We start from the raw sequence: 40,690 nt of genomic DNA, 5'->3' as shown, positions 1-40,690 counted from the left end.
CAGGCATTGGTTTCACCCTTGGCAACTCAATGCTGATTATTGCAGGTTCGCTCGTTGGTTCATCCGGTGCGATTTTGTCTTACATCATGTGTAAAGCCATGAACCGCTCATTACTTAACGTTTTGTTTGGCGGTATGGGTACAGGCGCTGTAGCAGCGGGCGGCGATGATGGCGCACCGAAGAACTACAAAGCAGGTTCGGCAGAAGATGCGGGCTTCTTAATGGCCAATGCGAGTAGTGTGGTCATTGTACCAGGTTATGGTATGGCACAGGGCCGTGCACAGAATGCGGTCAAAGAGTTGTACGAGCTGCTAAAAGAAGAAGGTGTGAATGTGCGTTTTGCGATTCATCCGGTCGCGGGTCGTATGCCAGGTCATATGAACGTCCTATTGGCTGAAGCCGATGTACCTTATGATGATATTTTAGAGATGGATGAGATTAACTCAGACTTCGCGAGTACAGATGTGGTGTTGGTCATCGGTGCGAACGACGTGGTAAACCCCTCTGCGAAAGACGATCCGACCTCTCCAATCTTTGGTATGCCGATTTTAGAAGTCAGCAAAGCCCAGACGGTCATGGTCATCAAGCGTTCAATGAGTACCGGTTATGCAGGTCTTGATAACAGCTTGTTCTACATGGACAAAACGATGATGATCTTTGGCGATGCTAAGAAAATGGTAGAAGAGATGGTACGTACTATCAATGGCGGCGGTCATTAATCTCTAAGCTATGTTTTTAACCATTATTATTTGCAGATAAGTTTTTAGATAAAGAAAGTCACTGAGGTGGCTTTTTTTGCGTTTTATAACATGAATGATGCTAATGAATGATGTGATGCTCGTTCTTATCGACTTTTATATTTTATGTTAAAGAGTGGCGTGACTGTTAAATATTCGTAAAGTTAAGCATCAAATATCTCACATTAAAGCCCTTTAACAGACGTATGAAAATTAATGAATTCGAATTCAATAAAATGTTGTATTATTGGTTATATCGCGCTAATATATATTCATAATCAGTAGGTTTTTAGATTAACAATTTTTACTTTATACGTTTTATTTAAAGGTTGTTATTAAAATTTTCAACGTATATAGGTAAGTGTTAGCATAAGGATTTAACGATAAATTCGTATGCATTATAAATATGATGCGTGAATGGTTTCATACCATTAAGAACATGATGTAAGAAAGCAAATTTTTTTATCTACCAAACAACATACTAAATAAACATAAACGAGGACATGGATGTGATTACATATTTAAAAAAAGGTAAGCCTGAAGCACAACGTAGCCAAGATGATGCAAAGGTGCGTCAAGTTGTTGAGAATACATTAGCAGATATCGAAAAGCGTGGTGACACTGCCATACGTGAGCTGTCAGAGAAATTCGATAATTATTCTCCACAAGCATTTCGCTTAAACCAACAAGAGATTGACGAGCTAATTGCGCAAGTTTCGCCTCGTGATTTAGAAGACATCAAATTTGCTCAAGCTCAGGTACGTAATTTCGCCCAAGCTCAGCGCGACTCGATGCAAGACATTGAAATTGAAACCATGCCTGGGGTTATTTTGGGTCACAAAAATATTCCTGTTCAGTCGGCAGGTTGCTATATCCCAGGTGGTAAGTTTCCGATGGTCGCATCAGCACATATGTCTGTTGCTACAGCTTCGGTCGCTGGTGTACCTCGTATTGTTGCTTGTACACCACCGTTTGATGGCAAGCCGAACCCTGCTGTGATTGCTGCTATGCACCTGGGCGGCGCACATGAAATTTATGTATTGGGTGGTATTCAAGCCGTTGGAGCAATGGCATTAGGTACAGAAACCATCGAACCTGTACATATGTTGGTTGGCCCTGGTAATGCTTTTGTCGCTGAGGCAAAGCGTCAGTTATTTGGTCGTGTAGGAATTGATTTATTTGCAGGACCTACTGAAACAATGGTCATTGCGGATGATACGGTTGATGGCGAGATTTGTGCTACAGATTTGCTAGGTCAAGCAGAGCACGGCTATAACTCACCTGCTGTATTGTTGACGACATCACAGCAACTGGCTGAAGACACCATGAGCGAAATCGAGCGTCTACTGAAAGTATTGCCAACGGCCGATACAGCATCGGTGAGTTGGGAAGATTATGGTGAAATCATTGTTTGTGACACCTATGAAGAAATGCTAGAAGTTGCCAATGACTATGCATCAGAACACGTGCAAGTAATGACGGATCGAGATGATTGGTTCTTAGAACATATGACTTGTTATGGGGCGTTATTTTTAGGTCCTCGTACTAATGTTTCTAATGGTGATAAAGTCATCGGTACCAACCACACGTTACCCACCAAAAAAGCAGGTCGTTATACAGGTGGATTATGGGTAGGAAAATATTTAAAAACGCATTCGTACCAAAAGATTACCACGGATGAGGCGGCTGCTAAGATTGGAAGTTATGGGTCGCGCTTGTGCATGTTAGAGGGCTTTGTCGGTCATGCTGAACAATGTAATGTGCGTGTACGCCGTTATGGTCATCAAGAAGTACCTTATGGCACAGCTGCCGACTAAGCCAGCATTATCGTTCAATCATATCTATTTGATATCAAATATTTAAATTAGAGAAGATAAAGACTTATGCAATTACCAACAACACCCTCATTTAATCTGACAGGAAAGCGTGCATTAGTGACTGGAGCCTCATCTGGTATTGGGTTAGGGTGTGCGGTTGCATTGGCTGAAGCGGGTGCAGAGGTGACATTAGCAGCGCGCTCCTCTGATAAGTTACAAGCTGTGGTGACGCTAATGACAGATAAAGGTTTAAAGGCCAACGCCTTAAAACTAGATGTGACCGATGTTGCCTCTGTTCGTCATTTATTTGAAAACCTCTCTAATACAGATGCTTTTGATATTGTGGTCAATAGTGCAGGTATGGCCAAACACACGCCTGCACTGGAGACTGAACCTAGTGATTTTGATGATGTGACTGATATCAATCTGCGCGCCTCTTATTTTTTGATGCAAGCGGCGGCAAAGAAACTCATTCATGCCAATAAAGCCGGCAGTCTTATCAATGTCTCTTCACAAATGGGCCATGTCGGTGGGCCAGATCGTGCCGTGTACTGTGCAACTAAGCATGCTGTTGAGGGTTATACCAAGGCCATGGCAATAGAGTGGGGAAAGCATGGCATTCGCATTAATACCATCTGCCCAACATTTGTAAGAACAGCCTTGAGTGCGGCAACGTTTGCTGACGCTGACAAAAGCCAATGGATTATGAGTAAAATTCATTTAGGCAGAGTGGCTGAAGTCGAGGATATTATGGGAGCAACGGTGTTTTTGGCATCAGATGCTGCCGCCATGATAACAGGCACTTCATTATTAATAGATGGTGGATGGACCGCAGAATAGCCAATGCTAGATATTGAGTTCTCAGCGGTTTTGATACTAAGTGTTTTTGATTTATTAGCTTAGGTATAATAATTAACAGAACACCCTATCAACACCAATGGCTAAGAGCTGGGCTAAAAAAGGTTATGAGATGACAAATAAAAATTCTGATATCACAAATGTTATAAAAACCCAACGTGTTACAGCAGATCAAGTTGCTGAAGCAGCAGGAGTCAGTCAATCTGCGGTATCTCGGGTCTATACCCCAGGTGCAAGTGTGTCGCAAAAAATTAAAGATAAGGTAAAAAAAGCCGCTAAAGAACTAGGCTACCGCCCAAATATGCTCGCGCGCTCATTAATTACTGGGCAAAGTCGTTTAATCGGTTTGGTGGTGGCGCACTTAGAAAACCTCTTTTATGCAGATGTGATCGAAAAGCTTTCTCATGCGTTGCAGTCACATGGTTACCATTTACTGATTTTTATGGCGATGAATGACAAAGATTCTACGCTTAAGGTGGTAGATGAGCTGTTGGATTATCAAGTGGACGGTATTATCACAGCGTCTCTGAGTTTATCTAGTGATTTGACAGACCGTTGTCATACAGAGAATATTCCTGTGGTGATGCTTAATCGTTTACAAGATGATGATCGACTCTCTGGTGTGAGCTCTGACAACTTTGTCGGTGGTCGTAAAGTAGCAGAGTTTTTTGTCAAAGGTAACCATAAAAGAATCGCTCATATTTCAGGTTGGACAGGGTCTTCTACACAGCGAGACCGTGAAGCGGGCTTTATTTTAGGGTTGCAAGAGTTTGGTCAAAAGCTATTTGCTCAAGCGGTCGGTAATTATGATCGTGAAACGGCAAAGCAGGCCACGATAGAGTTGTTTGCTAATAAAACGGAAACCAGCCGCCCAGATGCTGTATTTGTCGCTAATGATTTTATGGCTTTTGCTGTCATGGATACCTTACGTTATGAGTTGGGGCTTAGAGTGCCAGAAGATGTATCCGTCGTTGGGTACGATGATGTTGCGGTAGCATCTTGGGAATCTTATAGCTTAACAACTGTCAGTCAACCGGCTCAGCGTATGGCAGATGAGGTTGTGTCTACTTTATTAGAGAAAATAGCAAACCCTGATTCTCCACCGAGGCGTATTTCTATAGATGGCCCATTGATTGTTCGTAACTCGGCAAAAAAACCATAAATGCTTCTGATTAAAAAAGCTGTTTAGAAGATAAATTAAAATAGGAATAAAGTAATGGAAGGTATCAGCAGACTTGAGATGGAAAAACGTATCGTGCGCTATGGAGATTTGCAGCCTTGCCGCACTGCCTTTATTGATGCACATACGCCAGGGTCAAATCATAAAGAGAACTTCACTATTATTGGTGGTGGTGTGTCAGAAAGCCCAGACCAGCACGTACATATTCAAGACACCCCTGGCTTTAACATTGGTGCTGCAGGCCAACCTCCACATTGTAAAAACAGCTTACATCTACACACCACGGCCGAAGTATTTTTTGTATTGAACGGTCGTTGGCGCTTTTTTTGGGGCCTTCATGGTACAGCGGGAGAGGTTATTTGCGAAGCAGGGGATATTTTTAATATTCCGACGGGTGTGTTTCGTGGCTTTGAAAATATCGGCAACGACTACGGCATGATTATGTCGATATTGGGTGGTGACGATGCGGGTGGCGGTGTAACCTGGGCGCCGCAAGTTATTGAAGAGGCTAAGGCTCATGGTCTGATTTTGGGCAATGATGGTCGACTGTATGACAGCAAAAAAGGCGAGAGCCTGCCTGAAGGTATTGAGCCAATGGTGCAACTCACAAAAGAAGCGCTTAAACAGTATCCAGAAGTATCGACCTCAGCAATCGTCCCTCATTATGTTGCCCGTTATTGGGACATGATGGCACTGGCCAAAGAAGCGCCTTGCCAAGTAATTGGTGAACATGCCTTGATCAAAGACAAGCCGGGTTTTTCGGTGGAGTTCTTGACACGCGGCTCAATCAGTGAAGCGCCTTATCAGACGGATTGTCACGAAATCCTAATGGTTAAAACAGGGCATTGGACATTTAAATGGCTAGATGATACTGGTGAAGAGTCTCAGACGAGCATAGCACCAGGGGATGTAGTGGCTGTACCGCCTAATCTGACACATCGTCTTTACCCTTCTATGTCTGGTGAGGCTGCCTTGTTTAGAGTAAAAAATACTGCCGAAGCGGCAGGGGCGACTTGGATACAGAGCTGAAAATCCAAAGTGAACGGTAGTGTAATTAAGGCTATTACCTTGGATTTTGAGGCGTACTGTTTAGGAATATAAAAATGATACCTTTAGTTCTTATCCCCGGCATGATGTGTGATGCAAGACTGTACCAGCCTCAAATATCAGCTTTTTCGCATAGAGTGCCGATTCATACTGTACCGGTTTCAACTCACAGTAATATGCAGGATTTAGCAAAAGACATTCTAGATAATGCACCACCAGTCTTTGCGCTGGCAGGATTGTCCATGGGCGGTATTATTGCCATGGAGGTGTTACGTCAAGCGCCCAATCGCATTGCCAAGCTTGCGCTACTTGACACAAATCCAAGAGCAGAAGTAGAAGAAATTAAGAAAAATCGCCAGTTATTAATGGCCAATGTGCAACAGAATGGATTGGCTGAGGTGATATCGAATACTATTCCTAAGTATTTTTCACCGACAGAAAGTCTATCAACTCAGAAAAACTTAAAAATAATTGAGCTTTGCAACGCCATGTCTCAGTCATCTGGTGTAGCAGCTTATATTAACCAAAGCATGGCTTTACGTGATAGACAAGACCAGCAAGAAACGTTAAAAAAACTTACTGCCAATGTCCCTACTTTGATTTTATGCGGTGAAGACGATCAACTTTGTCCTGTTGAGCGGCATACATTGATGAAGTCTTTGATGCCGAATGCAGATTTACACATCATTAAAGGTGTAGGACATCTACCGACATTGCAAGCGCCAGAGCAAACCAACAATGCCTTAGAAAGCTGGTTGTTTACGTAAATAATGACACACCCTAGTTAAGCAGAATTCGCTTGTCGCTCAAATCATATGGAAATGAAAGGAGATATCTATGAATAATACGTTACTTAAACTGCTGCAATCTGTTGATACGCCAACAGTATGTAATGCCATTGAAGTGGCTCAAGGCAAACGAGGCTTTAATAGTTTTACACGCGGGAATATGTTGTCATCTGACCCTGATTCAAGACCTATTGTCGGTTATGCCGTGACCGCAAAGATTAGCGCATTGGCAGAACCCACAGAACCAAAAGAGGTGATCCGCGCCAGACGTATGGATTATTATCGTGCCATGTCAGAGGGTGCCAAAGGTGATATACCCTCAGTCGCAGTGGTTGAAGATGTCGATTATCCAAACTGCATTGGCGCATACTGGGGCGAAATCAACACGACGATACATAAGGCATTTGGGATGAATGGGGCACTAACAAATGGCGTGATGCGCGATTTGGGTGACATGGCAGAAGACTTTCCAGTGATTGCCCATTCTGTCGGTCCTAGTCATGGGTTTGTTCATATTAAAGAGGTGAATACCACGGTCGATATCATGGGCATGACGGTTGAGGTTGGTGATTTAATACATGCTGACCGTCATGGCGCCGTCGTCATACCTAAAAATATAATCGATAGATTGGAAGCCGCTATTCATAAGTTATTAAATAGCGAAAAAATTATCCTAACACCAGCAAAGCAAGAAGGCTTTGACTTTGCAGCTTTTGAGAAAGCGTGGCAAGCGTTCGAAGAATCAAGAGTTTAATTTTTGTCCTCATCAATGCTTAAAAAAAACCTTTACCTTTACCTTTTAACTTAATAGAGAGAAATATTATGACAACCTCAAAACGTCCAGAGCAAGGCATCTTAACCAAAGACAATGATCTCAGTAAAACAGATGAAACCATAGGGGTGATTGACGCCATGGTTGACGGCTTAAATGATCATGATATTGACAATATGGGTCGATTTTTTGCTGAAACTTTTCGCTGGATGGGCAATGCAGGATGTGGTTATAAAGAAGGCTTAACAGAGTTTCAAAATGGTTGGCAGCGTCCGTTTCAGCAAGCATTCTCTGAAAAAGTTTGTATTGATGAAGCAAGACTAACCCAAGGTGAATGGTGTGCAGCATTTGGTCGTCAAGAAGCCATCCACAGTGGCGAATTCATGGGTATAAAGCCTACTGGTAAAAAAGTTATTATTCGTTATATGGATTTTTGGAAAGTAGCTGATGGCAAAATCGAAGATAACTATGTCATGGTTGATTTTCCTTCTATTATGATGCAGCTAGGTATTGACCCTTTTAATGGTCATGGTTGGGAAAAGTTTGACACCAAATCAGGTGATTTGGCTCACACACCTACTATCATGGAATAAAGTCTTAACCTAAAACCTAAAACCTAAGACCTAAGACCTAAGGTATAAGTTACGACCAATCAAATCCATAACCATATCTACTATTGTCGGTGTGGTTGTGATGAGTTGACTGAAAGCTTGTAAGATTTTTAATCGATTCAAATCTAAAAAATACAGCAAGGGACAGCACATGAATAACAAGACAGCAGAACAGCAAAATAAGCATCAAATTGAGCGGTTTAATCAAGCGCTATACAATTATGATAGTGAAAAAGTAAAGTCTCTAATCGATGAGCTCTTTACTGAATCTGCTGTCATTCAATTGGCTTACCCATTAGAAACTCTGCAGAACCGTGATGCTTTATTTACTGAATCGTTTGAGCCATTACAACAAGCCATTCCAGATCTAGAGCGCCGAACCTTTATTGTCATGGCTGGCAATAGTGGTAGCAGTATGACCAGCAATGAAAATAATAATACTGACTGGGTAGGGTGTGCTGGCTACTATACAGGTACGTTCATGGAAAGCTGGCTTGATATTCCTCCCACAGGACATCAGGTTACCATGCGTTTTCATGAGTTTTACCGTTTTGAAAACGGCAAGATTGTTGAGATGCAAGCGCTTTGGGACATACCGGAAGTGATGCATCAAGCAGATGCATGGCCAATGGTAAAAAGCCTTGGGCGTGAAGGTATCTTGTCCGCACCTGCTACCCTTGATGGCAACCTAGTGGGACAAGATTACTCTGTTGAACACAATCAGCGTAGCGAGCAGTTAGTGCTCAATATGCTAAACGGTTTGGGCGAGTTTTCGACCGGCGGTGTCTCAGCCATGAATCTAGAAAAGTATTGGCATCCTCGTTGCACTTGGTACGGACCTTCTGGTATTGGTGCTTGCCGAGGTATTGCAGGGTTTCGCAACTGGCATCAAATCCCATTTTTAAATGCTCTGCCAAACCGTCAAACCATTGAAGAAAACGGGTATTTTTTTGCTGAAGGAGATTATGTCGCTTTCACTGCTTGGCCTGGCATGTCGATGACCGTCTCTCACGATGGCTGGCTTGGTATTGCACCTGCCGGGCAACAGATTACGATTCGTAGCCTAGACTTTTGGCGTTGTGAGGATGGCTTAATTCGTGAGAACTGGGTGCTTGTAGATATTTTACATGCCTATAAACAAGTTGGCATAGATGTCCTCGCTCGCATGCGCGAATTTAATAAAGCACGTTACCGTCAGTTTGATAAATAAAACCAAGCTAATAATACTTACTTTAAAAAAGAGACATTTATGAAAGGATTCGATGAGAAATTTAACGATTTTCCCGACTATATATTAAAAATTACTAATGAAATTTGGGAAAACCGTGGATTACATACTCTACATGACTATTATGCTCCAGATATTGTGGTTAGGACGCCACTAGGTATAGACTTCGGAAATCAAGGCGTGATAAATGCGACCATGAATGTGTTAGCAGAGTTCCCTAATCGTACCTTGCTGGGTGAAGATGTCATTTGGAGCGGTACGCCAGAGACTGGCATGCTGTCTTCACACCGTATCATCACCACGGCCACACATATCAAAACAGGTCAAAATCTTCGTTTTCGAGTCATTGCTGATTGTCATGCAAAAAACAATCAGATCGATGATGAATGGTTGATAAGAGATCAAGGAGCCATTGCTCGACAAATGGGTCAAACGCCTAAAGAACGCGCGCAAGAAGTGATTGAAATGCAAGAGAGAAATGGTATTGTCAAACCACCCTTTACCCCAAATATTGATCAAGATGGTCCCTATTTAGGCCGTGGTAACGACAATGAATGGGGTGAGACGTATGCTGATATTTTAACGCGCTTAATGAATGCAGAGTTTGCTTTGATTCCACATGAGTACGATCGTTGTTGTTTAGGCGAGTATCCAGGTGGCGTTTCAGGTATATCACATGGTGATGTTGATGCTTTTTGGCTAGGGTTGCGTTCCTCATTTCCGAATGCTGAGTTTAAGATTCACCACCAGATCGGTCGGGAAGACAAGTTAATGTCACCTCGTGCAGCGATTAGATGGTCATTAACTGGCAAGCATGAAGGCTATGGACACTTTGGACAACCAACTGGTGCAGAGGTACATGTCATGGGCGCCTGCCATGCTGAGTTTGGACCTTGGGGATTACGCCGCGAATATGTGATGTATGATGAAGTAGCGATTTGGCAACAGATATTATTGGCTGCAAAATAATTTATCGAAAAGCACCGTAAAACCACGTCCTTCTAGGGCGTGGATGAAAGGTATTATTGGTTAGGTACTTCTTGCTGTTGCTCGATGTATTCTCTAATAATATCAATTGAAGCACCGCCACAGCTTGATGCAAAATAGCTTGGAGACCAAAGCGCATTGCCCCAAAGTTGCCGATCAATTGATGGGTAATTGTTTTTACGGATCATCCTACTGGATACTCCTTTCAGGCTATTTACTAGCGATGAAACGCTGACTTTGGGCGGGTAATTCACCAAAAGATGCACATGATCTTGCTCACCATTAAATTCTACTAGCTCCGCATCAAAATCCTGACAGACCTGACTTAAGATTAAATCCAGTTCATTCAATATTTCTTTAGTGAATACTTTTCCCCTATATTTTGTAACAAAGACCAAATGAATATGAATATTATAAACAACGTGTCTACCACGTCTTAATGTGTTTGACACAAGATTAGACCAAATACATAATAAGATAACTAATTATAATTCATCCTATGAAAACACTCAAGTTACGCATCAAAGATAAACACGCTGACCAATTAAATAAATTGGCATCATCGGTTAACTTTTTGTGGAATTACGTGAATGATTTGAGTATTAAGCACTTGCAGCGTACTGGTCATTTCTTTTCGGCCTATGATATGGCAACTTATGTAAAAGGCAGTGGCGAGCTGCTGAACCTGCACAGCCAAACCTTGCAAGCAATCACTGAAACCCATGCTAAATCTCGTAAGCAATTTAAAAAGGCCAAACTAAATTGGCGCACTAATAATCCGAAAGCCAAGCGTAAATCACTTGGGTGGATTCCGTTTAAGAAATCAGCCATTAAATACTTAGGCGTCAAAAAAGCGGGTAAAAAGGTTCTTAAGTCTACGATCCAACTCAGCTTATCAAAAGGTCAAAAGCTGACCATTGATGTGTGGGATAGCTATAATTTAGCCCTCTATGCGATTAATACTTGTGAGCTTGTGCAAGATAGCCGTGGGCTTTGGTATGCGTGCGTGACCGTTAAAGAGCATCCAAAAATTGAGTGTGGTGCAAGCGAAACAGGTATCGATTTGGGTTGTAAAGACTCAGCAACAACGAGTAATGGTGACAAACTCACTGTTAAGCAAACCCACAAATACGCATCAAAACTAGGTATTGCTCAGCGTGCTAGAAATAAAAAACGTGTTCGAGCCATTCACGCCAAAATCAAAAATACTCGTCAAGATATGCTCCATAAATTCACGTCCAAACTTGTCAGAGACAACAAGGCGATTGTCGTTGGAAAACTTCAATCAAAATCATTTACTTCAACCAATCTAGCTAAGTCAGTCTATGACGCAGGTTGGTTTGAAATCAAAAGGCAATTGACCTATAAATGCAAGAATGCAGGTTGCCATTATCTTGAAGTGAATGAAAGCTACACCATCCAAACTTGTTCATGTTGCGGCTCGCGCCAAAACAGTCCGAAAGGTAGAGCAAATTTGCGAATAAGAGAATGGACATGTGAGTGCGGTGTGACTCACGATCGCGACATTAATGCGGCAAAGAACATTCTCGCGCTTGGGCTTGAGCGTCTAGCAGTAGGAATCCCCTCCGTTTAGGGAGGGGAGGAAGTCAAATGCTTAATCTTTCTACCCTAGGCTATCAAAAACCCAATATTAATAACTTCACCTAAGTAAAATATTGAGTGATGAAAGCTTGCTAGAACTCTACTATGTATGGCTCTAGCAAATTCTTTTATAATTACTTAAGTTTAAATATTACTGGTTTTCACTTATCATATTGATTCAACCCTAAAAAACACGTTTTTTTGTTGAATTGAGGTTGGGTTCAAAAATTGTCATAGTGCCAAATTTACTAGGTTAGGTGTCATGATGGTTTCTGAACCAAAAATAGCTAGGTTGTGGTCAGTTATGTATGTGAGGTTTTAGAGCAGGGCACAGTTTGGGCACCACATGGGCACCGCCATGAAAATGGGGTTTTTGTTTGAGTAGTTAGACTTAACTATATTCAAAAAGATATTTCGAGAATTTCTCTACAAGCCCTGAAAATTAGACAAAAAAAAGCCTCACTGTTAAGTGAGGCTTTTTAAGTATTTGGAGCGGGAAAAGAGATTCGAACTCTCGACCCCAACCTTGGCAAGGTTATGCTCTACCACTGAGCTATTCCCGCTAATTATCAATTAACTATCGTCAGTTGATGATGGCGTATTATACGCAGTTTTTTTGATGTGTCAACACCCAAAACGAAAAAAACCAAAGTTAATAAAATAGGCGTTTTCTAAGGCCGTGTATGTATGTTATAACGGTTTATTATGATATGTATTCCAAAAGCTTTGTATTGCATAAATAAGCTGGGATACATTTCATAATTTAATCTTAAATCACATTCACAATTATTAATGCTTATAAAGATAAGTCATAGGGATATACAATGAGTCAACACTATACCATCGCCGATTATTTGTTTGATCGTGTCGCAGAAGCAGGTGCTTCTGAGATATTTGGCGTACCTGGTGATTTCAACTTAACTTTTCTAGATAATGTGCTAGCCTCTGATAAGCTACGCTGGGTGGGTAATACCAATGAGCTAAATGCAGGTTATGCAGCTGATGGCTATGCTCGTGAGCGTGGGTTTGCTGCGATGGTGACGACCTTCGGTGTTGGGGAGTTGTCTGCGATTAATGCGACGGCAGGCTCTTTTGCAGAGTACGCACCAGTACTTCATATCGTGGGCGCGCCAAGTACGGCAGTGCAAGACTCAAAACGCCGTATTCATCATTCGCTTGGTGATGGGGTTTTCAATCATTTTATTAAGATGGTTGAGCCAGTGACCGTGGCACGGGCGCAGCTTACACCAGAAAACGCCGCCTCAGAGATTGATCGTGTCATTCGTCTGATTCTTAAAAAACACCGCCCTGGTTACTTATTGCTATCGCCTGATGTGGCAAAAATGCCAATTTATCCACCAACAACTAAGCTGATTGATAGCCAAGAAGATATTACCAGTCAAGCGGCACTGGCAGATTTTAAAAAAGCGTTAATAGCGTTTTTACCCAATAAGACCACGACGCTGATGGCAGATTTGATGGTGCATCGTTTAGGGCTGCAAAATCAGCTCAAAGCACTCATTGCTGATACCGATATTCCTTATACCACGCTGTCTTGGGGTAAGACATTACTCGATGAAAACAGCGAGCGCTGGGCAGGGACTTATGCAGGGGTTGCTTCACGTCCTGTGGTCAAAGACGCGGTAGAAAACTGCGAATGCCTCATCAAAATAGGGGTGCAATATACGGACACCACCACCGCAGGGTTTAGCCAAGATATCAATGAAGATGTGGTGGTAGATTTGCATTATGAGCGTGCTTCCATCAGCGGTCAGAATTTTGCACCGATTGCACTCAAAGATGCGTTGCAAGCGTTACATGAGGTGATGACCTCGGGGATTAACATCGTACCGAAAACGTTCTGTGAGCCAGTCAATCCTCACAAGCAAAATGGCAAAGACGATGAACCCATCCGCCAAGATGATCTGTGGCATATTATTGCTGATCGCTTAGACCACAATAACTTGGTGTTTTCTGAACAAGGAACGGCCTATTTTGGTATCAGTGATGTGCGTCTACCAGAAGGGGTGACGTCATATGGTCAGCCGATGTGGGGATCAATTGGCTATACCTTGCCAGCCAGCCTAGGCGCTGCTATTGCCTCGCCAAACAAGCGCAGTGTTTTATTGATTGGTGATGGCTCAGCCTTATTGACCATTCAAGAGATAGCGGTCATGATTCAAGAGCGTATCAACCCAGTCATCGTCCTAATCAATAACGATGGCTATACGGTAGAGCGTGCGATTCATGGTGAAAACCAATACTACAACGATATTCCTAAATGTGACTGGCAGCTCATGCCGCAAGCATTCGGTGCCACCAAAGAAAATAGTCTCATGCTGAAAGTCGAAACTGCAGGAGAACTCAAAGCGGCGTTTGATACGGCCGCCGCCACCACCGATAAGCTCATTATGATAGAGGTCATTGCCGATAAGCATGATATTCCGCCACTGCTTGCCGACATCAGCGCGGCACTAAAGCCAAAAGCCGATTAAGCAATGCGCAAATAACACAGACAATAGAATCAAATCACCCCATCTAGCACACGGCTAGGTGGGGTTTTTTTGGTATCTTTACTATATGAATGAATTAAACCAATATCGTACTTACGTCTGTCTACAGACTTTAGTATCATGGCGGATTGGGCTACGTTCAGCCTTTATATTCAATAGGAGATGGACCCGACGTGATTTGGTTAAAAATGCTTATCGGCGCATTGATGGTACTGGCGATTCAATTATTCGCCCAAACCCGATTTTTTTATTTGGCTGCACTTGCGCCACTATTTCCCACATTTACGTTAATCAGCCACTTCATCGTCGGCACTGAGCGTAGCCCTGCTGATTTAAGAGTAGCACTGATCTTTAGTATGTTAGGTGTCATACCGCATTTGATTTATACCTTTGTGGTGTTTTTCAGTATTGGCTATATGAGCTTATATAAGGCTTTGCTATTGGGCGTCGTCGCTTGGATGATAGCCGCGGCTATCTTAGTACTGACATGGCAATACATTCAAGCTTGAGTACTCAGGCTTAAGTATTTAGGCTTAATTTGGCTGATACAGATGACAATTATCATTGAATAAAAATTGACGCTTACATGAGGTAGTACAGACAGCTTTCATCTATAAACTGATATGATTTGGCTAAAATATCTTTTATAAAATTTGATAGTAGGTGTTACGCTTGGCAGTGGTCGATTGACCATCGCTGATAGGCGCTTATCTGGTGTGATATCTACTGACAGTGCGACAACGTAAGTTTTTTTTGAATCAAGTAATATCTCACTCATCATAAATATAACCACAAATACAATCACGACAACGACAAAATAGGGTTTAAAAAATGGATACCTTAAATATCCTCTACTTGGTAGGCGCGATATTAATTTTTGCCAGTATTATGGCAAGCACCTTATCAGCACGTTTGGGTGTACCTTTGCTATTGCTGTTTTTGATAGTGGGCATGCTGGCAGGTGAGCAGGGTATCTTGGGTATTGAGTTCTCGCAATATGCGCTGGCCAATTTTGTCGGACAGGCAGCCCTTGCCTGTATCCTGTTAGATGGTGGGTTACGCACCTCATTCAAGTCATTTAGAGTCGGACTCAAGCCCGCGATTACCTTAGCCACATGGGGTGTATTGGTCACGGTGATGGTGCTTGGGGTGTTCGTTACTTGGTTGCTCGATGTCGACTGGCGCTTTGGTCTACTGATGGCCGCCATTGTCGGCTCAACCGATGCGGCTGCCGTCTTTTCACTGCTGCGAAATGGCGGCGTCAAGCTCAATGACCGCGTCCAAGCCACGCTTGAGCTAGAGTCTGGTGCCAATGATCCTTTGGCTATTTTATTGGTCACAGGTCTCATCGCCTTAAATGTTGATCCTGATGGTCAGACAGTATTTGGCTTCCTCGTTTTGCTGGTGCAGCAGTTGAGCTTTGGGCTAGGAATGGGCCTACTGTTTGGGTATTTTTTATCTCGGCTACTACCAAAAATTCATTTGGCAGAAGGCATGTATGCGATCCTAATCCTCTCTGCAGGATTGGCTGTTTTTGCCGCGACCAACCTAATTGGCGGTAGTGGGTTTTTGGCGGTATATCTTACTGGTGTCTTAATCGGTAACCATAAAGTGCGCTCGACTGAGCATGTCATGCGAGTGATGGACAGCTTTGCTTGGCTATCACAAGCGGTACTGTTTGTTGTATTGGGATTACTGGTCACACCATCAAATGTGCTAAATGTTTGGCATTATTCGGTAGCGATCGCCGCCTTTATGATTTTTGTCGCTCGCCCCATCGCCGTCTACACGAGCGTCAAACCCTTTAAGTTTAAAGACAGAGAGATTGGGTTTATCTCTTGGGTCGGACTGCGCGGTGCCGTGCCCATTACGCTTGCTATCTTGCCCGTCATGGCGGGGATAGATAACGCCTTTATGTTGTTTGATATTGCCTTTGGCGTCGTAGTGCTATCGCTAATTTTGCAAGGTACGACCATCCCGACGATGGCAACTTTATTTAGAGTACGCATTCCAACCAATAAAGATCCCAAAGAAGAGCATGAAGTATGGGTATCAGATAAGGCAAGTATCACGTTATACGAGTTTGAGGCAAAATCTGGCGCATTTGCAATTGGTCGACACCCAAAAGGCATTTCTAAGAGCATCAGCTCTAATGAGATCAGTGTCTTTGCATTGGTGCGTGGGCAGCAGATCGTGGTCGTAGATGAGAATACCAAGCTGAAATTTGGCGATAGTGTTTGGTATGCGATGAGAGGCAATCATGCCAGCAAAATTGCCAAGATTTTTAATGACACTACCCTAGATCGTAAGGCTATTGATGACTTTTATGGCGATTGGTTGCTATCACCCAATGTCAAGCTTGGGGATTTGCCATTTTTTACGGAAGCCATGACATCTGAAACACTGGTAAAAACCTTAAAGACGACAGATGAGGACCTCGCGAAAAATATGTGGGAGCAGACGGTCGCTGAATATGTGACATCACATTTGGGTACAGCGCCCGTCTCAGGCGATACAGTCGTGATAAGTAATGAATGGTCGCTGGTCATCAAAGAAGTAGATGACAAAGGTAAGCTCAGAAACATTGGTCTAAAATACCAAGAGCCTGTAGCAGTTACATCGTAATATCAGTAGTTTTAGGGCGTGTACAAACACGCCCTATAGCAGATTCATCATTTTATTCAAAAAATCAGCGATGTGTTTGTGCTGGTTTTCTCGGTATGCCCAGTGGTGCTCGACAGCATAACTGGCTTCCTCTCGCAGTAAAACCTTCATTAGTCCCATTTTCTCATAACGGGCTGCCAGATCACGAGGTAGATAGCCAACATGGTGACCGGCTAGAATCAACTGTGCGGTTGCCTCCATATGATATGTGGTGGCACTCAAGGTTTTGGGGCGCACATGATGAATGCTGACATCAGTGATATAGCCTCTTTTTATCCAAGGATGGTTTTGTTCTAAGTCCTCTAATGTCAAACCTTCTGCATTATAAAACAACCGATGCTCGCGTCCGCAGCACACGACCTGTCTTTCTACAAAGGCGGGCTTAAACGTCAGCAGCGGTGGAAAGCTGCCAAAATAACCAACGCCAATATCGCTTTCATTACTGAGCAGTTTCTCTAACATGCTTTCAGGGCTTTGCACGTCGATAGAAAAGTGTATCAATGGGTTATTACGGTAGCTGTTAGCAAGCCGTTGTCTAAGCACGTCATAAAAAAAGTTGGGCATTTGATCGGTTAGGCACAGTCTGATATGGCCGCCATGAACGGAGTCTAGTTGCTGAATATAATGCAGCTGATGTTGGAAATTGGCGACTGACTCAGTAAAAGCGACGCAAGCCTCATAAACCGCTGCGCCATCTTCTGTCAGCTTAAACCCTGCGCGACCACGATGACATAATGTCATGCCCAGCCGATCTTCTAAATGCGTTAAATGACCGCTGATTACTGAAGGTGTGACATTTAGGCGTGTCTGCGCGGCTGTCACCCCTTGACAGTCTACAATAGCCATAAAGCTACGCAGCGTTTTTACGTCTATTTTTATCAACTCATCTAATATCAAGAACCATCCTCCAATAAATACTCTGTTCAATAAACTTCTGCTAATAACGTATAAGTCTGTTTTACTACGAAAAACCAGAAGTTTACTTCTGAATTTTACCATGGTTCATGCGCTTATATTTATGTATTGTCAATGGCATGTAGCAAATTGTGTACTTAAACCAAATAGAACAAGGAAGTAATGTATGAGCTTCAATCAACCACTCAGCGGTAATGAGATGCCAAGATTTGGCGGTTTCGCCACTATGATGCGTCTGCCAACACAAGCAGATGCCGAAGGGTTAGACGTGGCGTTTGTTGGCGTACCTTTAGATATTGGTGCATCGAACCGTAGTGGCGCAAGACTAGGCCCAAGACAGATTCGTGATGAGTCAAGAATGATTCGCCCTTACAACGTGGCCACACGTGCTGCGCCCTTTGAGTCATTGCAAGTTGCTGACATCGGCGATGTGCCTATCAATACCTTCAACCTGCTAAAAAGCGTTGATATCATCGAAAAATTCTATACCGATAAAATCGTCAAACATGGCGCGATTCCTTTAACACTGGGCGGCGACCATACTATCGCATTGCCTATTCTACGTGCCCTTGCCAAAAAACATGGCCCTGTCGGTATGGTACATATCGATGCTCATGCTGATATCAATGATGATATGTTTGGCGAAAAAATCGCTCATGGTACACCGTTCCGCCGCGCGGTCGAAGAAAACCTCATCGACGGTAATCGTGTGGTACAAATTGGTCTGCGCGGTACAGGCTATAGCGCAGAAGAGTTTGATTGGTCAACTGAGCAAGGCTTTCGCGTGGTACCTGCTGAGGAGTGCTGGTATAAGTCATTGGCGCCGCTCATGGCAGAAGTTCGCGAAAAGCTGGGCGATGGCCCTGTCTACTTGAGCTTTGATATCGATGGTATTGACCCTGCGTTTGCACCAGGTACGGGTACTGCTGAGATTGGTGGTCTAACATCTACTCAAGGTATCGAAATCATTCGCGGTATGCGCGGTCTTGATGTGGTTGGCGGAGACTTGGTCGAAGTATCGCCACCTTATGACCCATTTGGCAACACCTCTGTACTGGCTGCGAATCTACTGTTTGAGATGCTATGTATTCTGCCAGGCGTACGCTATGACGATAAGGTTAAAGCAGTCTATTAATAGCCATCATTTATTACCTCTATAATTAGCAACCTTTGTAGCCAGTAATTAGTAACTAGTAATCGGTATGAAAGAAAAAATACAAAGGTTGTTTTGATTTGAAGAATTAATAATTATCTGAATATTCAGTGAAATTTTTTAGGATGATTGACCCATGACCCAATTAATGCAAACACCTGACTCATCGCCTGTTAATTTTTCTGACAGCCCTTCTCTAACCTGTGGCGAGCTGCTGGTACAGTGGCTAGAATATTATGGGGTAGAGACGGTGTTTGGTATCCCAGGGGTGCATACGGTCGAGCTGTATCGCGGCCTGCCCAGTACCAATATTCGTCACGTGACGCCGCGTCACGAGCAAGGCGCTGGGTTTATGGCAGATGGCTACTACCGTGCTTCTGGAAAAATCGGTGTGTGCTTTATCATCACAGGCCCTGGCATGACCAATATTATGACGGCGATGGCGCAAGCATTGGCTGATTCGATACCGATGCTGGTCATCTCTAGCGTCAATAAAGTCAAAGACACGGGTAGTGGTGAAGGGCATTTGCATGAGCTGCACGATCAGCAAGGCATGGTAAGTAAAGTGGCACTCACTAGCAAAACCATCTGGCAGCCTGAGTCATTACCCAAAGTCATCGCAGAAGCCTTTGCTTTATTTAATGGTGCACGTCCGGGGCCCGTATATATTCAATTGCCAATTGATGTCATCACCGCTGATGCTAGTCATGTTGCTAAGCCGCCTAAGTTAAATGCTGTAGCAAATAGCCAAGCCAATACAAATAGAGTGAGCCTACCACAGGTCACAAGACCACTGCCGAATCCTACGCAATTAGACCTAATCGTACAGTCATTAAAAACCGCGAAAAACCCTGTAATACTCTATGGTGGCGGCTGTGTCGATGTCGACCACGATGCACAACGATTGGCAGAACTGATAGATGCACCAACATTTTTGACCATCAATGCCAAAGGTCTATTACCACCTGGTCATCCATTAAGTTTGGGTAGTAATCAGTCATTAGACGCAGGCCGCGCTGTAATTACAGAAGCAGACTGGGTGTTAGCGATTGGTACTGAGCTTGGTGAGACTGACTATGATGTGTTCTTTAACGGTGGGTTTAAGATAAATGGCACATTGGTGCGTATCGACTGCGATGCTCAGCAACTGCAGCGTCCGTTTATCGCCGACATTGCGGTATTGTCCGATGCCCAAATTGCGATTAGTGGTTTATGTAGTCGCTTAAAAGGTCAGACATTCGATCATCAGGCGCTGTCACGAGTAGACGAGGCAAAACACGCTATCTTGAAGGATGTAACGACAGACTTTGCGGGTCAAAATGCTCTACTTAAACTGATTCGTGATGAAGTAGAGGATGTCATCTTTGTGGGTGATTCAACCCAGCCTGTCTATAGCGGCAACCTTGGCCTTGAAGCTTTGGCGACGCGTAAGTGGTTCAATTCATCGACAGGTTTTGGCACGCTAGGCTATGGTCTGCCTGCTGCTATCGGCGCGATGGTTGGTTCAAACTTGCCTGTCGTCAGTCTAATGGGTGATGGCGGTATTCAGTTCACCATTGCTGAGCTCATCTGCGCCGCTGAGCTTGAGCTCCCATTGATTGTTTTATTATGGAACAACCAAGGCTACGGTGAGATTCGTCGTTACATGGAAGAGGGCGGTTTACCACTGATCGGTGTCAATATAAAGACGCCTCACTTTGAGCCATTAGCGGCAGGGTTTGGTGCAGGTTATCGCAGAATCACCGCTAAGCAGCAACTTCTAGACGCATTGAAAACAGATATCAATGGCAAGCAGCCTTTTATCTACGAAGTTGATGAAGCAGATGATTTTCTAAAAGAGATGGGCAAGACGATGATCTATTTTAGTTAAGCGTATAGACATCCCCAACTCCACGGCTGGTCATTCAAGGAAGAACGTCCCTCATGTCAAATGGGTCACATATTACAAGCGTCTCAGCAGCCAAGCACAATCAGCTACCAAATTTACTATCGGATTTGGCAGCTGTGGTTGGCGTGAGCAATGTGATGATCAGTCCCAGCCAGCAGCAAGCGTATGTGCAAGGCGCGATAGATACGATCACAAATGCGACTATAGCAGTTGTGACACCGCCCACACTTGTGGCACTATGGCGCGCCATCAATGTCTGTGCTGCGGCCGATGTGATTATCATCGCTCAAGCGGCCAACACCGGATTGACGGGTGGTTCTACGCCATATGGTGAGTATGACCGACCGCTGGTTATCATTTCGATGCAGTTATTGAGTGGTATTCATCTGCTCAATGACGCGACAGAGCTCATTGCATTACCCGCCGCGACGCTACAGCAATTAGAGTCTACCCTTGCACCATTAGGCCGTGAGCCGCATTCGGTATTGGGCTCTAGTTGTGTTGGCGCCTCGGTGATTGGCGGTATCTGCAACAGCTCAGGCGGCATGTTGGTGCAGCGTGGCCCTGCTTATACTGAGATGGCGCTATTTGCGAGACGTAACAGCTCAGGTCATTTTGAGTTGATCAACCATCTAGGCATTGAGTTGGGGACGCAGCCGGAGGAGATGCTTGAGACTCTGCAAAATGGCACATTTGATAAAGCCTCAATACCTGCTAGTAGTGATAGCAATACTGACGACACTCACCATATTGGCCAAAGTAATACTTGTAGCAATCATCATTATCAGCACAAAGTACGTGACTGTGATGCCGACACGCCCGCCAGATTTAACAATGATCCCAATGGCTTGTATGAGGCATCAGGGTCGGCTGGCAAGGTCATCGTGTTTGCAGTGAGAGTGGCGACCTTTGCCAAACCCAAGCGAGAGCAAACTTTTTATATCTCGACCAATGATGGAGATACCTTGACTTCGCTGCGTCAGCAGTGGTTAAAAAGCGAGCTAAACCTACCGGTGTTTGCTGAGTATATGCACAGAGACTATAACGACATCACCCTGCGTTATGGCCGTGACACTTGCTTGAGTATGCGGAGATTACCTGCCAGTCAGATAAGCGCGCTGTACCGTCTACAAGCCAGAATTGGCTATTACTTGAATAAATGGCGCTTGCCCAAGACATTGCCCGATCGAATATTGCAAATGGCATCGAGGTTTATGCCGCCATCATTACCTGCGCCTTTGAGCACGCAAGCGCTCTCATACCGTTATCATTTAATCATAAAAGTAGCAGATGGCGTTGATACAGATACCGGCCATAACGATAGCAATAATAAAAACAAAGATAAAAAAGACCATATTGCCGCAGCTAAAGCTTTTTTGCAAAACCACATACGGCAGTATAAAGGCGCATTGCATCTGTGTACTGAAACAGAGGCCCAAGCATTATTGGTGTTTCGCAGTGCCGCCACCGCCGCTATGTTTCGCTACCATAATCTCAACCACACAGAGTTTGGTGAGCTGTTAGCGACTGATATTGCCTTACCAAGAAACGCGACAGATTGGGATGAGACTTTACCTCATCACTTAAAAGAACAAGTCAGTAAAACCTTTTATCTGGGGCATTTTTTCTGCCATGTCATGCACCAAGACTATTTTTTAAATCCCAAAACGGATGCCAAGCAGTTCAAGGAAGACCTGCTGGCATTTTATGATAAGCGTCATATTGAGTACCCCGCTGAACACAATGTGGGGCACGTATACCCTGCAAAAACGGCACTACATTATTTTTATAAAAAACTGGATCCAACCAATTCGCTTAACCCAGGTATTGGTCAGACAGAGAAATGGAAAAACTGGCAATCATCGCCCATTAAGGAGAAGTTAAATGACGAGTTATATGGATAAGTCGCAGCAGCCGATTTTAGGGAATAATACGGTCGATCCAGAAACGCCAAAAGCAGGACAGTGGCGTGCAGCAATGTGGAAGTTTTTGTTATTTTCAGCATTGGGTATTGCGCTATTTATCATTCCCTTTCAATGGGATGGTAAGGTCACCATTTTATTGGGTGTACTGACCGATGCGTTACAAGCTGCGTTGGGCGGTTTTGTGGTCTATATCACCATGGCAATCGTGTCGATCTCCTTTATTGGAGCACTGGCAGTCAAAGTGCTCAAACCCAATTTGCCTGCAGACTCACTGGTTAAAAAGTTGTTCGATGTTGATTGGTTTTGGTTGACCACGCGATTTTTGGGTACGCTGTTTGTTTGGATGATTTACCTGCAAGTTGGCCCCGAGTTTATTATTAACCGTAATACCGGCGGCGTCATTTTCGAAGATTTGATTCCTATTTTGATTCCGTTGTTTTTCTTTGCCATTTTATCGCTGCCATTTTTGACTGATTTTGGCTTGATGGAGTTTTTGGGTACTTTAGCCAGTAAAGTGTTTATCAAGCTATTTAAGTTGCCGGGTCGTTCTGCCGTTGATGCGATGTCTTCTTGGTTTGGTGCGGCCTCTATCGGTTTGCTGGTCACCATGCAAGAGTATGATAAAAGCTTCTATAGTCAGCGTGAAGCCGCCATTATCGCGACCACTTTTTCCGTAACTTCTATCGCCTTTACCTATGTGGTGGCCAAAACCATCGGCGTGGACAATAACTTCGTCTATTTTTATCTGACCATTGCGCTGACGGGCTTTATCGCTGCGATTATCATGCCGCGTATCCCGCCATTATCGCTCAAGCCTGATACCTATCACTCTGGCAAAAGCATGCTGGATGAAGGTATTCCTGCTGAATACACTACGTATCAGTGGGCAGTCAACCGTGCGGTAACACGCGCGCATTCTATGCCAAGCTTAGGTCAGGTATTCAAACGCAGCCTACACAATCTATTTGATATCTATTTTGGCCTCATCCCTGTTATTTTTGCGATTGGTACTATCGGTCTTGGTTTGGCTGAGTACACGCCTGTCTTTAACTGGTTGGCCACGCCATTAGTACCAGTACTTGAATGGTTGCAGATTCCAGAGGCGGCAAAAGCAGCTCCTGCCATGATTATGGGCTTTGCGGATATGTATCTGCCAGCATTGGTCGGAAAAAGCATTGAGAGTGAGATGACACGATTCATCGTTGGTGCGGCCTCAATCACTCAGATTATCTATATGTCTGAGGTGGGTGCGCTGATTTTGAAATCTAATATCAAACTGAATGTGCTAGAGCTGTTCTTCATCTTCGTACTTCGTACACTGATCAGCTTGGTAGTTATCACATCCGTCGCGCATCTGCTCTATTAGTGTTGCGTTCAGCATCAATGGAGCATCTCGCATAAAAATAATCAGTTTTTCTGTAGGTAGGCAAACCGATTGTTTGACTCAGTATTTTACGCGCGCTATGCAGAGCAACTGTCATATCAATAAAAGAGACATGATTCATAGCGCAGCATATCAAGACCATTTGATTCGAGAATAAAGGTGATTGACCATGATAGATAAGCTGAACCCTGAAAGCTTGACCCGAGAAAGTGCCATACAAACGGCTCAAAACGAAGTTGTATTAAACGCTGCTTATATCAATGGCAACTGGATTACGATTGAAGCACTGGCAACTGATTCTGTTGTCATGTCTTCTAATAACATAGGCTCTGATAACGCAAACGATCAGGCGTTGTATGATCCAAACTCAGGCGAGGTGATTGCAACGACGCGTCTGTGTACCAGTGCTCATGTAGAGATGGCAGTTAGCGCTGCTTCTGAGGCTGCTGTTAGCTGGTCTCAAACCACGGTAAGCGAACGCGCAGGGTATCTCAATAAGATTGCAGATAGGATGGAGCAGCGATTTGATACCTTGGTTGGATTGTCTGTGCTAAATAACGGCAAGCCAATTGAGGAAGCAAAGATAGACGTCGGTGATGCTATCGCTTGCTATCGTTATTATGCCAACCTCATCACGGAGCAGGCCACATGGTCTGAAGTGTCCACACTTGAGTCAGGCATACGATTGTTAAAGACATATGCGCCTGTTGGTATCTGCGCGCTGATTACGCCTTGGAATTTCCCGATGGTGACGACTTCTTGGAAGCTGGCGCCTGCGTTAGCAGCAGGTTGTACCGTGCTATTAAAACCGTCTGAGGTGACACTACTGCCAGAGCTCATGTTAGGTAATATCTTATCTGAGATAGGCTTGCCAAAAGGGGTGGTCAATATTTTACCGGGCGCGGCTGAAGTAGGTGCCGCCATGACCAGTCACCCATTCATTGATAAAGTCTCTTTTACGGGGAGTAACGTGGTCGGTGAAAAGGTCATGAGCCAAGCCGCGAAAAGTGTCAAAGACATTAGCCTAGAGTTGGGCGGTAAGTCTGCTATCGTGGTATGTGCAGATGCTGATATTGACCATGCTTGTGATTTAATCATTGGTGGTATATTTACCAATGCAGGTCAGATATGCTCAGCCACTTCGCGTTTGGTTGTACATCAAGATATCGCTACACAGCTGTTTGATGCATTAAAAGTAAAAACAGCAAGCCTGCAAATTGGTGATGGATTTAATGCTGGTACGCAAATGGGCCCATTGGTTAGCGCGCAGCAATTGACCCAAGTTAAAAAGTATTTTGATATTGCGACAGCTGAAAAGTTGGATTGTTTAACGGGTGGCCAGATAGTTGAAGGAACAGGGTATTTTGCCCGTCCAACGATTTATACCAATGTGCCAACGACCAGTCAGTTATGGATGGAGGAAGTGTTTGGGCCCGTATTAGTCAGTACAACCTTTACAGATAAGGTAGAAGCGATTCGACTCGCGAACGACAGTAAGTATGCCTTGGCCGCGACCATCGTCAGTGCGGATGAAACGGCTGCGCTAGAAATGGCATTACAAATTCAAGCGGGTCATATTTGGATCAATGAGCAACAGATTGTATTGCCAGAGGCTGGATGGGGCGGGTTCAAACACAGCGGTATCGGCCGTGAGCTAGGCACAGATGGTTTGTCTGCTTATCAGAAAAGCAAACATGTATTATTAACTCATTAGCCGGATTTCCACGTTTCTCGCTAGCCGTTATAAAGAGCTGTCATAAAAAATTGCACCTACCTATCAACAGGGTTGTTGGTAGTTAGCGTTACGCTTGTCTACCAGTGCGTTTGTTATATTAACTTTACTGTTATGCTCATTCAGGATAAAATTGAGCAATCATTCAAGTTTTCTAGCCGTGATCATTTTTATATGATGTCACGGCTTTTTAAATGGGGCATATTATGTCACGCACCGCACTTTACAATCGTCAGGATGCCTTGGAGCGCGCGCTACAGCTTTTTTGGCAAAAAGGTTTTCATGCGACCTCATTAAAGGATATCGAGCAAGCGCTTGATATGCGTCCAGGCAGCATTTATGCCGCTTTTGGAAGTAAAGACGGCTTGTTTCAAGAGGCCCTAGAATACTATGCGCGTCTAGGATTGACTGAGCTTGAACGCGTATTAAGCCATCACTCAACGCCATTGCTAGGTCTAGCAGCTTATATCAGACAGCTTGGCGGAATCCTTGATAAAGCGTTACCGAGCCGAGCTTGTATGTTGGTTAAAAGCTTATTAGAGCTCGGTACTCGTGAACAAACGGCATTGGATAAGGTTGAGATGCTGCTGGCCGGTATGGAGACACGCTTTATAGAATGCTTTAGAGCTGCTCAAGAGATGGGCGAGCTAGATAATCAGCTAGATGCCGTGAGGCTCGGACGAAGACTACAAGCGGAAGTCATGGGTCTGCGTGCTTTTGCACAGCGTAATGTTGATAGCTCAGCGGTACATGAGCTCGCTGAGGATATGGCATTATCGATAGAGGCCATGCGAGTAGATGATTTTGCTCAGGTGTAGCCTGTTTATATGTAGTTAACTTAGCGATTTTTGAATGCAGTTTTTGAACTGAATCTTTTATCTTGAGGACTATTAACTTAAATTCAGTCAGTAATCCCTTGTCATAGCATACTACCGCTGCGCCGTTTCTAACTGCTTGAGAGTATGATAACCACCATGTATACGGGTAAAAATTGTAATAGCGCAAGCTGCGGCAAAAATACTGGCAAGCCATACAAAATGCTGTGGCCAAATGCAGAAGGCGATGAATAACACAATGGTTTCGGTGCCTTCAGTGAGACCATTGAGGTAATAAAAGCTTTTATACTTAAACTGAGGTTTGTCTAGTGCAAACTTTTCTGCAGCGATGGCAAAGGCCAAAAAGCTCGAACCTGTACCGATAAATGCCGCCAGTAGTAATGCACCTGCAATAGCGTTTTGGGCAGGATTGGCCAAGATAAATCCAAGCGGTACGGCGGCATAAAACAGAAAATCGAGGGTAATATCTAAGTAACCGCCTGCACTTGAGCTTTGCTGTGCATAGCGTGCCATCGCACCATCTAGCCCATCAAAAACACGATTGAGAATAATCGCGGCCAATGCGCCATACCATAGCTCAAATGCCAGTAGTGGCAGGGCCAGCATCCCAATCAAAAATCCCACTACCGTCAGCTGATCAGCGGTAATGCCGAGCTTATGCAATGTCGCTACTATGGGGGTTAGCAGCGGCTTGATAACGGGCGTGATAAACTTATCTAACATGCGAGCTGCCTTTTATATTTTGCTTATTTTGATACTTTGGTTGGGTATTTAGCGTTAATATTCGGCTCTGATATTTGAAACTATCGTCCTACCTGAACAACCTTACCGTTTGCTGCTTCGGCATCGCTTTGATCGTGCGTGACCATGATAGCAGGCAACTTATGAGTACGAATTTGCTCAAACACCAATTGCCGCGTATCCATTCTCAGCTGAGTATCGAGCTTGCTAAAGGGCTCATCAAGTAGTATCGCTTTGGGCTCACTCAGTAGCGTTCGTAGTAGAGCGACACGCGCTTGTTGACCGCCTGATAGGTTATCAGGGTGACGATCTCCCATCCCTTCTAATCCCACTTGAGCCAACGCCTGCGCTATTTTTTCAACTCGCTGCTTTTTATTTCCTTTTGGCATGGCAAAAGCAATGTTGCCCGCGACTGATAGGTGCGAAAACAGCAGTGCATCTTGATACAGCACACCAATACGGCGCAAATGTGCTGGCAGGTGAGTCACGTTTTCATCATTCAACCAGACAGTGCCAGACGCGGTAAAATCGCTAGCCAAAGTGCCTGTTAGCCAGTTTAGTAAGCTGGACTTACCACTACCAGAAGGCCCCATCACAGTTAGGATATCGCCACCAGCGATGTCTTCATTGATACTCAATAACTGCTCGTTTTGACGAAACAGTTGTAAGTCTTTTATCTGTAAAGATGATGGCATCAGGAACCCTTTGGTTGCGTTTTTTAAGACTGATTATTTTAATGTTTGATAACGTTTGCTTTCGTTTATGATGAGCGTGCTATCGAGTGCCACTTCTAAAAAAGTATTTGGGTAGCATCCAAGCCAATATAAAACCGATGAGCGGTAGCGCCATTTGCATAATGGCATAGACAGCACTGGTGCGCCTACTGGCGCCATTCGCCAGTGTCACTGCTTCCGTCGTGATAGTGGCAATACGTCCGCCACCCGCCAATAGAGTTGGCAAGTACTGACCAAAGCTGATCGCTAGACCGAGTGCTATAGCAATCAAAATAGGGGCAAATAACTGCGGCAGTTTTATCTGAAAAAACACTTTAATGGGTGCAGCGCCAAGGCTGGCGGCCACATGAGCAAAACGTGAGTCTAAGCGTCGATAGCTACTTGCCAGCGATAAAAACACGTACGGCAGCACGAATAAAAGATGCGCAAATGCCACGTTAAAAAATGCTGATTGATGATTGGCCAACTGCTGTAACCAGACTAAGCCAAATAGAAACGCAATACTTGGCACCAAGAGCGGTAAGTAAATAATAAAGCTGGTGAAGTGTGACAGCGGCTTAGCACTCAGTTGCTCAGCTTCCAAGCATAACAAAGTCAGAAAAACAGCAAAGGCGGTACTGACGGCACCAATGGTAAGTGTATTGACCAGTGGTGTGCTCATTTGGGTAAAGGCACTTTGAAAATGTAATAGCACGAACTGCTCTGGTAGCATCGCCGGAAATCGCCAAAATCCTGCAAATGCCCATAGTACGAGCCCAGCGAGCGACAATATCATAAAACCAATCACGCCGACGGTAAGAATAGCGGTGATTTTTTGCCAGATAGCGTCTGCATAATGACGCTTGCCATTGATTGACGAAACACTAAACATGGCTTTGATAGCTTTTTCGCCGCCCAGCCAAAAGCCGACTAAACCTGCTGTCAGTACAAGTTGTAATAATGCCCCTGCTGATGCTTTGATACGCAATGTAAGATCGACATCGTTGAACCATTGTATGATAGAGACAGCAAGCGTTGGCGGTGTGTTAGGACCTAATATCAACGGCATCTCGACACTCGCACTGGCATAGGCAAGCACTGCCAAAATCGGCAAACGTAGAAAAGGATATAACAGAGGCAAGACCGCCTTAAAAAAAGCAGTAATCGGGTAGTAACCAAGGTTGAGCGCAACGGTATATTGCTGACGCAATTTTTTACCAAGCTCAGGTTGAGCCAGCGCGCCTAAGGCCATTAATAACAGAAAAGGTAGCTCTTTTAAAGTTAACCCCAAGATGATGCTAATGCCGTATGGATCATGCGGAAACATACCATCGGGTGCCATCTCCCAACCAGTTAGCCAAGGAGAGGTGAGCCTTGAAAACATACCTGACGGCGCAATCAAAAACCCAACGGCAATGGCGGCAGCTGCATGAGGAATGACCAAGATAGGGCTTAATAAATGCTCAATACGCTGCAACCAAACACTGTTAAAAAACGCGGCCAATATCATCAGCGCAATGACAAAGGCAAGTAGGGTGCTGATGAGTCCCGTAGCGAGACTTAATGCAGCCATTTGCGTGATGCCAGGCGTTTGCCACAGGTCTATAAACCCTTGCAGATTCAGAGTCGTTTTCTCTAGAGCAGGCACCCAGCTCAGAGCAGGTAATAGTACACAGATGAGGCCACAGAGTACCGGCAGTATTAATATGAGAATTAAGAGTTTAGGACTAAAAGACACGATGCGCGTAAACAGGTCTTTTTTCTCGAGCGTAATAGGTCTAGGGCTATCACCTTTTTTTGTTATTTTATCGAAACCGTGGCTCATGGACTCACCCCATAACGTGCTTGCCAGCCTTGCTGGATGGCCTCTACCCAGCTTGGATGCGGCTCGCTTACCGTGCTTTTAACACTGTCAAAGGGCAGGGCGCTTGGATGGGGTTGTTTGGTTTTGAATAATGCTTGTTGTGCAGGGCTAAGCGTAGATTGGACCAGTACAGTTTTATCGCCCCACACCGAAGGGGTTTGTTTTTTTGCTTGTGCGTCCGGACTCATCAAAAAGTTGGCTACCAATTGCGCGGCCTGAGGATGGCTAGCGTTATAAGGAATGGCGACAAAATGAGTATTGCTTAAGCTGCCATCACTCATGGCATAGCTGCGAATGCTTTTTGGTAAGTCATAACGCTGTACGGCCGCAGGAACCTCTGGTGCCGAAAAGGTAAAGGCGAGACTCAGCTCCGTATCATCGACCAGACGGCGCATCTGCGCACCTGTCTGTACAAACTGCTCGCCACTGCGCCATAAGGTTGGATGAAAGTCATCCAAAAACGCCCACAGCGGATCTAATACGAGCGCGGTATTTCCTTCAGTAGCCGGTAGACCTAATTGAGCGCTAGTATTCTTACCTGTACTGGCATCTTGTTGCTCATGTAGCATGACTAAGGCGTATTTTAAGAAACTCATACCCAAAAAATCCGGCGGTTTTGGATAGCTAAAGCGGCCAGGGTTTTTTGCTGTCCAAGCGGTCAACTCATTTAGAGTCGTTGGGGGTTTACTGGTTGATAAGCTGTCGTAATAAAACGTCAGAGAGGCTTGTCCCCAGGGTGCTTCCATACCATCGGTTGGCACACCAAAATCGAAATTTACGGTTGGATTATTGTCCGGATCAGTCAACGCAAAATTGGGTAGCTTATTTGCCCATTGTTTGAGTAACAATGAGTTCTCACTCATGGTGGCAAAGTTTGCGCCATTGATCCAGATGAGATCCACACTGCCTTGATTGTCATTATGAGCGGATTTTTCTGCGAGTACACGACTGACTGCTTCACTGGTGTCGCTCAATTTAACATGCACTAAGTTGATGTTGTATTTATCATCGACTTGATCGCCAACCCACTGTAGATAAGCATTAATCTGTGGATCACCGCCCCATGCATAGAAATAAACGTCTTGATTACTACCTTGGGCTTCTATCTGCTGCCAAGGTGACAAGTATTGGTTAATATTGGCATTAGTTGGCGATGCTGTGCTTGCTGATATACCAATACAAATGCTCATCACCATAGCGTAGGTGCTGTAGCGCGTAAGACGTTTGAGCATCGGTAAAGCGGTAATAACGTGCATTCAAGTTTCCGTTATGATTTAAATGTTAGTAAAGCCGGTAAAGATCTCATAGCCTGTCATATCAAACCAAACAGATACTACGAAATCTAAACCAGCTTTGTTCGGCTTTTTTTAGAGCTTTCCTACCAGTCGCATCATTTAACGATGCTTACCAGCAAACTGCCATTAACTAACCGCGACGCCAAGTATGGTATTTCTCCAGCCAGTTTAAGACGGTCTCAGGAGCGTGAGCACGTTTCCACTCACCAGCAGCGTATTTGTTGCCTTCAGCCCAAGTAGGGTAGCTATGAATGGTGCCCAATATTTTGTTGAGACCCAGACCATGTTTCATTGCTAATACAAACTCAGCGATTAGGTCGCCTGCATGCTCAGACACCACCGTCACACCCAATATTTTGTCTTTACCTTTTGGCGTAATGACTTTGATAAAGCCTTTAGCGGCGCCATCTGTGATAGCTCGATCTAGCTCTTCAAATTCAAAACGAGTAATCTCGTAATCGATACCTTTATCAATGGCTTCTTGCTCATTGATACCGACACGAGCGACTTCTGGGTCAATAAACGTAACCCAAGGAATGACACGATAATCTACTTTAAACTTCTTCAAATTGCCAAATAAACCATTCACTGCGGCGTACCAACCCTGATGGGCGGCGACATGGGTAAACTGGTAAGGACCGACGATATCGCCTGCGGCAAAAATATTGGGATATAACGTCTCTAAGTATTCGTTGGTTACGATCGTACGATTGGTTTCGATACCTAGCGCCTCTAAACCATAACCTTCAAGGCGTGCGCTACGACCAACGGCACAAAGTAGCTCATCATACTCGATATCGATTTCTGTTTCATTGTGTTTGACGATAATGTATTTTTTGTCATCACGCATCTCGCAGCGCATCGCTTGATGTGAGGTCAAAATATTGACACCGCTATCAGTGAGCGACTGATGAGCAAAGGTAGACACTTCAAGGTCTTCTTTACCCATAATGCGATCGCTCATCTCAATTTGCGTCACGTTAGAGCCTAAGCGAGCAAAGCTTTGCGCAAGCTCGCTACCGATTGGCCCACCGCCCAGTACGACAAGCTTTTTCGGGGCTTCTTCTAGCTCGGCAAACCTAGTCCATAACGTGTCACTGGTTACGTAGCCTGTTTCTTCTATACCTGGCAGAGGCGGTACAAATGGGCGAGCGCCCGTGGCAATAACGATGGTACGCGCTGTTAGGGTTTGCATGCCGCCGTCGTTCAGTTTGATTTCTACTGTCCACGGGTCAACTAATTTGGCATAGCCTTTGACCACATTGACGCCCAGATTGGTATAACGCTCGACGCTATCGTGCGGTGCGATATCAGCCACTACTTGCTGTACGCGTGCCATCACTTTTTTGAACGAAAACTGCGGTACGGTATTCTCTAACCCGTAGTTTTCACCATGGCGAATCTGATCAGCGATTTTTGCGCTCTTAATGATGGCTTTACTAGGTACACAGCCATAATTTAGACAATCACCGCCCATTTCACCTGCCTCAATCAGTGTGACTTTTGCTTTGACTGCTGCGGCAATGTAGCTTGTGACCAATCCGCCAGCGCCTGCACCAATCACAATCATATTGCGATCGAACTTCTTAGGTTTAGTATGGCCTTTATAAACACGGCGTTTTTTAAACATGTTCAACACTCCTTTTGCTATTAATGGGAAGAAACCTAATAACGCAAACGAGACAATTAAGTTGAAAGATAAAATACCCGATAAGCTGTCTATCTGTGCCAGCTGTGTCCCTGCATTGACAAAGACAAATGTCCCAGCCAACATACCGATTTGACTGACCCAGTAGTAAGTCCATGACTTGATAGCCGTCACACCCATGAGTAAGTTAATCAAAAAGAACGGAAATATGGGTACTAAGCGCAAGGTGAATAAGTAAAAGCCACCCTCTTTTTCAACACCTGCATCAATAGCTGCCAATCGCTCAGGAAAGCGCTGCTTGATGGTGTCACGCAGCAGGTAACGTGAGGTCAAAAACGCCAGTGTCGCGCCAATGCTCGATGCAAATGACGCAACGAGCAAACCTTGTACCAAGCCAAATAATGCACCAGCGGCTAGCGTCAAAATCGCAGCACCTGGTAAGGAAAGGGCAGTGACCACGACATACAGCAAAAAGAACCCACCGATGATCAGCAGCGGCGACTGCGCTTTATAGTCATTAAACTGTGCCATCGACCCTTTTAAGCCGTCAAGCGTCAATAATTGATTTAGGTCAAAGTAAAAAAAACTTGCCGCTAATATCAATATTAATAGTATTAAAAATATTCTTTTAATCATGAAAAATCCGGCCAAATAAGGGAACGAAGGCTAAAATCGTAGTTATTGCTCAAACAGTAGAACACTCATCCCTGAGTAACCCTGTTTAAGTAATGGTGGCGATCAAATCGAATCGTCTGAATCGCCTAACCACGATAAAAAGTTTAAGTCGGTAGTCTTAATAGTATATATATTGTGTCTTGTTGTCTTATATTTATACTACTGGATCAATAAGCACTGCTATCGACGTTTATACTGGGAGATTGTTTTTACCCAAGGTCAAGGTGTCATAATCTCTCATTAAGAAAAGCGCTATACAAGCTGCCAACATCGGCCAAGCGGCAAAAAAAAGTAAGTTGTCAAAAGGCGTGAGGTAGAGACCAAAGGATGCAAAAGTAGAGGCCGCGTGTAGCAATAGAATGATGCCGTATGTCCATTTCTTGAATAAACCAATTACGAACGAGAAGATAAGAATGATTTGTAAGCTACCAATGGCGTAAACAATACTGGTGCCTAAGCCTTCTAGTGCATAAAATTTAGCAAACACATTTGCGGTGTGCTCAGGGTTGATAAATTTGTCGAGCGTCCAAAAAAAGAACACAATGAAGATACCAAGGCGAAGCAATAATAGGGAAAGTGGTAGGTGTTTTGGCATAAATAATCTCTTGTTGAGAAAAACTGAAAATGAATTGAAACAAGCTAAGCAAATAAAACGGGCACTATGGCACTGGACTAATAGATAATAAACACAGGTAAAAATACGAACAATATTGAGTGATTACTCAAAAATAAACAAAGTATTACCACCAGAAGTGCTAAAAACGCATTGTAGTGGTTATTGAATGGCTGTTCAAGTTGATATATTCAAATTAGGGCAATTAGAGGATTGAGTTACCTTTTTCGACCAAACCAGCAATACTGGCTTAAAAGAGGCTGACTTTAGGTACGTTTGATGGGATATGCTGATACAAAATATGATCGTAGATAACGAGACCAATGATAAAAAACCCCACATAGAGTAGGCACTCTATGTGGGGTTTTGATTAGATAGTGGGTAATATGCTGATGATTATGACTGCTAAAACCACAAGAAGCAGGCAGTTACCACATCAAGTCATCTGGAATCACATAAGCGGCATAAGGATCGTCTTCTGCCAATGCTTCCTCAGCAGTGTCATTGGACACCACCATAAAGCCTGTCATTTTTGAATCGATACGATCTGCCAATGGACGAGGGAGCAGGGCATAGCTGTCCTCTAACCGCGCAATCACCACATGACCTGCCACGATTTGATCATATAGCTTTTGGGTAATGGCAATCTTTTTAACTTTAGACTCATCGACGAACTGATAGCTGACCTCGCCTTGTGTATCCGTAATTTGATGCTGCTTAATCATTTGGATAATATTGGCTTTTAGGGCTTTTTCTTCTAGTGCCTGCTGTTTTTCTTGATTGAGCTTTTGATCTTTCTCCAGTTTTTTTGCTTGTGCCTCTGCCAGTGCTTTTTTCGTCTCTAAGCTTTCTGAATCGCCCGTACGTTTGGCATGTTGAGTTTGCTTGCTGATTTTATTGGCTTTTTTGCTATCAACCAATCCAGCCTTTAATAATTGAGCTTGTAGGGCGTTTTTTGCCATAATCCAATCACCTAAATAACGATAGTTAAATCACAAATGCTAAAAAACATATTGTAGCAAACTTTACCAGCGCTTGTGGTTAGACAATGACCAGAGTTTATAGGCGGATCAATATAATACTCTTGCAAACCATAAGTAATGATAGGACTAGCACATTTCTGATGATGGCAAAAGCGTATACATCACTGGATGAAGCCGCCCAAATTGGTTATCATCGAATGAAGAAATATATTTTCTATAGATGTCTCCCCAATAAAAGGCGTAGCTTGGTTAAGTATGACCAGCTGTATAGGATTAAATAACTCAATCTAAGGACAGATTATGACAACATCACAGCACATTTTGGCCTGTATTGATGGCTCGGCAGTGACTGAATCCGTTTGTGACTATGCCGCTTGGTATGCCAGTAAGCTCAATTTGCCTGTTGGGATATTACACGTCAGCGACATACCGGCATCGAGCAGACGAGACTTATCAGGAGCGATAGGGGTAAACAGTCGCCAGTTTTTATTAGAGGAGCTGTCCCAATTAGATGAGCAACGCGCAAAAGTGGTCAACAGCTATAGCAATGCATTGGTACAAGATGCCAAAAGCCATGTTCAGAGCAGCTTTGCAGAGGTGGGTGTCCGTGTCTATCAACGTCACGGCAAATTGCTGCCCAGTATCGAGCATTTTAAAGAAGAAAATCGTGCCATTGTGATGGGACGCCGCGGAGAGGATCATAAGAACAGTCGGATCAATATAGGTAGTCAAATCGAAACTGTTGCCCGCGGCTCAGATATCCCTATATTGATTTGTTCAGAGAAATTTGAAGAGCCAAGCTCTTATATGATTGCCTTTGATGGTAGCAAAACCTCTATTAAGGCTGCATGGATGGTAGGCAAAAGCCCATTGTTAAAAGGCTTGAAAGGTTATATTGTCATGGTAGGTAACCATAATGATGCCGCCAAGCAAAGCATGAGTGCGGCAGCGGCGCAATTAGAAGATGCAGGATTCATTGTCGAAGCGCATCATATATCTGCTGCTGATGCCGTTGATGGACTGTTAACATTTCAACTGGAGTATGATATCGATATTATGATAGTAGGGGCGTATGGTCATTCTAAATGGCAGCAATTGTTTCTGGGTAGCACCACCACAGAAATCATCGCGAGTACCTTGTCTCCTGTAATCTTAGTACGATAAAAACTGAATGAACACCATTTCTAGGGCGTGTTCTGATTTTTTAATTAAGAACGCGCTCTAATATCTTTGGAATACTTTATGCGTCTCAATGCAGATTTTTCACAACGCGCGTCTCTAGCACCTGAATTCCATCAGTGGGTAAAATCCCCTCAAAATGGTGTCGAGCGCATCATGCTTGATCGAATAGGAGAAGAGAAAGCCCGCGCTACCAGTCTGGTACGATATGCGCCAAACTCTTACTTCCCGCATCATTTACATCCGGGTGGTGAAGAGATTTTGGTGTTGTCAGGGACTTTTTCTGCAGATGATAAGCATTACCCAGCAGGCTGGTACTTGCGTAATCCACCGACTTCAGGTCACACGCCTTATAGTGATGAGGGTGCGGTTATTTTCGTGAAGCTGCGTCAAATGTCGCCGGATGAATATGACTATGTGGCGATTGATACCCAAGATAGCGCTCATTGGCAGCAACATGGTACCCGTGAGGTTTGCCCTTTGTTTTTAGATGATAATGAGCAAGTGAGCTTACAACGTATCAATGCAGACGAGCAGCTATTCAATGAACCTGTCAGTGGCGGGGCGGAGCTTTTGGTGCTGGCAGGTACACTCATAGATGGTGGGCAAGTGTATTCGCGTGGTGGGTGGATACGTCTGCCTACCGATGAGCATCCGCAGATCAAAGCAGGCCTAGAAGGCGCTACGCTGTATCTCAAGACAGGGCATCTCGATCAAGTGATCGGGCTATAGTTAATCCTCCATAAATTAGATACGGTGTCTGTCTCGCTTAGTCTACTATTTGTCCTACTTTCACTAGACTTCCTTATATTCCAATTATATTGAACCGACCACATAGCGGATAGGTTCAATATGTTTTATGCATTCGCTATTTTTAGTTCATTCAGACAATCAATTCAGATTGCCTCCTTTATTAATGTGCTACTCGTACAGATTTTTCTTATGTACTTTGCTGCTATAGAGATAATCTGCAAATACTTGTGTCAGCAGCACAGACTCGACTTTGAAGTAAGTCAGTTATATCAATTACTTTTCAGTCGTTGGCTATTTTTTGTAGGCTCAGCCTATGGTTGAGAAAAAATCTATTTTCACTTCCTCTTTTGAAGTATCTCCGCTTAATTAAAAACTCAATCACCCATCTCTTAAACTGCCTCGATATCTATTGATACTCAGTGATGAAGAAGTGTGGTCACATTATTTGTATGCATAGCACCGTTTTTTCATTCAAACAGTAAGTGTAATTTTGTCGATTGATAATCGCTTACCTAGAATGATTAATTTAAGTACATGTCACTAAATAGGTATCAAAAATCAGCTTTTCGAGCCAAAAATAATGCAGAAAATCATCTAATTTTTCCAATTTTTTCTAATAAAATGTAGGTAAAGAGATTTTTTGTTAATTTTTTATAATATATTCAATTTTTGATATATTTTAAATTTAATAAAAATTAAACGCAGTTAAGTATTATTAAATAGTGAGGCTCTGTAGCTGTTTATTTGAAATGCCTAATTTATTGGGATGAGTAGATAGCATCTATCTTATAACAAATAACTTTACCAACTATTACAAGAGATTAAGCGGTTACTTCTAAGGGAATGTGGCATATTTCATGGCTTGATTACTAGCTGAAAAATTCAAATATAATGCCCAATATCCAATAAATTTAATATGTAAATTATATTTATTATCATGAATATAATTTACATATATATAAAACTAATTATATTGAACGATAAACAAATATAGCTATTATGAAGATAGGGTAATGAAAATGATAAGCGAATTGTTATCTTTGTAATGTATGTCTGTTTATTTTTGATTTAGATTTCTAGTAAACCAGAGCATGCATTTGTAACTTTATATCATGTGTACAGGGAGTACCGTACTATGAACAGCAGGGCTGTACTATTATCGGCTAAAATAGCCAATTTAGTAGGTTGTGAAGCGACGCAGGCAAATATGGATTTGCTTAATTCCAGTATGATCGACTCATTCAAAACAATGCCGAAAAAGATAAGTAGCCATGCTGCTTTTTGTTCCAAAAACCATCAATTTCTTTCTCTCATAAAAACATGCTCAATAGCATGTTTGCCTAAAATAAATCTCGTTTTTATTCAAAAAATATTAATTAGTAGAAATCTGTTCTTACCTCATTCAATTTGTCAAATCAGCTGTCGTCTATCGAACGGCTTCAATGACACTCATGCAAGATTAATTAACTAATCAAGGAAGATATTATGAAAAATATAATGGTTAAAGTTAATAGTCAAGTTGAGACAGTTGCTGAGTATCAAATTGCTACGCAAAGTGGTGCTGCTAAAGTTATTCAAGCTGTCGATAAAACCAATTATGAGCTTTTTGATCTGGACGCTGGGCAAGCACCAAAAAATATTGTCACTAAACGTATGGGTAAAGATCTTCATATTTCATTTGAAAATGAAAGTATCGACTCTGACCTGATTATTGAAGGGTTTTATGACGGTATTGATAGTGCATTGATAGGTATCACGGAAGATGGTAGCTACTCCTATTATGTGCCAAACACTGGCGAAGCAGTAGATGCGGTGACTGAGTTGCAACCCGGTGATATTGAAGGGCAGACACTTGGTGGAGATTCACAAGCATCTCCTTGGTGGATAGGCGCTGCAGATGGCTCTAATGCTATGCCTTGGCTATTAGGTTTAGCGGGTATAGGTATTGCAGGTGCTGCACTCTCTGGCGGTGGTAGTAACAACAATAACGATAACGATAACGATAATACCGCTCCCGATGCACCAACTGTCGATCCTATCACAGGAGATAACATCATCAATGGCAGCGAAGCAACAAATGGTTTTGATGTCACGGGTACAGGTGTTACTGGTGATACGATTACTTTAATAGATGGTAATGGCAACGTTATTGGGACTGCTACCGTCGGTGCAGATGGTACGTGGAGTATTCCGGTTGATCAAGATGATGTGGACGTGATGGGTGAAGGGGCAGAGCAGTTAACCATAACTGCAACAGATCCTGCTAGTAATGTCAGCGACCCTACGACTATAGATATCAGTGTAGATACGATGGTGCCTGCCACACCGACTCTCGAAATTAATGAAAATGGAACGGAGATTACAGGGACTGGAGAGCCTGGTGCTACGATCGAAGTAGACACTGACGGTGATGGTGAACCCGATTATACCGCTGTAATCGATGGTGATGGTAATTATAGTATCGATACGAGCAGTAACCCATTGATAGATGGTGAAACGATTACGGCTATTGTCGTTGATACTGCGGGTAATGAAAGCAATCCAATTAGCATGATGGCACCGGACATAGATGACGCCGACGCTGATGCCGACGCTGATGCCGACGCTGATGCCGACGCTGATGCTGATGCCGATGCAGACGCCGATGCCGATGCCGATGCCGATGCAGACGCCGATGCCGATGCCGATGCCGATGCCGACGCCGATGCTGATGCTGATGCTGATGCTGATGCTGATGCTGATGCAGACGCCGATGCTGATGCTGATGCTGATGCAGACGCCGATGCAGACGCCGATGCAGATGCAGATGCCGACGCTGATGCCGACGCTGATGCCGACGCCGATGCTGATGCTGATGCTGATGCTGATGCTGATGCCGACGCCGACGCTGATGCCGACGCTGATGCTGATGCTGATGCTGACGCTGATGCAGACGCTGATGCCGACGCTGATGCAGACGCTGATGCAGACGCTGATGCAGACGCTGATGCAGACGCTGATGCTGATGCTGATGCTGATGCTGATGCTGATGCCGACGCCGACGCCGACGCTGATGCCGACGCTGATGCTGATGCTGATGCCGACGCCGACGCCGACGCTGATGCCGACGCTGATGCCGATGCCGATGCCGACGCTGATGCTGATGCCGACGCTGATGCCGACGCTGATGCTGATGCTGATGCCGACGCTGATGCCGACGCTGATGCCGACGCTGATGCTGATGCTGATGCTGATGCTGATGCCGACGCTGATGCTGATGCTGATGCCGACGCTGATGCTGATGCCGACGCTGATGCTGATGCCGACGCTGATGCTGATGCTGATGCCGATGCTGATGCTGATGCCGATGCAGACGCTGATGCCGACGCTGATGCTGATGCAGATGCCGATGCAGATGCCGACGCTGATGCCGACGCTGATGCCGACGCTGATGCCGATGCCGATGCCGATGCTGATGCTGATGCTGATGCGCCCGTCATCAATGCAGTCACAGGTGATGACATTGTGAATGCGGTTGAAGCAGGTGCTGGGTTTAATGTGACCGGCACTGGTACCGCAGGTGACACCATCACCTTAACCAATGAAGCAG

At 44.1% G+C, this 40,690-nt stretch carries 32 protein-coding genes and 1 tRNA gene; 23 read left to right on the top strand and 10 right to left on the bottom strand.

Translation table 11 applies throughout. The annotated features are described in order from the left end of the window. The 10 genes from I6E86_RS13440 to I6E86_RS13395 form a co-directional block, all read left to right on the top strand. Positions 1–719 (top strand): NAD(P)(+) transhydrogenase (Re/Si-specific) subunit beta (locus I6E86_RS13440; RefSeq protein ID WP_197177888.1); only part of this gene is annotated, 719 nt, incomplete at its 5' end. Between the two features lie 527 nt (positions 720–1,246). After that, on the top strand, positions 1,247–2,554 hold the full coding sequence (hisD, locus tag I6E86_RS13435; protein WP_197177887.1) for a histidinol dehydrogenase: 1,308 nt from the start codon (positions 1,247–1,249) through the stop codon (positions 2,552–2,554). Positions 2,555–2,620: 66 nt separating this feature from the next. Beyond that, the gene (locus I6E86_RS13430) at positions 2,621–3,394 is read left to right on the top strand and encodes an SDR family NAD(P)-dependent oxidoreductase (RefSeq protein ID WP_197177886.1); all 774 of its coding nucleotides are present in this window, start codon (positions 2,621–2,623) and stop codon (positions 3,392–3,394) included. A gap of 130 nt (positions 3,395–3,524) precedes the next feature. Further along, positions 3,525–4,574, top strand: a complete 1,050-nt coding sequence (locus I6E86_RS13425) for a LacI family DNA-binding transcriptional regulator (RefSeq protein ID WP_197177885.1) — start codon at positions 3,525–3,527, stop codon at positions 4,572–4,574. 54 nt (positions 4,575–4,628) lie between these two features. Further along, the gene (locus I6E86_RS13420; RefSeq protein ID WP_197177884.1) at positions 4,629–5,621 is read left to right on the top strand and encodes a cupin domain-containing protein; all 993 of its coding nucleotides are present in this window, start codon (positions 4,629–4,631) and stop codon (positions 5,619–5,621) included. Positions 5,622–5,695: 74 nt separating this feature from the next. Beyond that, the gene (locus tag I6E86_RS13415; RefSeq protein WP_197177883.1) at positions 5,696–6,406 is read left to right on the top strand and encodes an alpha/beta fold hydrolase; all 711 of its coding nucleotides are present in this window, start codon (positions 5,696–5,698) and stop codon (positions 6,404–6,406) included. 70 nt (positions 6,407–6,476) lie between these two features. Continuing rightward, positions 6,477–7,181, top strand: a complete 705-nt coding sequence (locus I6E86_RS13410) for an RraA family protein (RefSeq protein WP_197177882.1) — start codon at positions 6,477–6,479, stop codon at positions 7,179–7,181. A 68-nt stretch (positions 7,182–7,249) separates the two neighbouring features. Beyond that, a complete protein-coding gene (locus I6E86_RS13405; RefSeq protein WP_197135256.1) occupies positions 7,250–7,792 on the top strand; it encodes an ester cyclase in 543 nt (180 codons plus the stop codon). A gap of 169 nt (positions 7,793–7,961) precedes the next feature. Next, positions 7,962–9,020, top strand: coding sequence for an ester cyclase (locus I6E86_RS13400; RefSeq protein ID WP_197177881.1), 1,059 nt, complete (start codon positions 7,962–7,964; stop codon positions 9,018–9,020). A 39-nt stretch (positions 9,021–9,059) separates the two neighbouring features. Continuing rightward, positions 9,060–10,007 (top strand): ester cyclase, encoded by a 948-nt coding sequence (locus I6E86_RS13395; protein WP_197177880.1) that lies wholly within the window; start codon positions 9,060–9,062, stop codon positions 10,005–10,007. Between the two features lie 53 nt (positions 10,008–10,060). Here I6E86_RS13395 and tnpA read toward each other — a convergent pair whose 3' ends face one another. Further along, on the bottom strand, positions 10,061–10,477 hold the full coding sequence (gene tnpA, locus I6E86_RS13390; RefSeq protein WP_197177879.1) for an IS200/IS605 family transposase: 417 nt from the start codon (positions 10,475–10,477) through the stop codon (positions 10,061–10,063). Between the two features lie 47 nt (positions 10,478–10,524). Here tnpA and I6E86_RS13385 point away from each other — a divergent pair, with 47 nt between their 5' ends. Then, a complete protein-coding gene (locus I6E86_RS13385) occupies positions 10,525–11,619 on the top strand; it encodes an RNA-guided endonuclease InsQ/TnpB family protein (RefSeq protein WP_197177878.1) in 1,095 nt (364 codons plus the stop codon). Between the two features lie 496 nt (positions 11,620–12,115). On the opposite strand, the gene I6E86_RS13380 is transcribed toward I6E86_RS13385, so the two are convergent. Then, positions 12,116–12,190: transfer RNA gene (locus I6E86_RS13380), tRNA-Gly, on the bottom strand. 261 nt (positions 12,191–12,451) lie between these two features. On the opposite strand from I6E86_RS13380, the gene I6E86_RS13375 reads away from it, so the two are divergent. From I6E86_RS13375 to I6E86_RS13365, 3 genes are all read left to right on the top strand, one after another. Further along, a complete protein-coding gene (locus tag I6E86_RS13375; protein ID WP_197177877.1) occupies positions 12,452–14,122 on the top strand; it encodes an alpha-keto acid decarboxylase family protein in 1,671 nt (556 codons plus the stop codon). A gap of 191 nt (positions 14,123–14,313) precedes the next feature. Continuing rightward, a complete protein-coding gene (locus tag I6E86_RS13370; RefSeq protein WP_320154187.1) occupies positions 14,314–14,649 on the top strand; it encodes a GlpM family protein in 336 nt (111 codons plus the stop codon). A 322-nt stretch (positions 14,650–14,971) separates the two neighbouring features. After that, complete coding sequence (locus I6E86_RS13365; protein ID WP_197177876.1) at positions 14,972–16,765, top strand: potassium/proton antiporter; 1,794 nt, start codon at positions 14,972–14,974, stop codon at positions 16,763–16,765. Between the two features lie 33 nt (positions 16,766–16,798). Here I6E86_RS13365 and I6E86_RS13360 read toward each other — a convergent pair whose 3' ends face one another. Further along, on the bottom strand, positions 16,799–17,686 hold the full coding sequence (locus I6E86_RS13360) for a LysR family transcriptional regulator (protein ID WP_265090700.1): 888 nt from the start codon (positions 17,684–17,686) through the stop codon (positions 16,799–16,801). Positions 17,687–17,885: 199 nt separating this feature from the next. On the opposite strand from I6E86_RS13360, the gene speB reads away from it, so the two are divergent. The 6 genes from speB to I6E86_RS13330 all read left to right on the top strand — a co-directional run bounded on the left by speB (position 17,886) and on the right by I6E86_RS13330 (position 26,619). Further along, complete coding sequence (speB, locus tag I6E86_RS13355) at positions 17,886–18,854, top strand: agmatinase (RefSeq protein ID WP_194196800.1); 969 nt, start codon at positions 17,886–17,888, stop codon at positions 18,852–18,854. 154 nt (positions 18,855–19,008) lie between these two features. After that, a complete protein-coding gene (locus I6E86_RS13350; protein WP_227680668.1) occupies positions 19,009–20,742 on the top strand; it encodes a 5-guanidino-2-oxopentanoate decarboxylase in 1,734 nt (577 codons plus the stop codon). Positions 20,743–20,795: 53 nt separating this feature from the next. Next, the gene (gene dld, locus I6E86_RS13345; RefSeq protein WP_197177875.1) at positions 20,796–22,664 is read left to right on the top strand and encodes a D-lactate dehydrogenase; all 1,869 of its coding nucleotides are present in this window, start codon (positions 20,796–20,798) and stop codon (positions 22,662–22,664) included. Next, positions 22,645–24,051, top strand: a complete 1,407-nt coding sequence (locus I6E86_RS13340) for a YjiH family protein (protein WP_197177874.1) — start codon at positions 22,645–22,647, stop codon at positions 24,049–24,051. Before dld ends, I6E86_RS13340 begins: the two co-directional genes overlap by 20 nt. A gap of 187 nt (positions 24,052–24,238) precedes the next feature. Continuing rightward, a complete protein-coding gene (locus tag I6E86_RS13335; protein WP_227680667.1) occupies positions 24,239–25,783 on the top strand; it encodes an aldehyde dehydrogenase family protein in 1,545 nt (514 codons plus the stop codon). A gap of 224 nt (positions 25,784–26,007) precedes the next feature. Beyond that, on the top strand, positions 26,008–26,619 hold the full coding sequence (locus tag I6E86_RS13330) for a TetR/AcrR family transcriptional regulator (RefSeq protein ID WP_194364122.1): 612 nt from the start codon (positions 26,008–26,010) through the stop codon (positions 26,617–26,619). Positions 26,620–26,730: 111 nt separating this feature from the next. Here the strand turns inward: I6E86_RS13330 and I6E86_RS13325 are convergent, their stop codons facing one another. The 7 genes from I6E86_RS13325 to I6E86_RS13295 form a co-directional block, all read right to left on the bottom strand. Next, positions 26,731–27,360: a CDP-alcohol phosphatidyltransferase family protein gene (locus I6E86_RS13325; RefSeq protein WP_197177873.1), complete on the bottom strand. Its 630-nt coding sequence runs from the start codon at positions 27,358–27,360 to the stop codon at positions 26,731–26,733. 80 nt (positions 27,361–27,440) lie between these two features. Further along, positions 27,441–28,073 carry an ATP-binding cassette domain-containing protein gene (locus tag I6E86_RS13320; RefSeq protein WP_197177872.1) on the bottom strand — a complete coding sequence of 211 codons (633 nt, stop codon included), beginning with the start codon at positions 28,071–28,073 and terminating at the stop codon, positions 27,441–27,443. Positions 28,074–28,152: 79 nt separating this feature from the next. After that, complete coding sequence (locus tag I6E86_RS13315; RefSeq protein WP_197177871.1) at positions 28,153–29,916, bottom strand: ABC transporter permease; 1,764 nt, start codon at positions 29,914–29,916, stop codon at positions 28,153–28,155. Further along, positions 29,913–31,211 (bottom strand): ABC transporter substrate-binding protein, encoded by a 1,299-nt coding sequence (locus I6E86_RS13310; RefSeq protein ID WP_197177870.1) that lies wholly within the window; start codon positions 31,209–31,211, stop codon positions 29,913–29,915. Before I6E86_RS13310 ends, I6E86_RS13315 begins: the two co-directional genes overlap by 4 nt. A gap of 169 nt (positions 31,212–31,380) precedes the next feature. Continuing rightward, entirely contained in the window at positions 31,381–33,429 is a 2,049-nt protein-coding gene (locus I6E86_RS13305) for an FAD-dependent oxidoreductase (protein WP_265090698.1), read from the bottom strand. Between the two features lie 334 nt (positions 33,430–33,763). Next, entirely contained in the window at positions 33,764–34,168 is a 405-nt protein-coding gene (locus tag I6E86_RS13300; RefSeq protein ID WP_197177868.1) for a hypothetical protein, read from the bottom strand. Between the two features lie 446 nt (positions 34,169–34,614). Next, on the bottom strand, positions 34,615–35,148 hold the full coding sequence (locus tag I6E86_RS13295; protein WP_197177867.1) for a DUF2058 domain-containing protein: 534 nt from the start codon (positions 35,146–35,148) through the stop codon (positions 34,615–34,617). Positions 35,149–35,469: 321 nt separating this feature from the next. On the opposite strand from I6E86_RS13295, the gene I6E86_RS13290 reads away from it, so the two are divergent. The 3 genes from I6E86_RS13290 to I6E86_RS13280 all read left to right on the top strand — a co-directional run. After that, positions 35,470–36,333 (top strand): universal stress protein, encoded by an 864-nt coding sequence (locus tag I6E86_RS13290; protein WP_197177866.1) that lies wholly within the window; start codon positions 35,470–35,472, stop codon positions 36,331–36,333. A 78-nt stretch (positions 36,334–36,411) separates the two neighbouring features. Then, the gene (locus tag I6E86_RS13285; RefSeq protein WP_197177865.1) at positions 36,412–37,080 is read left to right on the top strand and encodes a cupin domain-containing protein; all 669 of its coding nucleotides are present in this window, start codon (positions 36,412–36,414) and stop codon (positions 37,078–37,080) included. 1,506 nt (positions 37,081–38,586) lie between these two features. Further along, the coding region (locus I6E86_RS13280) for an Ig-like domain-containing protein (protein ID WP_197177864.1) at positions 38,587–40,690 on the top strand (2,104 nt) is incomplete at its 3' end.

It is taken from the genome of Psychrobacter sp. SWN149 (assembly GCF_015864565.1).
Taxonomy (GTDB): domain Bacteria; phylum Pseudomonadota; class Gammaproteobacteria; order Pseudomonadales; family Moraxellaceae; genus Psychrobacter.
Note: the sequence above shows the minus strand (reverse complement) of the source record. Positions and strands in the feature narration are given on the sequence as shown.

What these genes read in the sequence shown, in the direction of transcription:
- I6E86_RS13350 (WP_227680668.1), top strand. Translation starts at nt 19,009, where the DNA reads ATGACCCAATTAATGCAAACACCTGACTCATCGCCTGTTAATTTTTCT.
- I6E86_RS13405 (WP_197135256.1), top strand. Translation starts at nt 7,250, where the DNA reads ATGACAACCTCAAAACGTCCAGAGCAAGGCATCTTAACCAAAGACAAT.
- I6E86_RS13395 (WP_197177880.1), top strand. Translation starts at nt 9,060, where the DNA reads ATGAAAGGATTCGATGAGAAATTTAACGATTTTCCCGACTATATATTA.
- I6E86_RS13305 (WP_265090698.1), bottom strand. Translation starts at nt 33,429, where the DNA reads ATGGCACAGTTTAATGACTATAAAGCGCAGTCGCCGCTGCTGATCATC.
- I6E86_RS13410 (WP_197177882.1), top strand. Translation starts at nt 6,477, where the DNA reads ATGAATAATACGTTACTTAAACTGCTGCAATCTGTTGATACGCCAACA.
- I6E86_RS13385 (WP_197177878.1), top strand. Translation starts at nt 10,525, where the DNA reads ATGAAAACACTCAAGTTACGCATCAAAGATAAACACGCTGACCAATTA.
- I6E86_RS13320 (WP_197177872.1), bottom strand. Translation starts at nt 28,073, where the DNA reads ATGCCATCATCTTTACAGATAAAAGACTTACAACTGTTTCGTCAAAAC.
- speB (WP_194196800.1), top strand. Translation starts at nt 17,886, where the DNA reads ATGAGCTTCAATCAACCACTCAGCGGTAATGAGATGCCAAGATTTGGC.
- I6E86_RS13310 (WP_197177870.1), bottom strand. Translation starts at nt 31,211, where the DNA reads ATGCACGTTATTACCGCTTTACCGATGCTCAAACGTCTTACGCGCTAC.
- I6E86_RS13295 (WP_197177867.1), bottom strand. Translation starts at nt 35,148, where the DNA reads ATGGCAAAAAACGCCCTACAAGCTCAATTATTAAAGGCTGGATTGGTT.
- I6E86_RS13430 (WP_197177886.1), top strand. Translation starts at nt 2,621, where the DNA reads ATGCAATTACCAACAACACCCTCATTTAATCTGACAGGAAAGCGTGCA.
- I6E86_RS13300 (WP_197177868.1), bottom strand. Translation starts at nt 34,168, where the DNA reads ATGCCAAAACACCTACCACTTTCCCTATTATTGCTTCGCCTTGGTATC.
- I6E86_RS13290 (WP_197177866.1), top strand. Translation starts at nt 35,470, where the DNA reads ATGACAACATCACAGCACATTTTGGCCTGTATTGATGGCTCGGCAGTG.
- I6E86_RS13415 (WP_197177883.1), top strand. Translation starts at nt 5,696, where the DNA reads ATGATACCTTTAGTTCTTATCCCCGGCATGATGTGTGATGCAAGACTG.
- I6E86_RS13285 (WP_197177865.1), top strand. Translation starts at nt 36,412, where the DNA reads ATGCGTCTCAATGCAGATTTTTCACAACGCGCGTCTCTAGCACCTGAA.
- I6E86_RS13420 (WP_197177884.1), top strand. Translation starts at nt 4,629, where the DNA reads ATGGAAGGTATCAGCAGACTTGAGATGGAAAAACGTATCGTGCGCTAT.
- I6E86_RS13400 (WP_197177881.1), top strand. Translation starts at nt 7,962, where the DNA reads ATGAATAACAAGACAGCAGAACAGCAAAATAAGCATCAAATTGAGCGG.
- I6E86_RS13315 (WP_197177871.1), bottom strand. Translation starts at nt 29,916, where the DNA reads ATGAGCCACGGTTTCGATAAAATAACAAAAAAAGGTGATAGCCCTAGA.
- dld (WP_197177875.1), top strand. Translation starts at nt 20,796, where the DNA reads ATGTCAAATGGGTCACATATTACAAGCGTCTCAGCAGCCAAGCACAAT.
- I6E86_RS13375 (WP_197177877.1), top strand. Translation starts at nt 12,452, where the DNA reads ATGAGTCAACACTATACCATCGCCGATTATTTGTTTGATCGTGTCGCA.
- I6E86_RS13365 (WP_197177876.1), top strand. Translation starts at nt 14,972, where the DNA reads ATGGATACCTTAAATATCCTCTACTTGGTAGGCGCGATATTAATTTTT.
- I6E86_RS13425 (WP_197177885.1), top strand. Translation starts at nt 3,525, where the DNA reads ATGACAAATAAAAATTCTGATATCACAAATGTTATAAAAACCCAACGT.
- I6E86_RS13340 (WP_197177874.1), top strand. Translation starts at nt 22,645, where the DNA reads ATGACGAGTTATATGGATAAGTCGCAGCAGCCGATTTTAGGGAATAAT.
- I6E86_RS13335 (WP_227680667.1), top strand. Translation starts at nt 24,239, where the DNA reads ATGATAGATAAGCTGAACCCTGAAAGCTTGACCCGAGAAAGTGCCATA.
- I6E86_RS13330 (WP_194364122.1), top strand. Translation starts at nt 26,008, where the DNA reads ATGTCACGCACCGCACTTTACAATCGTCAGGATGCCTTGGAGCGCGCG.
- I6E86_RS13325 (WP_197177873.1), bottom strand. Translation starts at nt 27,360, where the DNA reads ATGTTAGATAAGTTTATCACGCCCGTTATCAAGCCGCTGCTAACCCCC.